Raw genomic sequence first — 55995 nt, 5'->3', positions numbered from 1 at the left:
TGCGAAATTCGTACCGCAGCCGGCTTTCCAACGGAGATGAGGGCATGGACAGAGTATAACGCGGGCGCCGGACCGGGCGAACCGGGCCGGAAAGCGGGGAAAACGCGTGCCGAAGCGGTGTTAGCCGCGCTTCTTTACGCTGTTTCGGAGCAATGTGATCGAAGGAATGCGCCGTGCGTGACACGGCGCATTCGCGCGGTCGTGGCGAGCATCGCGCCCGTTAATGGAACGAACCGATGCGCTTCAGGTTGCTGAAGTTCATCCAGATGAAGAACGCGCGGCCGACGATGTTCTGATCGGGGACGAAGCCCCAGTAGCGGCTGTCGGCGCTGTTGTCGCGGTTGTCGCCCATCATGAAGTAGTGCCCCGGGGGCACCTTGCACGTCACGCCCTGCGCGTTGTAGTTGCAGTTGTCGCGATACGGAAAGTCGTCCGCGCCGACGACGAACGGCGGCACCTGCGGGTTGTTCAGGATCGCGTTCTTGCGGCCGTCGAGGTCTTCGACGAACTGCTTCGCGTAGCCGATGCGCTCGTCGTCGAAGTAATCCGGCAGCGGCGTTTCGGGCACCGGCTTGCCGTTGATCGTGAGCTTCTTGTCCTCGTAAGCGACGGTGTCGCCCGGCAGGCCGATCACGCGCTTGATGTAGTCGACCGACTCGTCCTTCGGGTAGCGGAACACCACCACGTCGCCGCGCGAGAGCGGCTTGCCGTCTGTCACCTTGGTGTTGACGATCGGCAGGCGCAGGCCGTATTCGTATTTGTTGACGAGGATGAAGTCGCCCACGAGCAGGGTCGGCACCATCGAGCCGGACGGAATCTTGAACGGCTCCACGACGAACGAGCGCACGACGAACACCGCGAGAATCACCGGAAAGAAGCTTGCCGTGTACTCGAGCCACCACGGCTGGCGCAGCTTCTCGTCGCGCAGGCGCGCGCGTGTCTGTGGCGCGTTCTCGTCGGCGAAACGCTCGCCGACGCGCGTCTGCTGCCGGTCGAATTCCGCGACCGCGGCGTCCGCGGCGCGGCGCCGCCCGGGCATGAACACCAGCTTGTCGAGCACCCATGCCACACCCGTCACGAGGACGAGAATCAAAAGAATCAACGCAAAATTCATCAATCGGTTCCGGTTGTTATCGTTCTTTGCCTGGCGCTGGCGTCAATCACGCAGCGCCTAGTCGTCGACGCGCAGGATCGCGAGGAAAGCCTCTTGCGGAATCTCGACTGAACCGACCTGCTTCATCCGCTTCTTGCCTGCCTTCTGCTTTTCGAGGAGCTTCTTCTTGCGCGAGATGTCGCCGCCATAGCACTTGGCGAGCACGTTCTTGCGCAGCGCCTTGATGTTCTCGCGCGCGATGATGTTCGCGCCGATGGTCGCCTGGATCGCCACGTCGTACATCTGGCGCGGAATCAGCTCGCGCATCTTCGACGCCACTTCGCGCCCGCGATGCTGGCTTTGCGACCGGTGCACGATCACCGACAGCGCATCCACCTTGTCGCCGTTGATCAGCATGTCGACCTTGACGACGTCGGCGGCGCGGTACTCCTTGAACTCGTAGTCCATCGACGCATAGCCGCGCGACGTGGACTTCAGGCGGTCGAAGAAGTCGAGCACGATTTCCGCCATCGGAATTTCGTAGGTGAGCTGCACCTGGCGCCCGTGATACTGCATGTTGGTCTGCTGGCCGCGCTTGTTCGTGCAGAGCGTGATGACCGAGCCCACGTACTCCTGCGGCATGTACAGGTTCACGGTGACGATCGGCTCGCGCACTTCCTCGATCTTCGGCGGCTCCGGCATCTTCGCCGGGTTTTCGACCTGGATTACCGTGCCGTCGCGCTGCACGACCTCGTAGACGACCGTGGGCGCGGTCGTGATGAGATCCATGTCGAATTCGCGCTCGAGCCGCTCCTGCACGATTTCCATGTGCAAGAGGCCGAGAAAGCCGCAGCGAAAGCCGAAGCCGAGCGCCTGCGAGACTTCCGGCTCGTATTGCAGCGACGCGTCGTTCAGCTTGAGCTTTTCGAGCGATTCGCGCAGCGCGTCGTACTGGTTCGCCTCGACCGGATAGAGCCCCGCGAACACCTGCGGCTTCACTTCCTTGAAGCCCGGCAGCGGCTCGGATGCGGGGCGGGTCGCCACCGTGACCGTGTCGCCGACCTTCGCCGCCTGCAATTCCTTGATGCCCGCGATGATGAAGCCCACCTGCCCCGCCGACAGCGACGCGAGGTTCGTCGCCTTCGGCGCGAACACGCCGAGGTGCTCGACCGGGTACTGCGCGCCGGTCGCCATCATCTTGATCTTGTCCTTCGGGCGCAGCGTGCCGTTCTTGATGCGCACGAGCATCACGACGCCCACGTAGTTGTCGAACCACGAGTCGATGATGAGCGCCTGCAGCGGCGCTTCCGGGTCGCCCTTGGGCGGCGGCACCTTCGCGATCAGCGCTTCGAGCACGTCCTCGACGCCCTGGCCGGTTTTCGCGCTGCAATGCGTGGCGTCGGTGGCGTCGATGCCGATGACGTCCTCGATTTCCTCGATTGCCTTTTCCGGATTGGCGGCCGGCAGGTCGATCTTGTTGAGCACCGGCACGACCTCGACGCCGAGTTCGATCGCGGTGTAGCAGTTGGCGACGGTCTGCGCCTCGACGCCCTGGCTCGCATCGACGACGAGGAGCGCGCCTTCGCACGCCGAGAGCGAGCGGCTCACCTCGTACGAAAAGTCGACGTGGCCCGGGGTATCGATGAGATTGAGGTTGTAGACCTGGCCGTCGCGGGCCTTGTAGGTGAGCGCAGCTGTCTGCGCCTTGATCGTGATGCCACGCTCGCGCTCGAGGTCCATCGAATCGAGAACCTGCGCTTCCATTTCACGGTCGGACAAGCCGCCGCACAACTGGATGATGCGATCGGCCAGCGTCGATTTGCCGTGGTCGATGTGCGCAATGATCGAAAAGTTACGAATATGATTCATTCAGTGCCGATCAAGCGAAAAAGGCGCGCCCTGACTCATCGCGGAGCACGCCTTGAAAATAGGGGAAAACTTCAGCATTTTAGCCGAAACGGGGTTCGGCCGGCGTTTTTTGAGGGATGCGGCGCGTCCGGGCGCCCAGGCGAAGCGTCGCGGCACGCCCATTTCAGGATGACGTGGCACGCGCGTTCAGCGCCGCGCGCACGCGTGGGGCGTCGAGATGGTAGTGGCACAACTCGACCCCATCCAGCACCAGCACCGGCACGCGTTCGTCGTAGCGCGCAACGAGCGCCGGATCGGCGTCGCTGTCGATGTCGATCCATTCGATGCCCACGCCGAACTCGGCCGCGATCGGCTCGAGTCCGGCGCGCAGGTCGTCGCAGAGATGGCACCACGCGCGCCCGTAGAGCTTGAGCGGCGCAGAAGCCATCAGGCGCGCTTACTTCTGCACCGGCGCGCGCGGGCGCAACGGCACGAACTGCGTGTTGTCGCCGCGCCGCACCAGCACGGCGACCATCTTGCTCGGATCGGCGTTTTGCGCGACGGCTTCAAACTGCTTCGCGCTTGTAATGTCCGTGTCGCCGATGCGCAGAATGATGTCGCCCTTCTGGAACCCCGCGCGCGCCGCCGGCCCTTCCACCGCGTCGACGAGCACGCCGCCCGTCAGCTTGAGCGCCTTCTTCTGGTCGGCGGGGATGTCGCTCACGGCCATGCCGAGCGAATTGCTCGCGCGCTCCTTCGGCGCCGGCGTCTTGCGCTGCTCGGCCCGCGCCACCTTGTCCGGCTGCATTTCGGCAATGGTGATCGGCAGATCGCGCGTCTGACCCTTGCGCCACACGGTCACGGTCGCCTTCGAGCCCGGTTTGCTGTCGCCGACCATGCGCGGCAGGTCCGTCGCGGTTTCGACGTTGTGTCCGTTGAATTTCAGGATGATGTCGCCCGGCTGAACGCCCGCCTTGTCGGCTGGCCCGCCCGCTTCCACGCTGGAGACGAGCGCGCCCTGCGCCTTCGGCAGGCCGAGCGAATCGGCTACGTCCTTCGTCACCTCCCCGATCGCCACCGCGATCCGGCCCCGCACGACCTTGCCGACCGTCTTCAACTGGTCCGCGACGCGCATCGCCTCGTCGATCGGAATCGCGAACGAGATGCCCATGAACCCGCCGGTGCGGCTGTAGATCTGCGAATTGATGCCGATCACCTCGCCCGCCATGTTGATGAGCGGCCCGCCGGAATTGCCCGGGTTCACCGCGACGTCGGTCTGGATGAACGGCAGGTAGTCGCCCGTATCGCGCCCCTTCGCGCTCACGATGCCGGCCGTGACCGTATTGTCGAGGCCGAACGGCGAGCCGATCGCGAGCACCCATTCGCCGACGCGCACCTTGTTCGAGTCGCCAATCGTGATGGCCGGCAGGTTCGATGCGTTGATTTTCACGACCGCGACGTCCGTGCGCTCGTCGACGCCGACGAGACGCGCCTTGAACTCGCGCTTGTCGGTGAGGGTGACGTAAATGGTGTCGGCGTCGTCGACGACGTGCGCGTTCGTCATCACGTAGCCGTCCGTCGACAGGATGAAGCCTGAGCCGACGCCGCTGCTTTGCTCGGAGTTGTCCTGGCTGTCGTCGGGAGGCGCGCCGCGCCCGCCGCCGCCCTTGCCGCCGTCGCCACCACCACCACCACCGCCGCCGCCACCGCCGCGGGGCACGCCCGGCTGGTTGGGCATCGGAATGCCGAAGAAACGACGGAAGAACTCGGACATGTCGCCGTCGTCGAGGCCCGGCGGGAGTCCGCGCAGGTCGCTGCTCGTGCCGACGCGCGAAGTTGTCCGGATATTGACGACCGACGGTCCGACCTTGTCGACGAGCGTCGTGAAGTCAGGCAAGTTCACTGTCGGCGTCACCGCCGCTGCCGTGTTCGAGAGAAACGGCAGGCACACGGCGAGCGCCGCGGCCGCGAAGAACCTGCGCAGCGAGGAATTGCTCATATATGAGGGCCGAGGGATTACTTGGAAGGCTTGTATTCTATGGTAGAAGCAAATTGCTGCAAGGTGGCCTGCGGCACTTCCCCAAGCAAAGTAATCCAGAAATCCCCGCGCCGCTTCACGAGCACGTGCGTTGCGCCGTTGCTGCCCGCCCCTTCCTTGCGGCTGTTTTTTTCCACCGGCTCGACGAAAACCGAGATGGCGGCGAGTCCGTCCGAGAAAACAGCCTGATCGACGGGGATCGGCGGCTGACCCTCTTCACGCGACGCCATCGGACGCCGCAACTCGCGTATTTTCCTGAAGCCGGGGATATTCGGCGTGAGCTGCCAGCCCTGCGCCTCCATGTCCACCGGCTGGACCGGCGGACGCACGATCGTCCAGCCCGCCGTGTTGCGGATGCCGTTCGCGATTGGCGCCTTGTCCACGCCGCCGCCGATGCGCACCTGCGAGAACGAAAGCTGTTCGAGCACCTGGCCGTCCGGATCGAGCGTCTGGGCGCGCAGCAGGAGACCGGTTTTCGAATCGGCCCAGAGCTTGTAGGCGAATCGATAGGAATCTTTCGGATCGAGTTCCAGCACCTGGGCGTCGAGGCCCGCGACGCGGTCGCTGCCGAGCAGCTTGGGCTCGTACACCGACAGCACCTGCTCGCCGCTCGTGGCGAGCAGCGCCGGAAACGAATCCTTGTTTTGCCGCTTTTCGACGACGCAGAGATGCCGTTCGGGCACGAACGTGTACATGTCGTCGTCGTGGCGGAGCATCTTGCGCGGCTTGCCGTCGAGGCTTTCGAGCGACTCGTACTCCCCGTCGCCGCGCGTGGCCGCATGCGTGATGCGCGACGACTGGACCGTTGCGCCGCGCTGGTAGACGAACGTGCCCTCGTAATTCTGCTGCTGAGCCGCCTCGTGTATGCGGTTGAGCATCTCGGCGGCGGCCCGCCGCGTGGCGACCGGGTCGTCGCCCTGGGCAAAAACACCTGATGCGGCGGATATCAACGCGGCCGCACAGAACATCAATGCCGGCAGCCGCCCCCAGTACGTCGTTTTATTCAACCGCACACGTTGCATCAGATTATTGGCCTTGCGAAGTGGCGGCGGCGCGAATCAGGGGCATCGAGCCGGGCACGACGGGCTGCTGCGAGAACTGTTGATGTGCTTCGAGATATTGATCGAGACTCGCGTCGCGGATGATGTTGGCCTCGACCGCCACGGGACGCGCGGTCGCCGCCGGAATCGACGCCATCGCCACGCGCTGCACCGAGTCGGCCGGAGCGATGCTCGCGACCTGCGTGCCAGACCGGCTGTCGACGCCCTGCAACTGCGGCACGACGATCCACGTGAGCGTGGCAGCGGCCGCGGCAACCGCGAACGCCGGGACCACGCGCCGGCGCAGCATGCCGGAACGCGCCTTCGCGGCGAGCGCCGGCAGCGCAGCGGGCGCGAGCACGTGTGCTTCCGCTTCGAAACGCTGCGAGAAGGCCGCCATGAAGGCGCTGCTCGCGGCGGGACTGACCGCCAGATCGTCGGAGCGCAGCGCGTCGCCGATCAGGTGGTAATCGGACCACGCGGCGCGGTCCTGATTCTTCAATTCCGCCAGAAACTGACTGATGTTCCCAAGCTCGTCGAGCGATTCCCCGTCAACGAACGCCGACATACGCTCGCCATGCGAGCCCGCTTGCGATTGCATCGAGACCGACCCCATGATGCTCCCCATCTTTTGACCACACCCCGTAGTGACACCACCTAACCCAGATATTGCGCCCCTGTCCCGCGCAACCTCGCTGCCTACCAGCGCTTGCCTTCGGGAGTGTCCAACAACGGACGCAATTTTGCCGCAATGGCTTCGCGAGCACGGAAAATTCTTGATCTGACGGTGCCGATCGGGCAACCCATCATTTCAGCAATTTCCTCGTAGCTCAATCCTTCAATTTCACGAAGAGTTATGGCGGTGCGCAGCTCTTCCGGTAAAACCGCCATCGCAGCATTGACCGTCTGTGCGATCTGCTTGCTCATCAACATCGACTCAGGCGTGTTGATATCCCTTAGTTGGTCCGCGTCGGAGAAAGTTTCCGCTTCTTCGGCGTCAGCTTCGGTAGAAGTTGGAGCGCGGCGGCCCTGCGTCGCAAGGTAATTCTTCGCCGTGTTCACGGCGATACGGTACAGCCAGGTGTAAAACGCCGATTCGCCGCGAAACTGCGGCAACGCGCGGTAGGCCTTGATGAAGGCGTCCTGTGCGACATCCTCGACCTCGGCGGGGTCCCGCACGAGGCGCGAGATCAGTCGAATGATCTTGCGGTGGTATTTGGCGACCAGTAGCTCGAACGCTGCCTTATCGCCCTTCTGCACGCGTTCGACCAGCACTTGGTCGATTTCTTTTTCGCTCACCTGGGAAATCCGTTAACTTTTGGGGTGCTTCGCGGAGGGCTATTGTAGCGTTACCGGCGACGCACCACCGCAGGCGCTCATGAGCCGTTACAGTCGTTACAGGTACGCCCGCGCGCCCCGGCGGGCCCGCACCGCGAGTTCGCGGAAGGTGTCGCGCCCGACGGCGTCGGCGGCGACGAGGAAGGAGACCGAGCGCGCGCCGCTCGAAAGCAGGGTCAGGGCAAGGAGCCGGTCGCTCCACTGCGCGCACCCGGTGATCCGCCGATATTGCGCGACCCCCGCCCTGTCCCAGGTGGTCAGCCCGTCCGGTCCAAGCCGGAATGCGACCGGCTGGCGCCGTTCCCACGCCCGCGCAAACAGGCCGAGCGCGGCAAGACACGTGAACGCGGCGACACAGGCGTGAAACTGGCCCGCGCGGGCCGCCACGCACTGAAACACCGACACCACCGCGACGGCGATGAAGCCGACCATCGCGCCGCGCACCAGCCGCGAGGCGCGCAGCACGTGCCGCCGGGGTGAACCGCCAGGGGTTTCGTCGAAATCGACATGCGCGCCCGGCAACGCCTTTCCCCGTCGATGCCGAACGCGCCGGCGCTCAGTGACGCTTGAAGACGAGCGTGCCGTTCGTGCCGCCGAAGCCGAACGAGTTCTTCAGCGCCACGTCGATCTTCATCTCGCGTGCGGTGTTCGCGCAGTAGTCCAGGTCGCATTGCGGGTCCTGGTTGAAGATGTTGATGGTCGGCGGCGACACCTGATGGTAGATCGCGAGCACCGTGAACACCGATTCCAGGCCGCCCGCGCCACCGAGCAGGTGCCCCGTCATCGACTTGGTCGAGTTCACCACGACCTTCTTCGCGTGATCGCCCAGCGCGCGCTTGATGCCCGTGGTCTCCGCGATGTCGCCAAGCGGCGTGGACGTGCCGTGCGCGTTCACATACTGCACTTCGTCCGGATTGACCTTCGCGTTCTTCATCGCGTTGATCATGCTGCGGCGGCCGCCGTCGCCGTCTTCGGGCGGCGCGGTCATGTGGTACGCGTCGCCGCTCATGCCGTAGCCCGTCACTTCCGCGTAGATCTTCGCGCCGCGCGCCTTCGCGTGCTCGTACTCCTCGAGCACCATCACGCCCGCGCCTTCGCCGAGCACGAAGCCGTCGCGATCCGTGTCCCACGGACGGCTTGCCGTCGCGGGGTCGTCGTTGCGCTGCGAGAGCGCGCGCGCCGCCGCGAAGCCGCCGATGCCGAGCGGCGACACCGTCGATTCCGCGCCGCCCGCGATCATCACGTCGGCATCGCCGTATTCGATCAGGCGCGACGCTTCACCGATGCAGTGCAGCCCCGTCGTGCATGCCGTGACGAGCGCGAGATTCGGGCCCTTGAGGCCAAAACGGATCGACAGATGGCCGGAGATCATGTTGATGATCGACGCCGGCACGAAGAACGGCGAGATCCGGCGCGGGCCGCGATTGAGCAACTCCGTTTGCGTGACTTCGATCATCGGCAGCCCGCCGATGCCCGAGCCCACGACCACGCCCACGCGCTCCGAGTTTTCGTCGGTGATTTCAAGGCCGCTGTCCTGCATGGCCTGCACGCCCGCCGCGATTCCGTAATGGATGAAGGTATCCATATGGCGCGCTTCCTTGCCGGGCATGTAGTCCTCGACATTGAAGCCCTTCACCTCGCCCGCGAAGCGGGTCGAGAAGTTCGTTGCGTCGAACTTCGTGATATCGGCGATGCCGGACTTGCCCGCCACCAGATTGGCCCAACCGTCGGCAACGGTATTGCCGACAGGCGAAATCAGCCCAAGGCCTGTAACAACAACACGACGACGGCTCACGGTAACCCCTTATCCATAAATGACAAAAAGCAAAAGCCACAGAGGCCACAGGAAACTGCCCTGCTAGCCCTGTGGCTGTTAAATCGGTCTCGGTCGCGACAGAGCGTCAAGCTCGAGTGCCATGCGCTGCTGACGCCGGGCCTTACGCCTTGACGTTTGCGCGGGCGTAGTCGATGGCCTGCTGCACAGTCGTGATCTTCTCGGCTTCTTCATCCGGAATTTCCATGCCGAATTCGTCTTCCAGTGCCATCACCAGTTCGACGGTGTCGAGCGAGTCAGCGCCCAGATCGTTCACGAACGAAGCCTCGTTCTTGATTTCGGCTTCGGCGACGCCCAGTTGTTCGGCGACGATCTTCTTCACGCGCTGTTCGATATTGTCCATGCAGCCCTCCGAGGGAAAATAAGTTCAAAAATACGAGTGCGCGCATTTTATCAGGTTTGCACCCGCAAAAAGCGGCGCTTCAGTTTCCTGTCCTGCACCCGTGACGCCCGCACTGACGCACGTCACGCGCCTTACATCGACTTTGCCTCATACGGCGCAAGTCGGCGCCTTTCCAGCGCCTTTTTCAGCACATCCGCACGTGCGTGGCCCGAACCCAAGCATTTTGCGTTCCGCCCGCGGCGCGGATATTAAACGAAATGCCTATTACATGTACATGCCGCCGTTCACGTGCAGCGTCGTCCCGGTGATGTAGCCCGCGAACGGCGATGCAAGGAAAGCCACAGCATGCGCGATATCTTCCGGGCTGCCCAGTCGGCCGAGTGGTATCTGTGCGGTAAGCGCCGTACGCTGCTCTTCGGGCAGCACGCGCGTCATGTCGGTATCGATGAAGCCCGGCGCGATGCAGTTCACGGTGATCCCGCGGCTGCCGATCTCGCGGGCGAGCGCGCGCGTCATGCCCGCGACGCCGGCCTTGGCGGCCGCGTAGTTCGCCTGCCCCGGATTGCCCGACGAGCCGACCACCGACGTGATGTTGATGATCCGTCCGCCGCGCGCCTTCATCATCGGGCGCAGCACGGCGCGCGAGAGGCGGAAGACGGCGCGCAGGTTGGTGTCGATGACCGCGTCGAATTCGTCGTCCTTCATGCGCATCGCGAGCTGGTCCTTCGTGATGCCCGCGTTGTTCACCAGCACGCTCAGGCCGCCGAATTCCTTGACGGTGGCGTCGATGAAGGCGTCGGCCGCGGCCGCGTCGTTCACGTTCAGCACCGCGCCGCGACCCTTCACGCCCGCCTGCTCGAACGCTTCGGTGATGCTTGCCGCGCCGCTTTCGCTCGTCGCCGTGCCGATGACGGTCGCCCCCTGGCGCGCGAGTTCCAGCGCGATGGCCCGGCCGATGCCGCGCGACGCGCCCGTGACGATTGCTACCTGCTTGTCCAAGTTCATGTCGTTGTCCCTGTTCTTCTTCGGTTTAACCGGCGATCAGCTTGCGGGTTTCCTCGAGCGATGCCGGATCGAAGATCGAGGCGCCCGCGAGCGAGCCGTCGATGCGCTTCGTCAGGCCGGCGAGCACCTTGCCCGGGCCGCATTCCACGACGTGCGTCACGCCCTCGCGCGCCATCGCCTGCACGCACTCGACCCAGCGCACCGGGCCCGCGGCCTGGCGCACGAGCGCGTCCTTGATCGCGGCGGGCTCGGAGACGATCGCCACGTCGACGTTATTGATCAGGGGAATCTGCGGCACCTTCACGTCGACGCTCGCCAGATAGTCGCGCAGCTTGTCCGAGGCCGGCTTGAGCAGCGACGAGTGAAACGGCGCCGACACCGGCAGCGGCAGCGCGCGTTTCGCGCCCTTCGCCTTCGCGATCTCGCACGCCTTCTCGACGCCGGCCTTCGCCCCCGCGATCACGACCTGGGACGGCGCATTGAAATTGACCGCCTCCACGACACCCGCCGCCGACGCTTCCTCGCAGACCGCGCGCACGGCGTCGTCGTCGAGGCCGAGGATCGCCGCCATGCCGCCCTCGCCGACCGGCACCGCGCTTTGCATCGCCTGCGCGCGAAAGCGCACGAGCGGAACGGCGTCGGAGAACGCGAGCGCGCCGGCCGCCACCAGCGCCGTGTACTCGCCGAGGCTGTGCCCCGCGACGATCGCCGGCTTCAGACCGGTTTCCTGCTCCCACACGCGATAGATCGCGTAGGCCGCCGTCAGCATCACGGGCTGCGTGTTGGTCGTGAGGTTGAGTTCTTCCGCCGGGCCCTCGGCAGTCAGCCGGGCCAGATCCTGGCCGAGCGCGTCGGAGGCCTGCTGGACGGTCTCGCGCACCACGGCGTGATCGGCGAACGCGTTGAGCATGCCAATCGACTGCGAACCCTGTCCGGGAAAAACGAACGCGAATTTCATATCGTCCTCGATAGATTTGGTTGGCTGGCGTGAGCGGCGCGGCGCCTCCTGGGCGCCCGGCCTTCACGTCCGGCTCGAACGGCCGGCTCTCGCCCGGCGCGCGCCATTTCCGGCCGGCGCATGCTGGCCACGATGCGCGGCGGCGTCGGGGACGCGGCCGCGCGCCGGACGCTCAGTAGCGAATGACCGATGCGCCCCACGTGAAGCCGCCGCCGACGCCTTCGATCAGAACGTTCTGGCCGCGCTGGATGCGGCCGTCGCGCACGGCGACGTCGAACGCGAGCGGAATCGACGCCGCCGACGTGTTGCCGTGTTCGCCGACCGTCACGACCATGCGCTCCTGCGGCAGACGCAGCTTGCGGCAGGTGCTCTGCATGATGCGGATGTTGGCCTGATGGGGAATGAGCCAGTCGATGTCTTCGGGGGTGAGCTTCGCCTTGTCGAGCGCTTCGACGGCGACCTTTTCCAGCACGTTGACGGCGAGCTTGAAGACCGCCTGGCCGTCCATGTGCAGGAACGCGCTGCCGGCGATCGCGCCGCGGTTCACGTTGCCCGGCGTGCACAGGATGTCCGAATAGCTGCCGTCGGCGTGGAGCGCGCTCGCGAGCACGCCCGGTTCTTCGGACGCCTGCAGGATGACGGCGCCCGCGCCGTCGCCGAACAGCACGCAGGTGGTGCGGTCGTTGAAGTCGAGAATGCGCGAGAAGGTTTCCGCGCCGATCACGAGCGCCGTGCGGTTCGCGCCGCTGCGGATGAACGCGTCGGCGGTCGCGACGCCGTACGCGAAGCCCGAGCAGACGGCCTGGACATCGAAGGCGGCGCCGTTGTTCTTGATGCCGAGCTTGTTCTGCAGGAGGCAGGCGGTGCTCGGAAACACGAAGTCGGGCGTGGACGTGGCGACAATGATCAGATCGATCGACTGCGGATCGATGCCCGCCGCTTCGATCGCATTCTGCGACGCGATGAGCGCGAGATCGCTCGTGGTCTGATCGGGAGAAGCGAAATGCCGCGCATGAATGCCCGTGCGCGCCACGATCCATTCGTCGCTCGTCTCGACGCCCTGCTTCGCGAGACGGTCTGCCAGATCCTGATTCGTGACGCGGTCCGGCGGCAGGTAGCTGCCCGTGCCGAGCACGCGGGAGTAAAGGTTGGATTGAGCCATTATGCCTTCGAGGGTAGCGCTGCGCCGGGCTCGCCCGGCGAATTCGGCTGACTTGCGGCGGTACCGTCTTGCGCCGGTCCCGCCGCGCTTTTCTCCACGGCGCTGCTGTTCGCCTGACCGGCGTCGAGCGCGGCCTGTTGCATGGGCGCGGCGTTCTCCTCCATCGCGCGCACGAGGCGTTCCAGCACGCCATTTTTGACGGCATCATACCCGCGTTTGATGGCCCACTCAAACCCGAACGCTTCCGCGGAACCGTGGCTCTTGATGACGAGGCCGCGCAGTCCGAGCAGCGCGGCGCCGTTGTACTGGGCCGGGTCGACGCGCCGCTTGAAACGTTTGAGCACGGGCATCGCGACGAGCGCCATCAGCTTCGTGGCGAACGAGCGGCCGAACTCTTCCTTGATCATGTCGGTCAGCATTTTCGCGAGACCTTCGGAGGTCTTCAGCGCGACATTGCCCACGAAACCGTCGCAGACGACGACATCGGTCGTTCCTTTATAGATGTCGTTGCCTTCCACGTTGCCGTAGAAGTTGAGCGTGCTCGCGCGCAGCAGCTCGCCCGCGCGCTTGATGGTCTCGTTGCCCTTGATGACCTCTTCGCCGATGTTGAGCAGGCCGATGGTCGGACGCTCGCGGCCCTCGATCGCCGACACGAGCGCATGGCCCATCTCGGCGAACTGCAGCAGATGCTGCGGCTCGCAGTCGACGTTCGCGCCGAGGTCGAGCACCGTGGTGTAGCCGCGCTGGCTCGGCATGGCGAAGGCGATCGCCGGCCGTTCGATGCCGGCGAGCGTCTTGAGAACGTAGCGGGAAACGGCCATCAGCGCGCCGGTGTTACCGGCGGAAATGCAGGTCTGGGCCTCGCCTTCCTTGACGAGGTTCAGCGCGACGCGCATCGAGGAATCTTTTTTCTTGCGCAGCGCGACTTCGACCGGATCGTCCATCGCGACGACTTCGGTGGCGGGCACGACGGTGAGGCGCGGCTCGTCGGCGGCCTTGTACTTCTTCAGCTGAGCGCGAATCGCGGGTTCGATGCCGACGAGCATCAGATGCGCGTCCGGGTGGGAACGCACGAAACTGACGGCAGCGGGAACCGTCACGGCCGGGCCGTGGTCGCCTCCCATGCAGTCGATGGTGATCTTTACAGTCATGGAGTGCGACGAATTTCAGGCACAAAAAAGCGGCAGTGAAATGCCGCCTTCTTGTCGTACCGGGAAAATGTCAAGCGCGAGCGACCGCAAATCAAAACGGTGACGCGAGACGCAGCGAAGCGTCGTACGCTCAGTCGTTCTTCGTCTTGACGACTTTCTTGCCACGGTAGTAGCCGTTCGGGCTCACATGGTGACGCAGATGCACCTCACCCGTGCTCGGCTCAACGGCCAGCGGCGCGGCGTTGAGAGAGTCGTGCGAACGGTGCATGCCGCGCTTCGACGGCGACTTCTTGTTTTGCTGAACTGCCATGATAACTCCAGAAAAATTTTGCGGATTCTAACACAGCTCGACACGCTCGCGCCCCATGGCCGAAAGGCCAGTCGGGACGCGCGAGGCGCATCGCGCTACCTGTCTTAATGCTTCTTGTCGCCGGGACCGCCCTGCTTGAGCTTTTCGAGCGCGGCAAACGGGTTCGGCCTCGCGGGCTCGTCACCCGCCGATGCGCCTTCGCCACCGTTTTGCAGACCCTCGTCGGGCTCGCCCTCCGCGCCTTCGACGCCCGACACCAGGCTCTCGTGCACTTCGGGACACACGTCGTGCTTGGGCACGAGCGGCAAGGACAACAACAACTCCTCTTCGATCAAGTCGACGAGATCGAACTGACGCGAGCCCACGATCACCTCGACTTCATCGTCGTCGAGCGGATATTCGTCTGCTTCTTCTTCCGTCGCCACGATGCGATAGGTCGCATCGACATCCAGATGCTGCGAATACGGCGAAAGACACCGCTGACACTCGATCCAGACCGAACCATGCACCGCGAGCCGCAGATAAGGCTGCGGCGCCTCGATGCCGTTGTCCTGCAATTCGGGCTGGGTCGACCCTTCGGCTTGCCAGGTGAACACGGTATCGCGATCTGGCGCATCCGACGGGACTTCGTTTAACATGCGCGGCAGTTGCGAGACCCGCACGCCGCCAGCGGCTTGCCGCCCGCTCTGCGCGAATTCGAAGATGTCGAGCGCGCGCAGATCGGCGGGGCTCGCAGGTTTGCCAGGATTTTGGGTCATGTGCGCTCCTGCATGTGCCGCGTCATGTCGCGCGGTGTCGGTTAGGCCGGGGGTTACTCCGGGATGTGCCAGTATGCACCGCGCTCCTCGTTCCGGCTGGTGTGGTTTGCCCGGATCTTTCGTCACCCCGCCGGCCATCCAACCCTTTTTTACATCCGTTTTGCCGCGCCGCCTTCATTCAGGCCTACGCGAAAGACCTGCGAATTCATCTGCAAACCACACCGCGGCATAACGATGAAAAGCCCAAAATCATATCGGCTTTGTCTTTTCGAGTCAAACACTTAAGGGATGGCTCGCAGCGCGACCGTTCCCGTCCACTTTTCCACCGCTCATCAGTCGATTCCATTCATGTCCGACGCTCCAAACCCGCCGCCGCGCCTCGTTCTCGCGTCCAGTTCGCGCTATCGCCGTGAACTGCTCGAGCGCCTTCGCGTGCCCTTTGACGTGATCGTGCCCGATATCGACGAAACGCCGCTCGAGAACGAAGCCCCCGAGACCACGGCGATCCGGCTGTCGGTTGCGAAGGCGCGCGCGGCCGCGGGCCAAGCGAGGGGCGCGCTCGTGATCGGCTCCGACCAGGTGGCGACCTTCGACGGCCGGCAGATCGGCAAGCCCGGCACGCATGAGAAGGCCGTCGCGCAACTGCGGGCGATGCGCGGCCGCAGCGTCGCGTTTCACAGCGCGCTGTGCCTCTTCGACAGCCGCACGGGGCACGTCCAGTCGGCGGATATCGTGACGCACGTGCAGTTTCGCGACCTGTCCGACGCCGAAATCGAAGCGTATCTGCGCGCCGAAACACCGTACGACGTGGCCGGAAGCGCCAAGTCGGAGGGGCTGGGCATTGCGCTCCTCGACGCAATCGACTCGCGCGACCCGACCGCGCTCGTCGGCCTGCCGCTCATCGAACTGTCGCGGATGCTGCGCGCGGCGGGCTTTCCGTTGCTGGGGGCGGCATGAGCGGTGTCCTCTACCTGATTCCGAACACGCTCGGCGAGGGCGACGCCGACGCCCTCGCGCAGGTCCTGCCCGAACCGGTGCGCGCGCAGGCCGCGGCGCTCACCTACTACATCGGCGAAAACGCCAAGACGACCCGAGCGTTCCTGAAAAAGGTCGGCACCGAGCGCCCGATTCAGGAAATCGAGGTGCGCGAACTGAACGTCAACACGCCGCCCGGCGAGGTCGAGAAACTGCTCGCGCCGATTCTCGGCGGCACGGATGCCGGGCTCGTCTCGGAAGCGGGCTGCCCCGCCGTGGCCGATCCGGGCGCGCTCCTCGTGCGGCGCGCGCACGAGCGGGGCGTGAAGGTCGTGCCGTTCGTCGGCCCCAGTTCGATCCTGCTCGCGCTGATGGCATCGGGCATGAACGGACAGAGCTTCGCGTTCAACGGCTATCTGCCCGTCGACGCGGCCGAGCGCGCGAAGCGGCTGCGCGAACTCGAACAGCTCTCGCGCAAGGCCAGTCAGACGCAGATTTTCATCGAGACGCCGTACCGCAATCGCGCGCTTCTCGACACGCTCATCGCGACCTGCGCGCCGTCGACGCTCGTTTGCGTCGCCGTCGACCTGACGCTGCCGGCGGAGACGATCGTCACGCGCACCGTCGCCGACTGGAAAAAGAAGCCGGCGCCCGATCTGCACAAGCGCCCGGCGATATTCCTGCTCCTCGGGGCCTGAACGCCTCAAAAAGCAAAACGCCACGAAAGCGGGTTTCGTGGCGTTTTTCCAGCTACCTCGGGATTATCCACCAGGCGCGAAAATTCACCGCAACTGCATTTTTCCGCCGAACGTCAGCGCATGCACGGCGGCATCGCCCACTGCCGCGCCGAATCTGCGCACCACGCGCTCGCCGATGCTCTCCTTTTGCGTGTAATCCACGATCTCCGGCTGCTTGATCACTTCACGCGCCACGTAGTCGGCGTCGCCGAAACCGTCGGCGAGACCCAGCTGCACGCTCTTCTCGCCCGTCCAGAACATGCCGGAGAAAAGCTCGGGATCGTCCTTCAGACGCTTGCCGCGCCCTTCCTTGACCGCGCCGATGAACTGCGCATGGATCTGGTCGAGCATGTCCTGCGCGTGCGCGGTCATCTCCGGCGTTTCGGGCGAAAACGGATCGAACGCGCCCTTGTTCGCGCCCGACGTGTGCATGCGGCGCTGCACGCCCAGCTTTTCCATGAGCCCGGTGAAGCCGAAGCCGTCCATCAGCACGCCGATCGAGCCGACGATGCTCGCCTTGTCGACATAGATCTTGTCGGCCGCCGCCGCGACGTAGTAGCCGCCCGACGCGCACATGTCGTCGACGACCACGTAGAGCGGCTTCGAAGGATATTTGGCCTTCAGCCGGCGCATCTCGCGGTTGATGATGCCCGCCTGCACCGGCGAGCCGCCCGGGCTATTGATACGAAGAATCACGCCGGCCGTGCCGTCGTCCTCGAACGCGCTTTGCAGCGCCGAATTGACGTTGTCGGCGCTCGCGTCGCTGTTCGCGGCGATTTCGCCTTCGAGTTCGATCAGCGCCGTGTGGCGCGCGGCTTTCGAGACCTTCTCGCCGGAGAAATCGAACACGCCCCACACGAGCAGAAGCAGCACGCCCAGGAAGACGAAGCGGAAGAAGATTTTCCAGCGCCGCGCGGCGCGCTGTTCGTTGATGGCCGCGAGCGCGATGCGCTCGAGCGCCGCGCGCTCCCAGTTTTCGCCGGCCTGCGGCGGGGAGCGTCTGGAATCGGAGGGATCGGGCGGAAATGGATCGGACATGCGTAGTCTGCTTTCTGCTTGGGTCGAAACGGTGGATAGGGAGTGCTCAGGCGGGGCGCAGGTCTACGTCGGGGAGCCAGAAGACGGCGCGGCCCTCGGGCGTGTCGCGCTCCTCGACCTTCACCGGCCGCAAACGCGCGCCGCGGCATGGTCCGCCGACGCATTTGCCGGTGTCGGGTTCGTAGATCGCGCCATGGGTCGCGCACATCAAGTATAGGCCCGAGCTCTCGAAGAACTGGCCCTCCAGCCAGTCGAGCTCCATCGCCACGTGAGCGCAGCGGTTGAGGTAGCCGTACGGCTTGCCGTCATAGCGCACGAAAAACACGACCGACGCGCCGCCCCGCTCGAGCGCGTCGCGGCGAATCCCCAGGCCGCCGTCGACGAGCTCGTCCGCCGCGCAGACGCGCACCGCTTCGTTCGCCGCCTCGTTCGATTCTGCGCTCATGCGTTCTCCCGCAGCCAGTGCGCGAGCGACGCGACGCTGTCGGCACAGAACTTCGGTTCCAGCGCGGCGAGCGAGTTCGCCGGATGCGCGCCATAGCCCACGCCGATGCCCGCCGCGCCCGCGTTGATCGCCATTTGCAGATCGTGCGTCGTGTCGCCGATCATCACCGTGCGGCCGAGGTCCTGGCCGAGTTCGCGCGTGAGTTCGTGCAGCATCGCCGGATGCGGCTTCGAGAACGTCTCGTCGGCGCAGCGCGTGCCGTCGAAGAGGCTCGTGAGGCGCGACTGGTCGAGCGCGCGGTTCAGCCCGACGCGGCTCTTGCCCGTCGCGACGCCGAGCAGATAGCCTTCGTCGCGCAGTTCCTCCAGCAGATCGCGCACGCCCCCGAAGAGCTCCGTGTGTGCGTCCTTGACCAGATAGTGAAACCGGTACCGCTCGGCGAGACGCGGGTAATCGGCGGGATCGAGCGTCGGCGCCGCGATCTGCAGCGCGTCGCGCAGGCCGAGGCCGATCACGTAGCTCGCCGATTCGTCGGCGGGCACCGGCAGACCCAGGTCGCGGCAGGCCGCCTGGATGCTGCGCGTGATGTGCGCGGTGGAATCCATCAGGGTGCCGTCCCAGTCGAAGACGATCAGGTCGAATTGCTGCCGCGCCATTTATTGTGTGTCTCCGGAAAGCTGCTTGAGTTGGTCGATGAAGCGCCGGCATTCCGGCGGCAGCGGCGCGTCCAGCTGGAGCGCCTCGCCCGTCGCCGGGTGGGTGATCTTGAGTCGATACGCGTGCAGGAACATGCGTTTGAGCGAGGGTTTCGCGTTCGGGCGGGCCAGGTCCTTGTTGAGCGCGAAGTCGCCGTATTTGGCGTCCCCCGCGATCGGCAGGCCAAGGCTCGCCATGTGGACCCGGATCTGGTGCGTGCGCCCGGTTTTCAGTTCTGCCTCGACCCAGGCATAGTCCGGCCAGCTCTCGATCAGGTTGAACACCGTGTGCGACGGCAGCCCGTCCTCCTGGATGCGCACGCGGCGCTCGCCGTCGCCCGCCACGTACTTGTGCAGCGGCGCCTTCACGATGCGCCGGCTGCCCCAGTCGCTCGCCCATTCGCCGTGGCCGACGGCGAAATAGCGCTTGTCGACGCGATTTTCACGAATCTGCTCGTGCAGATGCACGAGCGCCGAGCGCTTCTTCGCGAGCATCAGCACGCCGGACGTCTCGCGGTCGAGCCGATGCACCAGTTCGAGAAACTTCGCGTGCGGCCGCGCGTTGCGCAACTGCTCGATGACGCCGAACGCGACGCCGCTTCCGCCATGCACCGCGACGCCGGACGGTTTGTCTATGACGATCAGGTGTTCGTCCTCGAACAGGATCGGGAATTCGGCGGCCGGCGCGTTCGACGACACGGGCGCCTCGTCGGCCTGCGCGGTGCGGATCGGCGGCACGCGCACGAGGTCGCCCAGCGCGAGCCGATACGCGGCGTCGATGCGGCCCTTGTTGACGCGCACTTCACCGCTTCGCAGGATGCGGTAAATATGACTCTTCGGCACGCCCTTGCAGACGCGCAGCAGGAAATTATCGATGCGCTGCCCCGCCGCGCTCTCGTCGACCTCGATCATCGAGACCTGCTCGCTTGCGACCTTTTTATGGGATGTTTTGCCTAACTCATTCATTCTGAATATAATTTGCGAGCAGTCTGAAAAAGCCAAAAATCTGGCCGTGATTCATCAGACTGTACAGGTGCAAGCGATAAACCATCATTTTACTTGCGCCCGGGTCGGTTGCTCACCCGGAAAATCGAGCAGCAAGTTGCACGCACGGCGATATCACACGGCAAGGACGGTGCCCACAGGCGCGTTCGGCCGGGTCGATCGCTGATCGGTAACGGATTTTTGGTAAAAAAGAATTTTATCGGTGAGATGCGATGGCATCCGGTTCAAAAAACCGGGCGTCTTCCGGATCCGGCTCGGGTATCAAGCGGTATCGGGCGGAAAGGGAAATCGAAGCTCGCCGATTGCGAACAAATGCGAACGGGCATCGCTGCGGCGCTGGAATGTGCGAAGCGTGATGAACGTTGCAATGAGGCGAGACACCCAAGGCAGGTTGCCGGCAGCTTCGACGCCCACGACCTGTCAACGCGGCCTGGCCGCAGCTTCGACGTCGTCGGTCACTGATTATTCGCGCCGGTTTGCGCGGACCGCCTCTCGAAGCCGCATCAGGAGGTAACGGCTCTCTCTCGCAGCGCTGCCGGCTCATCGCGTCGTCATGGACGCCGGGCCACAAGGCCGTGCCGCCTGAGCCGCGAGCCGCGTTGTTTCACGGCGTGTCGTGCCGTTTTCGCATGTGCCCAGGGCTTGGCCGCCGCGGCGCGTTTTCGCGTCATGCCGCGCAGTCGGCTTCAAGTCTCACTTCAGGCAATTCTCCCCGCCAGAACTCCCGCTCCCGCGTGCTTTGTGACAACACAATAAGCGTGGCGCGCCCACCCTCCCGCTTTCGCCCGACCGACGGTCGCGCGAACTCGCCAGACGAGGGACGGCAGAGCCGCTCTGGAGCCGTTCAATGAAACGCATGCTGTTTAATGCGACGCAGCAGGAAGAATTGCGCGTCGCCATCGTCGATGGGCAAAAACTCATCGACATCGACATCGAAACCGCCGGGCGCGAACAGCGCAAAGGCAATATCTACAAGGGAGTCGTCACCCGCATCGAGCCCTCGCTCGAAGCCTGCTTCGTCAACTACGGCGAGGACCGCCACGGGTTCCTGCCGTTCAAGGAAGTCGCCCGCCAGTATTTCCGCGACGGCGTCGACATGCGCTCCGCCCGCATCCAGGACGCGCTGCGCGAAGGCCAGGAACTCATCGTCCAGGTCGAAAAGGAAGAGCGCGGCAACAAGGGCGCGGCGCTCACCACCTTCATCTCGCTCGCCGGACGCTACCTCGTCCTGATGCCGAACAACCCGCGCGGCGGCGGCGTGTCGCGCCGGATCGAAGGCGACGAGCGGCAGGAACTGCGCGAAACGATGGCGCAGCTCGAACTGCCCGACGGCATGAGCATCATCGCGCGCACGGCGGGCATCGGCCGCTCCGCCGAAGAGCTGCAGTGGGACCTGAACTACCTGATGCAGCTGTGGCGCGCGATCGAAGCGGCGTCGCAGAGCGGCGTCGCCGGCACGCCGATGCTGATCTACCTCGAATCGAGCCTCGTCATCCGCGCGATTCGCGACTACTTCCAGCCGGATATCGGCGAAATCCTCATCGACACGACCGAAATCCATGACCAGGCGCGCGCCTTCATGGACATCGTGATGCCCGACAACCTCTCGAAGGTGAAGCGCTATCACGACGACGTGCCGCTTTTCTCGCGCTTCCAGATCGAGCACCAGATCGAAACCGCGTACTCGCGCACGGTGCCGCTGCCCTCGGGCGGCGCGATCGTGATCGACCACACGGAGGCGCTCGTCGCCATCGACGTGAACTCGGCCCGTTCGACCAAGGGCGCGGACATCGAGGAAACGGCGACCCGCACGAACCTCGAAGCCGCCGACGAAGTCGCGCGCCAGTTGCGCCTGCGCGACCTGGGCGGGCTGATCGTGATCGACTTCATCGACATGGAGTCGGCGAAAAGCCAGCGCGAAGTCGAGCAGCGCCTGAAGGATGCGCTCAAGCATGACCGTGCGCGCGTGCAGATGGGCAAGATCTCGCGCTTCGGGCTGATGGAGCTGTCGCGCCAGCGGCTGCGCCCGGCGCTCTCCGAAGGCAGCCACGTGACGTGCCCGCGCTGCAACGGTACGGGCCACATCCGCGACACCGAATCGTCCGCGCTGCAAGTGCTGCGGATCATTCAGGAAGAAGCGATGAAGGAGAACACCGCGGCGATCCACTGCCAGGTGCCGGTCGAGGTGACCGCCTTCCTGCTGAACGAAAAGCGCTCTGAAATCAACAAGATCGAGTCGCGCTTCAAGGTCAATGTCGTGCTGATTCCGAACAAGCACCTCGAGACGCCGCACTACAAGCTCGAGCGCCTGCGTCACGACGACGCACGCCTCGACGAACCGCGCGCCTCGTGGAAGATGGCCGTGGAAGCGGCGAGCGAGCTGGAATCGGAGACGGGCTACAGCAAGCGCACCGAGGAAGTGAAGCCGAAGCAGGAAGCGGCGGTCAAGGGCATCACGCCCGAGAAGCCGGCGCCGAGCGCGCCGGTGAAGCCGGTTCAGGCCGAAGTTCCCGCGGCGGCGCCTGTCGCCGTGACGCCGGCGAGCGGCGGCTTCATCGGCTGGCTGAAGAATCTGTTCGGCATGCAGCCGGTCGCCAAGCCGGCGCCGGCACCCGTCGTCGAGACGCCCGCGCCGGCACGGCCGCAGCGCGAGAGCCGCGACCGCACGGAGCGTGGCGAGCGCGCAGGCGGCGATCGCAACCGCAATCGCCGCGGCGGCGCCGCGGTGCGGGACGGCGCCCCGGCGGGCGCCAACGGCGCCAGCGGGACCAACGGTGCGGGCGGCCGTCAGGGCGGGCGCCGCGAAGAGCGTGAACCGCGCGAACCGCGTGAGGGCCGCGAGGCACGCGCGGGCCGCGAGGCTCGCGAGCCGCGTGAATCCCGCGAGCCGCGCGAGGCACGCGAAACCCGCGAACCGCGTGAAGCACGCGAGCCGCGTGAGAGCCGGGAACGCGGCGTCGAGCGCGTGGAACGTGGCGAGCGTCCGGAAGCGGGAGAGCGCCAGGAGCGTCGCGATCGGCCGGAACGCGTCGAGCGCGGTGAGCGCCCGGAACGAGGCGAGCGCCGCAAGCCCCAGCCGGAAGCCGCCGTCGAGGCGCTGACGCAAGGCGAAACGGTCGCGTCGGAGATTGCCGAAGCCGCTCAGGTCAAGGCAGAAGCGCAGCAGGAAGGCATCGATGCGCTGCAGGGCGATCAGGCGGCCGTCGCGCGTGAAGGCGAAGAACGCCGTCGCCGTCGCCGCGGCCGTCGCGGTGGCCGTCGCGAGCGCGACGAGGAAGGCGTCACCGTGAATCACGCCGCCGACCTCGCCGAAGCCGAAGGCGCAACGGACAGCATGTCCGCGCAAGCCGGCGTCTTTGCTGCCGAATCTGCCGCCGAGGCGTCGGAGGAAGCCAGCGAGCGCCGCGAAACGCGGCATGTCGAGCCGGCGCAGGACGTGGTCGCACCGGTTGCGGTGGCAGCCATCAGCGTGACGGAACTTCGCGAAGAAGCCGCGCAGACCGTGGAGGAAGCACGAGCCGAAGCAGCGCCGCAGGAAGCCGCACAGGCACGCGCTCAGGAAGCCGCTGCACCGACGCCGGATCTGTTCGCCAAGCCGCAGGCGCCTCAGCCGGTCGAAAATCCGTTCGGCCCGACGCCGAAGGTCGCTGAAACGAAGCCGGCCGATCCGTTCGCACAGGCGCCGGAAGTTGCCAAGGCACCCGAAGCGGTCGATGTACCGGTTGCGCCGGTTGCAGAAGCGCCGGTTGCGCCGGTTGCCGAAGCGCCGGTGGCTCCCGTTGCCGAAGCGCCGGTTGCGGAACCCGTCGAGGCTGTGAAGGCAGCGCAACCCGTCGAAGCAGCGAAGCCGGCCGAAGCCGTTTCCGCCGTTCCCGCCGAGCCGCTGAAGGCGGCGCCCGTCGCCGCGGTGCCGGAGTCGCAGGCGGTCGCGGCAGTGGTCGAGACCGTGGCCGCGCCGGAACCGGTCGTGACGCAGACGGCCGCTGCGGCCGAACCGGAGCCGGTGAAGACGTTCGAAACCGTGGCGACGGCGGCCCCGGCCCCCGTCCAGTCGACCGTTCTGAAGGAAGAGGCGCTCAAGCCGATGCTGGAAACGGCCGGCCTCGTCTGGGTCAACACCGACGCCGACAAGCTGCGCGCAGCAAGCACCGCCGCGGCGCAGGCGGAAACGCCGAAGCGTGTCCCGCGCGAACGCAAGCCGCTGCCGCCGCTCGACTCCGCGCCGATGCAGCAGGTCGAAACGGGCAAGAACGCTCACTGAGCGCCGCAGTCGCCGCTTCGCATCGAGCGGCATGGATCGCCGACGCCGGATTCCCGGTGCCGGCGATCCGATAAAAAGAGCGCCACCGACGAAAGTCGCGTGGCGTTTTTTTTCCTCGCCGAAGCGCGCGGCCCATGGCGTCGAAGGGTCTCGCTGTCTTGCGCCCCGTCATCCGTTAAAATGAATCAGTTGCCTTACAAAGCGTAGTGCGAACCCGCAGAGCCGCCATGTCCCGACGCATCATCCCTGTTGCCGATGTCAGCGCGATCCCGGATTTCTCCGGCGTCGCCGCGGTGCCGTCCGGGCTGCTTACCGACACGCTGGCGCGCCCCCTGCGCGACCTGCGCATTTCCGTGACGGATCGCTGCAACTTCCGTTGCGTTTACTGCATGCCGCGCGAAGTCTTCGACAAGGACTATCACTTCCTGCCGCACAGCGCGCTGCTGTCGTTCGAGGAAATCGAGCGGCTCGCGCGGATCTTCGTCGAACATGGCGTCGAGAAAATCCGGCTCACGGGCGGCGAGCCGCTGCTGCGCAAGAACATCGAATTCCTGATCGAGCGGCTCGCGCTGTTGCGCACGCCCGAGGGCCGTCCGCTCGACATCACGCTCACGACCAACGGCTCCATCCTCGCGCGCAAGGCCCGCTCGCTGAAAGACGCGGGTTTGTCGCGCGTGACGGTGAGCCTCGATGCGCTCGACGACACGCTCTTTCGCCGCATGAACGACGCCGATTTCGCGGTCGCCGACGTGCTCGAAGGCATCGATGCCGCGCAGGCCGCCGGGCTCGCACCGCTGAAGGTCAACATGGTCGTCAAGCGCGGCACGAACGACGCCGAAATTCTCCCGATGGCCCGCCATTTCAAGGGCACGGGCACCGTGCTGCGGTTCATCGAGTACATGGACGTCGGCGCGTCGAACGGCTGGAACATGAGCGAGGTGCTGCCGTCGGCCGAGGTGGTCGCGCGCATTTCCGGGGAATTTCCGCTCGTGCCGCTCGAGGCGCACAGCGCGGCCGAAACCGCCCAGCGCTGGGGCTATCGCGACGGCGGCGGCGAGATCGGCGTGATTTCGAGCGTCACGCGCGCGTTCTGCGGCACCTGCACGCGCGCGCGGCTTTCAACGGAAGGCAAGCTGTACCTGTGTCTTTTCGCGACTTCGGGGCACGACCTGCGCGGCCTGATCCGCAACGGCGCAAGTGACGAAACGCTCGCCACCGCCATCGCGCGCATCTGGGAAAAACGCGGCGACCGCTACTCGCAACTGCGCGGCAGCGGCGCGCTCGCTCCGTCCGATCCCGACGCGCGCCGCGTCGAAATGTCCTACATCGGCGGCTGACGTGGTGCTCGTACTCGCCACCGCACCGGCCATCGCGCGTCAAGACATTACCGGTGTCGTGCTCGCGGGCGGACGCGGCTCCCGCATGGGCGGCATCGACAAGGGCATGCAGCCGCTCAACGGCGAACCGCTCGCGCTGCACGCGCTCAGGCGGCTCGCGCCACAGGTCGGCGCGACGCTCATCAGCGCGAACCGCACCATCGAAATCTATGCGCAGATCGGCAAGCCGTTCGGCGCCAAGGTGATTTCCGATACGTTCCCCGATTTTCCCGGCCCGCTCGCCGGCATCGCGTCGGCGTTGCGAGCGGCGCAAACCGAGTTCGTGCTGACCGTTCCGTGCGATGCGCCGTACGTCGACGAGCATCTTGCGCAAAAACTCGCGCACGCCCTTCAGGCGGCGCATGCGGACATCGCGACTGTCGCGGTTGTCGACGCCGCCGGCGAGCGCGAGCTGCATCCCGTGTTCGCGCTCTTGCGCGCCTCGCTCGCTGATGACCTGGAAGCCAGTCTGCGCGCAGGCGAGCGCAAGGTGCGCGCGTGGTACGCGCGCCACAAGGCGGTGGAAGTGCCGTTCGCCGATGAGCACGCGTTTTACAATGTCAACGATTTGCAGCAGCTAGCCGAACTGGAGCGCCCCGTCAGCCGTTAGCCGCTGCTACCGAGCGACATGGAGCCACATCGCGCGCCTTCTCCTTTTCACCCGTCCGCACTCGGCGCATCCGGCGTCGCGAGACATCTGATTCATCCGTCCGAGCTCAGTCGCGACCCGTCCTGATTCATGACCACGCCCAAGCAATTTTCCAGTTGCGTCGCCCACTACGATCCGAACGCGCTGCCCGTGAGCGCGGCGCAGGAGATCGTGCGCCAGTGGGCCGTGCCGCGCGGCCGGAACGATTCGGACGACGCTTGCCTCGAACGCGTGAGCCTCTTCGATGCGCTCGACCGCGTGCTGGCCGAAGACGTCGTCTCGCCGATCGACGTGCCGCTTCACGACAATTCCGCGATGGACGGCTACGCGTTCGCGAGCGCATCGATCGGTACGCGCGACGGCGCGAGCGAGCTGACCTTGAGCGTCGCGGGCACGGCGCTCGCGGGGCAGCCGTTCCCGGGCACGCCGCTCGCCACGCAATGCGTGCGCATCATGACGGGCGCGCTGATTCCGCCCGGCTGCGACACCGTCGTGCCGCAGGAACTCGTCACGCGCGAGGGCGACGCCATCCGCTTCGACGCGCGCACGCTCGAGCCCGGCGCGAACCGCCGGCTGGCGGGCGAAGACCTGGCGTGCGGCGAGCCGGCGTTGCGCGCGGGGCGGATCGTGCGCGCATCCGACCTGGGCCTGCTCGCATCGCTCGGCATCGCGCAGGTCGCGGTGCGCCGGCGTCTGCGCGTCGCGTTCTTTTCGACGGGCGACGAACTGCGCTCCGTCGGCGAAACGCTGACGCCCGGCAGCGTGTACGACAGCAACCGCTACACGCTCTATGCGATGCTGCGTCGCCTCAACGTCGAGCCGGTCGATCTGGGTATCGTGCGCGACGACCGCGCCTCGCTCGAAAAGGCGCTGCGCGCGGCGACCGAGCAGGCCGACGTGGTGATCAGCTCGGGCGGCGTGTCGGTGGGCGATGCGGATTTCACGCGCGAGCTGATGAATTCGCTTGGCGACGTCGCGTTCTGGAAGATCGCGATGCGTCCTGGCCGGCCGCTCGCCTTCGGCCGGCTCTGGTCGGGTCCGCGCCCGGGCGACGGCGAATCGGCGCTCTTCTTTGGCCTTCCCGGCAATCCTGTCGCGGTCATGGCAACCTTCTACTTCATCGTGCGCGAAGCGCTGCTCGCGATGTCGGGCGCCGCGCGGCACGCGCTGCCGGTCATCGGGGCCGTGAGCACGCAGCCCATCAGGAAGCGCGCGGGCCGCACCGAATTTCAGCGCGGCATCGCGAGCCTCGACGCGAACGGCCGCTGGAGCGTCGTCACGACCGGCCCGCAGGGCTCAGGCGTGCTGAGTTCCATGAGCGAGGCGAACTGCTTCATCGTGCTCACCCACGAGACCGGCGATATCGACGCGGGCGACACCGTAGACATCGTGCCCTTCGACGGGCTGATCTGAACCACGCGGCACGAGCCGCACAGCGCGACGCGCAGCCGGACGCGAAGGCGCGCAACGAAACGATCCGATACATCGACACACGGGGACTTACCTTCAATGAAAAAGCAGATTTCCTCCATTGCACCCGGGCAGACGGCGAAAGCGCTGATTCTCGTGTACCTGACCTTCAGCGTGCCGATCGTGCTGCTCGGCGTGCTGGTCGCGTTTTTCCGCTTCGGCTCGGTGGAACTGAGCACGGTGACGAGCGCGCTCCTGCTCAACGCGATTCTCGGGTTCATCCTGCTGTGGATCGCGTGCCACGCGTACAACTGGGTCGCGTCGCGCTTCGGCGGCATCGAGATCGTACTTTCCGACGCGCCGGAGGAAGCGTGATGAGCACGCTGATCCGCGCCGCCGCCCCCGCCGACGTCAGCGCGATCTACGCGCTGATGATGGAGCTCGCCGAGTTCGAGAAGCTCACGCATCTGTTCATCGCGACTGAGGAAGGCGTGCGCGACGCGCTGTTCGGCCATCGCCCCGCCGCCGAGGCGCTCGTCGCAGAGGAAAGCGGGCAGATCGTCGGCTATGCGCTCTTCTTTCACAACTTCTCGACGTTTCTCGGCAAGCGCGGCCTTTATCTGGAAGACCTGTACGTGCGCCCGAGCCTGCGCGGCACCGGCCTCGGCACCAGGATGCTGCGCACGCTCGCGGCGCTCGCCGTCGAGCGCAAATGCGGCCGCTTCGAGTGGTCGGTGCTCGACTGGAACCAGCCGGCCATCGATTTCTACGAAAAAATGGGCGCGACCGTGCTGCCCGACTGGCGCATCGTGCGCATCACGGGCGACTCGCTCGAGACGCTCGCCCGGCCGCAATAGCCGTCAGGGTCGGTTTTTGGGTCGGCGTGCGGCTGCGATCGGGTTACGGCTCGTCGGGATCGTCCGCCGGCCCGGCCGCCCCGCCGAGCAGACCCGCCGCCTGCTCGCCGGGCAACGCTTCCACGTCGCGCAGCTTCTTGCTCATCTGACGCGTGCGCGTTTCGGCCGCTTCGATCGAGCGCGTCACGGTTTCGAGCTGCTTCTTCGTGTTGGCGAGCACGTCGCCGAATTTCCGGAACTCCGTTTTCACCGCGCCGAGCACCTGCCACACCTCGCTCGACCGCTGTTCGATCGCAAGCGTCCTGAAGCCCATCTGCAGGCTGTTGAGCAAGGCGGTGAGCGTGGTCGGGCCCGCCACGCTCACGCGATACTCGCGCTGCAGCAGATCGGTCAGGCCCGGCCGGCGCAGGATCTCCGCGTAGAGACCTTCGGTCGGCAGGAAGAGCAGCGCGAAATCAGTGGTGTGCGGCGGCGCGACGTACTTCTCCGCGATCGCCTTCGCCTCCGCGCGCACGCGCCCTTCCAGCGCCCGCGACGCCTCTTCCACCGCGACCGCGTCCGCGCGCTCCTGCGCGTCGATCAGGCGTTCGTAATCCTCGCGCGGAAACTTCGCGTCGATCGGCAGCCACACCGGCGTCGCGATGCTGCCGACGGTTCCCGGCGCATCGTGGCGCCCCGGCAGCCTGATCGCGAACTCGACGCGCTCGTTGCTTTTCGGGATCGTCGCGACATTCTTCGCGTACTGGTCGGGTGTGAGCAGCTGTTCGAGCAGTGACTCCAGCTGCACCTCGCCCCAGGTGCCGCGCGTCTTGACGTTGGTCAGCACCTTCTTCAGGTCGCCGACACCCGCCGCGAGCGTCTGCATCTCGCCCAGGCCGCGATGCACCTGTTCGAGCCGATCCGACACCAGCTTGAACGATTCGCCAAGGCGCTGTTCGAGCGTCGCGTGCAGCTTTTCGTCGACGGTCCGGCGCATCTCCTCGAGCTTCGCCGCGTTGTTCGCCTCGATGTCCTTGAGCCGCGCTTCGAGCGTCGCGCGCACTTCGACGAGGCGCCGGTCGTTCGATTCGGCCAGTTGCGCGAGCTGCTGCGTGAGCGTGTCGCCGAAGCGCTTGAGGGCGTTGCCTTGCTCGTCGCGCGCGTGCTGGCTTTGCAGCGCGTTGCTTTCGGTGAGCTTGGCGAGCTGCTGCGAGAACGATTCCAGTTGCGCGTTCTGCACCGTCGCCATGCTCGCGAGCTGCGCCGCGAGCGTCTGCTGGAACTGCGCGAAGCCGCTGCTCGCTTCGGCGCGCGAGGCCCGCGCCGTCTCCGTGATATCGCTGCGCAGTCCGCGTTCGAGCCGCTCCTGCGCACGCGCATGCGCCTCGCCCATGTCGTTGATGCGGTCGGTCAGCGCGGCGAACTCCTCTTCGATCGCGCCGCCCGCGTCGCGCCGCAAGAGTACGAAGAGCGCGACGAGTGCAACCACGAGCGCGATCGCGAGCAGCGCGACCGCGGCGGGCAACAGCATCGTCATTTACGCAGGACGTCGGGATTGACCGGATTCGGCGGGTTGCCCGCGCGCGGACCTTCGCCGAGGCCCGCGATCAGGTTGTCGGCGGCGAGATTCGCCATCGCGCGGCGCGTGGCCTCGCTGGCGCTTGCGATGTGCGGCGTGAGCACGACGTTCGTGAGCGTCAGGAAGTCGCGGTTGAAATTCGGCTCGCCTTCGAACACGTCGAGGCCCGCGGCCGCGATCTGCCCGCGGCGCAAGGCGTCGATGAGCGCCGCATCGTCGACGATCCCGCCGCGCGCGATATTGGTCAGCGTGGCGCTCGGCTTCATCAGCGCGAGTTCGGCCGCGCCGATAGTGTGGTGGCTGTCGCGGCTGTACGGCAGCACGAGCACGACGTGATCGGCGCGCCTGAGCAGATCCTCCTTCGACGCGTATTCGGCGTTCAGCTCCGCCTCGATCCCGGGCGCCACGCGCGAGCGGTTGTGATAGACCACCCGCATGTTGAAGCCGCGCGCGCGGCGCGCGAGCGCCTGGCCGATGCGCCCCATGCCGATCACGCCGAGCGTCGAGCCGTGGATATCCGAGCCGGTGAACGCGTTGTACGACCACTCCTTCCACTTCCCGGCGCGCAGGAAATGCTCCGACTCCGTGATCCGGCGCGCGGTCGCCATCATCAGCGCCCAGCCGAAGTCCGCCGTGGTTTCGTTCAGCACGTCGGGCGTGTTGGTGGCGAGCACGTTGTGCGCGTTGAACGCCTGCATGTCGAAGTTGTTGTAGCCGACCGCCATGTTGGCCACCACCTTCAGCTTCGGCGCCCCTTCGATCGCCTTCGCGCCGACCGGGTCGCCCGCGATGAAGGCGCCGTCCTTGTCGGCGAGACGCCGCGCGATCTCGTCGGCGGGAAGGGCTTCACCGTCGTGTGCGTCGACTTCGAAATACTGTTTCAGCCGCTCGATCACGTCCGGGAAGACCGGGCGCGAGACAAAAACCTTCTTCATCGAATGCTCCTAGAAAAATAGCCAGCCGGTGATCACGAAGATCGGCAGGAGAACGACGCTCGACCAGGCGAGATACCCGAAAAAGCTCGGCATGCGGATGCCGCGCGATTCGGCGATCGCCTTCACCATGAAGTTCGGCGCATTGCCGATATAGGTGTTCGCGCCCATGAACACGGCGCCCGCGGAGATCGCGGCGAGCGTCGATGCGCCCGTCGTCATCAGCGCCTGCGCGTCGCCGCCCGCGAGGTTGAAAAACACGAGATAGGTCGGCGCGTTGTCGAGAAACGACGACAGCAGCCCCGTCGCCCAGAAATAGGCGATGTCGACCGGCTTGCCGCTCGTGTCGGTGACGAGATGCACGACGCCCGCGAACGCGCCCGCCTGGCCCGCGCGCAGGATCGTGATGACCGGGACGATGGTGATGAAGATCGCGGCGAAAAGCTTCGCGACTTCCTCCATCGGCGCCCAGTTGAACGCGTTGCCCGCGCGCGCGCTTTTCGGCGTGAGGGCGAGCGAGGCGAGCGTGACGAGCGCGAGCAGCACGTCGCGCACGGCGTTCTGCAGCGCGACATGCGTGCCGAACACGTCGAACTCCACGCCCGGCTTCCAGATGCCGCTCATCAGCACGAGCACGATCACCGCCCCGAGCAGGACGAAGTTGATCTTGCCGTCGATGCCGAGCGGAGGCGAATCGGGCGTCGGGTCGAGAAAGCGGCTGCGCGACTCGTCCTTCGTGCGGAAATAGTAGCTGTCGAGCGCGTAGAACAGGACGAGCAGCACGCCGCAGATGAAAAGCATCGGCAGTGCGAGATGGACCGTCGTCCAGAAGAAGCTGACGCCGTTCAGGAAGCCGAGGAAAAGCGGCGGATCGCCGAGCGGCGACAGCGACCCGCCCGCGTTCGCCACGAGGAAGATGAAGAACACGACCACATGCACGACGTGCTTGCGGTTGTCGTTGGCGCGCAGAAGCGGCCGGATCAGCAGCATCGCGGCGCCCGTCGTGCCCATGATGCTCGCGAGCACGGTGCCGAGCGCGAGCAGCCCGGTGTTGAGCGCCGGCGAGCCGTGCAGATTGCCGCGCACGCAGATGCCGCCCGCCACCACGTAGAGCGCCGTAAGCAGGATGATGAACGGGATGTACTCTTCGAGCATCGCGTGCACGAACGCGCCGAAGGCCGTGCCCGCGCCGAAGCGGATGGCGAACGGCACGAGAAACACGATGGCCCACGCCGCCGAGACCTTGCCGAAATGGTGGTGCCAGAACGCCGGTGCGACGAGCGGAAACACGGCGATCGACAGCAGAATGCCGACGAACGGAACGCTCCACCAGGCCGAGAGCGTGGCGCCGTCGAGCGTCGCCGCCGACGCGGCGAACGGCAGCGCGGCAAGCATGCCGCCGATAGCAAGACGGCGCATCACGTCACGCCCCGCGCACGATGATCACATGCACCCGGTACGGCCCATGTGCGCCGAGCACGATGGTCTGTTCGATGTCGCCGGTACGCGACGGCCCCGACACGAAGTTGACCGCGCGCGGCAGTTCGCCCCGCTCGGCGCGCATCAGCGCGAAAGCGTCCTCGTGCGCCGCGACGATGCGCGACGCCGGCACGATCGCGATGTGCGTCTGCGGCAGCAGCGCGCCGGAGGCAGGCGTGTCCGGTCCCGACAGCAAGACGAGGGAACCGGTTTCGGCTGTCGCGCAAAAACATCCGGTGATGCCGACGAGATCGGCGTCGAAGGGCTTGCGAAACGCCACGCCGATGCCCGCCTCTGCCCACGGAAGGCCGGCAAGCGCCGGCCAGGCGACGGCATCGGTGCCGAGATCGAGCGACTGGAGATAGCGCGCGGTTTCGCCGGGGGCGTCGGTCAGAGACTCGACTTCGGCGAGCGTCGTGGAAAGGCGCTCGGCTTCGAGGCTGAAGCGCGCGACCAGTTCGGCCATGCCCGACGGCAGTTCGGGCCGCGGGCCCGCGGGATGGCGCGCGAGATAGTCGTCGACTGCCGCGCGTTCGGCGCCGCCCGGCGCCGCGGGCCGGCCCTGCGCGCTGCGAATCCGCGCCAGAATGTTCCGGCGGGCAGCCGATGTATCCATGTTCATGTCCTCGTTGGCCTTCGTCGATATCGACACGATTATAGCGAGCGGTCCCTGCACGCGGCCCTCGGCCGGTCGGCCAGCGAAGCGCTCCCGGAGAACGGCGCCCTGAACGCCGCTTTTGCCGGTCAGAGCTCGTCTGCCGGCTGCTCTATGCCGAACACCTGCCGCAGATACGCGAGATACGCCCTGTCGTCGCACATGTTCTTGCCGGGCGAGTCGGAGAGCTTGGCGACCGGCTGGCCGTTGCACCGGACCATCTTGATGACGATTTGCAGCGGCTGGTAGCCGAGGTCGTTGGTGAGGTTCGTGCCGACGCCGAACGCGAGTTGGCAGCGTCCGCGAAAGCGTTCATACAGTTGCAGGACCTTCGGGATATCCAGCGCATCCGAGAACACGAGCACCTTGGTGCGCGGGTCGCACCGGTTCTGCTCGTAGTGCTTGATGAGGCGCTCGCCCCAGTCGAACGGATCGCCGGAATCGTGACGCGCGCCGTCGAAGAGCTTGCAGAAATACATGTCGAAGTCGCGCAGGAACGCCTTCATGCCGTAGACGTCGGACAGCGCGATACCGAGGTCGCCGCGATACTCCTTCGCCCACATTTCGAAGCCGAAGGTCTGCGAATCGCGCAGGCGCGGCCCGAGCGCCTGGCACGCCTGCAGGTACTCGTGCGCCATCGTGCCGAGCGGACGCAGGCCGTGCTTCATCGCGTAGAGCACGTTGCTCGTGCCGGCGAACTGCTCGCCCAGGCCTTCCTTCAGCGTGAGCGCGACCTCCTCGTGCCACTGCTTCGAAAAGCGCCGGCGCGTGCCGTAGTCGGCGATCTTGCAGTCGGAGAACTCGGGCGGCACGGCGAGCAGCTGGATCTTCTCGCGCAGCCGCTCGCGGCCGATCTCGTAATCCGGGTTCTGCTGCGTGTTGCGGAAATACACCTCGTTGACGATCGCGAGCACGGGGATCTCGAAAAGGATCGTATGCAGCCACGGCCCGACGATCTCGATATCGATCTCGCCGTTGTTCTTCGGCGACGGCGCGATCGTGATGGACTTTTCGCTCAGGTGAAAGAGCGCGAGGAAATCGATGAAGTCGCTCTTGATGAAGCGCATGCGCCGCAGATAGTCGAGCTCCTCTTCCGTGAAGCGCAGATTGCAGAGCTGGCGGACCTCGTCACGGATCTCGTCGATGTACGGCACGAGATCGACCTGCGGCGTGCGGCACCTGAAGCGGTATTCGACATGCGCGGCGGGAAAGTGATGCAGGACCACCTGCATCATCGTGAACTTGTAGAGATCGGTATCGAGCAGCGAATTGATGATCATGGTTCCAACCGGGACATCGATGAAAAGAGCCGGGGCATCCGACGGGACCCGCGCCATATGGCCCCTTCTGCCTCATGTTACCCGAATGCAGGCACCGTCACGGGGCACTCCGCGGCAACCCGCAACCAAATAAACAAATCACGAAACGATCTAAAGCCCCGTGCGCGGGGCTCGCGCTGAAATTTACCGGTACGCTACAATATCGGTCTTTGGCGCGCGAAATGTGTCCGGCCCACGTAGCCGCACCGGCAAGCCGAGCGCGAGCCCGAGCGCCCCCACGAATTCCGCATGCAGGAGCCTGAATGACTCACGTTGTGACCGAAAGCTGCATCAAGTGCCGCTATACCGATTGCGTCGACGTGTGCCCGGTGGATTGCTTCCGTGAAGGTCCCAACTTTCTCGCGATCGATCCGGACGAGTGCATCGACTGCGCCGTGTGCGTGGCCGAGTGCCCGGTAAATGCGATCTACGCCGAAGAAGACGTTCCGGGCGACCAGCAGCACTTCACCGAACTGAACGCCGAACTGGCGCGCAACTGGCCGAGTATCACGAAGACGAAGGCGCCCTTGCCCGAGGCGGACGAATTCAAGGACGTGAAGGACAAGCTCAATCTGCTCGAGCGTTGATCGGCCATTGAGCGTGTTTGCATCCCGTGTTTGCATCCCTTACGCGCGTTGAAAAAAGTTGTTTTGAGATGAACGCCGGGTGTTGACAGAGTAAGTAACGCCCCATATAATTTCATTTCTCTGCTGCAGATGTTCCCCGATAGCTCAGTCGGTAGAGCGCCGGACTGTTAATCCGTAGGTCCCTGGTTCGAGCCCAGGTCGGGGAGCCAAAAGTTTCGAAGCAAAAAGCCCAATCGCGAGATTGGGCTTTTTGCTTTTCAGCGTCAGCATTTTATTCAGCACAGCGATTCCCGTTACTGAAACCCTGTCCCTTGGTTCAAGCAGACTTCGCGCATCCGTTCGTATAATTTTCCGAACATCAGACGTCGCTACCAACGGGCGAATAATGCGTTGGGTCGTCTTGATGCTATTCGTGGGCTGCGCTGTTCACACGCATTGGCGTGGCGACGTTCGTCACGGGTTTTTCAGACAGCTTTCCGATCATTCGACATTTATGTCGCCGCTGAACGGCTTTGTCTATCTGTTGTCTCGTGTGCCGTCCACGCCCTTTCTTCACCCGTCCTTATTTCCCGAACTCGCGCCCATCAAGGAGCAATGGGAAATTATCAGACGGGAATCCGTTGAACTTCGCGAAGCCAGTAAAATCCGGGCAGCCGGCCGATATAATGATATCGGATTCAATTCGTTTTTCCGCAATGGCTGGCGGCGCTTCCATTTGAAGTGGTACGACAATCCGCATCCGTCTGCGGCAACGCTATGTCCCGACACGCTCGCCATTCTGGAAAAAATCCCCACGGTAAAAGCCGCCATGTTCGCAATGCCGCCGCCGGGCGGAACACTCGGTTTGCATCGCGATCCGTATTCGGCCTCTTTGCGCTATCACCTCGGACTCGTCACGCCAAATCACGACGACTTCGCGATTATCGTGGATGGCGAACATTATTCATGACGCGACGGCGAAGAAGTGATATTCGACGAAACCTATCTTCATTGGGCCGCGAACAAGACGGATCAGGATCGCATTATTCTCTTTTGCGATATCGAAAGACCGATGAAATACCGGTCGTCTCAGGCAATCAACCGGATAATCGGCAGATTTCTGATGCGCGCGGCGGCGTCGCCGAATGAAATCGGCGACCGCACCGGCGGACTGAATCGCGCATTCAGGTATCTCTATTCAATACGGCTCGTCGGCAAACGGCTGAAGGCGTGGAACCGGACCGCTTATTACATCGTGAAGTGGGTGCTATTCGGGTCGATTGCCGTCGCGCTTTTCTGGCGTTACTGATCGCCCCGCGGCATCCAGACCACGGTCAGCGAACGCACGCCCTGCGCACCGCGAATCAGCACACCTTCGATATCAGCGGTGGCGGACGGCCCGGTCACGAGCACTGCATAGCGGGCCGCCTGGAAATCGGGCCTCCGATAGACCTCCTGCAGGCCGTCGACGAGTTGCGCCGGATCGAGCAGCACCACCAGATGCTGCACCAGATAGCCGATCGAATTGACGACATATTCGGCTTCGCTAAACCAGACCGAGCCCGTTTCAGCGACGCCGAATCGCGCGCGCACCACGCCGACGTCGACGTCGTGCATCGACACGGGCGGCGTGTCCGGCGCGATCGGCCGGTTGCCGTCGATGCCCGCCACCGCCGACGCCACCACGGCATCCGGCCCGAAGCGCCCGCAGATCAGCGCGCGCACGTCGTCGAGGGAATTCGCGTCGACGCAGGTGCCGCCCATCAGTGCCAGCGCGGCGGTGAAGCGCTCACGCCTGTCGCCCTCGGGCACCGGAAACAGCGGGACTTCGGGGCGTGGCCGCGGCGCGGGCTGCGCCGCGCGGATCTTCGCCAGAAAGGCGTCGCGAGTCGTCATTTGGGTCGCTTCCGGTTTTTCCTGTACCACTCGTGGAAGGTTTCTGCGGGCGCGTCGGGCAGATCGCGCTGACGGCCCCAGATGTTGAGCGGGTTGTAGAGCACGAAGTTAGGCAAGCGCTTGAGCGCGCCGCCGAGCGACGCCACGGTCGCGCGATAGAGCGTCGGGCTCGCGAGCAGCCGCCCCGCCATTTTCAGCACTTCCTTCTTGACGAAGGGCACTTCGTGGCGCTCCGCAATCACCTCGCGCCACTTGTAGATCTGCTCGTGGATGTTCACGCGCACGGGGCAGACGCTCGTGCAGCTGCCGTTCATCGTCGAGGCGAACGGCAGGCTGCTGTAGCGCTTGAGATCGAAGGTCGGGTTGATGATCGCGCCGATCGGCCCGGAATAGGTGCCGCCATACGACAGCCCGCCGCTTCTCCGGTACACGGGGCACGTATTCATGCACGCGCCGCAGCGGATGCACTTGAGCGAGTACCAGAAGTCGTCCATCGCGAGCCGCTCGGAGCGGCCGTGATCGACGAGGATGTAATGCATCTCCGTGCCCGGCCGCGGCGCGCGAAAATGCGACGTGTACTGCGTGATCGGCGAGCCGAGCGCGCTCCGGGAGAGCATCCGCACGAACACGCCGAGGTCGGCAATCCCCGGAATCAGCTTCTCGATGCCGATCGACGCGATGTGCAGCGGCGGCACGTTCGCCGAGAGGTCGGCGTTGCCCTCGTTCGTGCAGACGACGACCGTCCCCGTCTCCGCCACCGCGAAGTTGCAGCCGGTCATGCCCGCCGTGTTCTCGCGCACGAAGTACGGCCGCGTGTGCATGCGCTGGCTTTCGGCGAGATAGTGGATGTCGCTGTTGGCGGGATCGGTGCCGATCGTGCGGCCGAAGAGCTCGGCCACGTCCGCGCGCAGCTTGTGCACGGCGGGCACGACCATGTGGCTCGGGTCCTGGTGGTCGAGCTGCTGGATGCGCTCGCCGAGATCGGTTTCCATGACCGTGATGCCGCGCGGCTCCAGATACTCGCGCATCTTGCATTCGTCGGTAAGCATCGACTTGCTCTTCACGAGCGTCGTCATGCCGCGCCCGCTCATCAGCTCGTGGACGATCGCGTTGTGCTCCTCGGCGTTCTCCGCGAAATGCACGACCACGCCGTTCTTCTCGGCCTGCGTCACGAACTGCTCGACATAGTCGGCGAGATGCGAAAGCGTGTGCTCCTTGATCCCCGACGCGAGATCGCGCAGCGTCTCCCACTCCGCGATGCCGTGCGCCTGCGCATCCCGCTTGGTCCGCAGGTCCCACAGGCGCCTGTCGTGAAACGCGACGTGGTCCGTCTTCTGCAGGAACGCGCCTGCCGCCTTCGCGTGATCGATCCGGACGGTCTTGGTCATCCGCGTGCTCCGTTGAGGACCTGCGCGATGTGGATGAAGCGCGCGTCGAGCTTCATGCGCTCGGCGCAGCCCTGCTGGTGCATGAGGCACGACATGTCCCCGGAGACGATGTACTGCGCACCCGCGCCGACGTGATCGCGCACCTTGTCCTGCCCCATCCTCACCGACACCGCTTCCTCGGTCACGGAAAAGGTGCCGCCGAAGCCGCAGCATTCGTCGGGGCGCTCGGGCGTGACGAATTCGATGCCCTTCACGCGCTCGAGCAACGCGCGCGGCTTGGAAAACGGCGTCCCGGCGATCTCGGAGGCCGACGCCTCGCGCAGATGCCGCAGCGCGCTGCAACTGTTGTGCAGCCCCACGCGATGCGGAAACTCGGCCCACGGGAAGTCGCGGACCTTCAGCACGTCGTGCAGGAATTCGGTCAGGTCGAACGCGTTCGCCCGCACCTTGCGCACGTCGGCGCTCTGGTCGATTGCGCTCAGATGATCGCGCACATGGTTGATGCAACTCGCCGACGGGCCCACCACGCAGTCGTAGTCGGCGAAGTTGCGCACGAACACGCGCTCGGCGCCGGCCGCTTCCTTCTGCGCGCCGCTGTTGGCCATCGGCTGGCCGCAGCACGTCTGCTCCTCGGGATAATCGACCTCGACGCCCAGCCGTTCGAGCAGTTCGAGCGTGGCGATGCCGACTTCGGGATAGAAGGCATCGATGAAACACGGAACGAATAGGGCAACTTTCATGGAGTGGGAACTCGCTTTCTACGCCGCGCCGGGGATTTGGTCAGCTTGGTCTGACCAAGACTTTAAGGTTTGTCTCTTTTCGTGTCAAACTAGGGCAATCCGCCGGATTCCCTTCTATATCGCCACGAAATGACTGACCGATGACCTTTCAGCCCGTCCATTCGTACTCGCGCGTGCGTCTGTCCGACGTCGTCTCCGGACAGATCAGGTCGCTCATTTCCAGCGGCACGCTTCTGCCCGGCCAGCGGTTGCCCGCGGAACGCGAGCTGGCCGAGCAGTTGAACGTGTCGCGCCCGTCGCTTCGCGAGGCGCTGATCCGGCTCGAGTCCGACGGCTTCATCCGGGCGGTCGCGCGCGGCGGGTTCGTCGTGTCGGATGTGACCGCGCCGCTCGTCTCCGTTCCGCTCGCCACGCTGCTGGAACACCATCCGGGCGCGAGCGCCGATGTGCTCGAACTGCGCCACGGGCTCGAGACGCTTTCGACCGCCTACGCCGCCGAGCGCGCCACCGATGCCGATCTCGAACGCATCGCCGCCGCCTTCGACGCGCTGCAGGCGGCCGCCGCCGAACCCAAGCGCACGCGCATCGCGGAAAAGGACGCGGCGTTTCATCTGGCGATCGCCGACGCCACGCACAACGTCGCCCTCGCGCACGTGATGCACGGGCTGCACGAACTGGTGCGCGAGTCGATGCTCACGTCGCACCGTCTGGTCGATTACGACGACGAAGTCGAAGCGAACCTGCTCGCGCAGCATCAGGCGATCTTCGACGCGATCACCGCGCGCGATCCGGCGCGCGCACGAGAGGCCTCCGGCGCGCATCTCGACTACGTGCAGACGCTTTACCGCGGCGCGCCGCTGAAAAAAGCCGATCGCGTCTGACGAATGAAAGGGTCTGACGCATCGCGCGGCGTGCTGCAAGCATTCAGCAAGCTCGACATAGGACGCCGCCTACACCCGATTCGGACGGCCTCGTCTATCTGCAAGACTCCTCTGCCTCGATACTGGAATCGTCGGAAACCAGAATATGAATGGAGGAAACAAAAATGCCTTATCTGCTCGGCTGGCTCCTTGGCGTACCGGTGGTCGTCCTGGTTATCCTGTATCTGATTTTTCATTGAAACAGCCGCGAGAAGCGGCAAAAAGCGCGGTATCGTCAAAGGCGTCGTTACAATACGGCGCCTTTTTCTTTTTCCGAAGGATTCCGATGAAACGCGCTCTTTTCGCCGCCTCCGTGCTCGGTGTGCTCTGGGCGCCGCTCGCGCGCGCCGAGGAGATCGCGAGCGTCAACACCAATTTCCGCTTCACGGGCTCGGACCGCGTGAGCGTCGAAGCCTACGACGATCCGCTCGTGACGGGCGTCACGTGCTACGTGTCGCGGGCGCGCACGGGCGGCGTGAAGGGCACGCTCGGCATCGCCGAGGATCCGACGGAAGCGTCGATCGCGTGCCGCCAGGTCGGGCCGATCAAGATCGCCGAGCCGCTCAAGCAGAAGCAGGACGTGTTCACCGACCGCATGTCGCTCATTTTCAAGACGCTGCACGTGGTGCGGGTCGTCGATGCCAAGCGCAACACGCTCGTCTATCTGACCTACAGCGACCGGATCGCCACCGGCAGCGCGAAGAACAGCGTGACGGCCGTGCCGATGCCCGAAGGCACGACGATCCCGCTGAAATGACGGCACGCCCGGTCACGTCGCGTTTGCAGGCAGCCGCTGAAAAGCGCGCGGCGTGTAAGATCATTGGCTGACCCTGGAAGAACCGCCGCCATGACCGCCCACCGATTCAGCGATTCCGCGCGCTACTGGCGCTCGCCGCTCGCGCCCGGCGCGGACATGCTCACCGCCGAATATCACGATCACTCGTTCACGCCGCACTGGCACGACGCCTACACGGTGCCCGTGATCGAGGCGGGCGCGGAATGCTACGACTACCAGGGCTCGCACTACGTGGCCGAGGCCGGCTCGGTGCCCGTCATCAACCCCGGCGAGCTGCATACGGGCGCGCGGGCGGTCGACGCGGGCTGGCGCTATCGCGTGTTCTATCTGCCGGTGGAGTTCGTGCAGCAGCTTGCCGGCGAGATTTCCGCACGCAGCGAGCCGCTGCCGTGGTTCCCGACCGACATCATCCGCGACGGCGACCTCGCCCGCCGGCTCGCGCTCGCGCACCGGGCGCTCGAAGCCGGCGCCGACCCGCTCGCCGCCGAAACCGCGCTGCTCGACGCGCTGTCCACGCTGCTCGCGCGGCACGCGGGCGCGCGCCCCGCCGTCGCGAAGCTCACGAGCGATGCGGTGCGCGTCGAGGCAATGAAAGCGCGTCTCACCGACGATCTCACCGCGCCCGTCACGCTGGCGCAACTCGCCGCGAGCGTCGGGTTGTCGGCGTTTCACGCCGCGCGGCTCTTCACGCGCGGCACCGGGCTCGCGCCGCACGCGTGGCGCAACCAGATGCGGCTCGCGCGCGCGCTCGGCGCGTTGCGCGCGGGGGTATCGGTGACGGAGGTCGCGGCCGCGAGCGGCTTCACCGACCAGAGCCATTTCACGCGGCATTTCAGGCGCGCGTACGGCGTGCCGCCGGGACGCTGGCGCTAGGCGCGTTCCAGATTTCCGGCCGGACGCGAGATACCGCAAGAACGTACAAGCGCCCGCGGCCCGTGCGCCCTATCCTCGCTAGCCTAGGAGGAAATCTTGAAAGCATCGTCTGGCAACACTCTCAGCGAATTCGCCGCCGGCGCCCGCGACACGATCCCGATGATGGTCGGCGCGGCGCCCTTCGGCGTCATTTTCGGCACGCTCGTGACCGCGAGCCCGCTCAACCTGTGGCATGGCCAGCTGATGTCGCTCGCCGTCTTCGCGGGCTCGGCCCAGTTCATCGCGGTCGGGCTGATCGCCGGCCACGCGAGCTTCGCCGTCATCTGGGCGACGACGTTCATCGTCAACCTGCGCCACATCCTCTATTCCGCGACGCTCGGGCCCTACGTCGCGCATCTGCCCGCGCGCTGGCGCTGGACGCTCGGCGCGCTGATGACCGACGAGGTGTTCGCCGTCGTCTACGCGCACTACCAGAAGCGCCCCGCCGGTCAGACCGGGCCGTACTATTTCCTGGGCTCCGGCGTCGCGATGTACCTGAACTGGCAGCTCTGGACGCTTGCCGGCCTGCTCTTCGGCGCCGCGTTTCCCGGCTTGCAGTCGCTCGGGCTCGACTTCGCGATGGTCGCCACGTTCATCGCGATCGTCGTGCCGCAACTGGTCGCCATGCGGTTCGTGGCCGCGTCGCTGGCGGCGGGCGTGCTCTCGTTCGCCTGGCAGGGCTGGCCATACAAGCTCGGGCTGCTGGCGGCGGTGCTCGCGGGCGTCGCGGTCGGCATGATTCTGACGATGATCGAAACCCGCCCCCGCACCCAGGAGCGCCCGCAATGAACGCACTGACCCAGACGCTTTCCGCGAACTACGTGTTCCTGATCCTCGGCATGGCGCTCGTGACCTATGCGATTCGCGCCGCCGTGTTCGTGCTGGGCGAGAGGCTGGCGTTCCCGCCGCTCGTGCGAACCGCGCTCTCCTTCGTGCCGGTGACGGTCCTCACGGCGATCATCGTGCCGATGACCGTCTCGCCCCACGGCGGCGGCGCCGAGCTGACGTGGCGCAATTCGCAGCTCGTGGCGGCGGTGGTCGCGGTGGCGGTCTGCATCGCGACGCGCCGGCCGCTCCTGACGATCGCGGTGTCGCTGGCGGTATTTTTCTTCTGGCAACTGGTCGTCGTCGCCTAGCGGCGGATGAAAACCCTCTCGAAAACCCTCAAGTTCCCGGCGAACGCGCCGTTATAAGAGACGAATGGCCTCCGCCCGCGGGGCGGCGCCGACTGTACTCCCGCCATCAGCTTCGCTCTGAGCGCGGAACCGGGAACCATCATGCGTCAAATCACCCTTTCGCTTCGCGACGAGACGATTGCTTCGCTGCATCGTGACTTCGAGGCGTTCGTTCGTCTTTCGCTCAAGATCGATCCGCAATTCGTCACGCCGTCTTTCGAGGACTTCCTCCGCGCGAAACTCCTGGACAACCCCACGCCGCTCACCGAGCAGGCCGTCCAGCGCATGCTGCAGCACGGCCAGTACGCCTGGGCAAAGCGCGCGCTCGACAAGGAATTTCCGGATGTCGTCGAAATCCTGATCCGTCAGGCGGCCGAACACGGCTTCAGTTTCGCGATCCGCTCCGACTGGACGGCCGAGGACCTGGTCAAGGCGTCGCGTGCGTGGGCGACGGCGATCGTCACCGAGGCGAAGGGCGACATGTCCCAGATCGACGTGCTCGCCTCGCAGATCAAGTCCGCGGCCATGGATATCACCGAGGTCGAGGAGAGGATGCAGACGCCCGCCTGGCGGCTGGCCGACTCGCTGCGTCAGCGCGTCTACGAGACGAAGATCGCCGTGGAACACAGCGTGGGGTCGAATGCGCGCGAAAAGCTGGGCGAATTGCGGTGCCTGCTGCGGCTCGGCATTTTCCACGGCTCGATTCAGAAGCAGGAGGCGCAGCAGGTGCTGGAATACCTGCGCTCGGTGAGGCCCGAGCTTTTTGTCGAAGAGCCCTACGACGGCTTCACGCGATTCGCCGGATGGCTGCGCAGCATCTTCGTGCCGCCGCCGAAGGCGCCGAAGACGTCGCGCGCGCCGCGGTGAGGGGTTTGGCCGCGCCGCAAGCAGACGGCGACGCGATTGCCGCCGGGGTTCAGGACAAGTCGGGCTCCGGCACGCCATTACGTCGTCGAGCCTGACTGGGCGCGGGCAACCGCGCCTGCACGCTCCTGCACGCGTCTGCAACCGGAGGGGAGCAAGCCCTACTCCCACATCCCCTTGAGCCGCGCCGCGATATCGATCTTCGCCCGCGCGGCCGCCGCCAGCCCCGCCGCGGTGGGGGCCGCGGCCACCGGCACCGGCGGCCAGGCGCACGCCTCGAACGCGTCCATCAGCTGAGCCGGAATGAACCGCGTGCGCGACGCCCACACGTGCCTGTCGCCCAGATGCGTCTGGTTGTGCACGTAGAACCGCTGCGGCGTAACGATGTGCAGGTCCTCCTTCGCCCGCGTCATCGCGACATACAGCAGCCGCCGCTCCTCGTCGATCTCCTCGTCGCTGCCCGTGCCGAGGTCGGACGGAATGCACCCGTCGACGCCATTGAGCACGAACACGTTGCGCCACTCCTGGCCCTTCGCCGAATGAATCGTGGAAAGAATCAGATAGTCCTCGTCGATCAGCGGCACGCCGGACTCGTCGCTCGTCGCGTCGGGCGGATCGAGCGTGAGCTCGGTGAGAAAGCGCTCGCGCGTCGGATACGTGGACGCGATGCTCTCCATCTGCAGCACGTCGCCGTGGCGGATGGCGGCATCTTCGTGATTGCGCTCCAGATGCGGCTCGTACCAGCGCCGGATCATCTCGAATTCGGCGGGCCAGCCGGTCTCGCGCCCGCAGACCTTCGCCATCAGCGCGACGAACCGGGGCCAGTCCTCGCTCGCCCGCGCGGGCGCGGCGAAGGCCGCGAGCGCCTGCGGCGCATCGCCCGTCGAGCCGCCCTGCTCCGCCACCCTGTCCAGCACGCGCCCCGCGATGGCGGGCCCGATGCCCGGCAGCAGCTGCACGACCCGAAACCCGGCCACGCGGTCACGCGGATTCTCCGCCCAGCGCAGCACGGCGAGCACGTCCTTCACGTGCACCGAATCCAGAAACTTCAGCCCGCCGAACTTCACGAACGGGATATTGCGGCGCGTGAGCTCGATCTCGAGCGCCGCGCTGTGATGCGCGGCGCGAAACAGCACGGCCTGCGACTTGAGCGTCATGCCGGCCTCGCGCGCTTCCAACACCTTCTCGACGACATAGCGCGCCTGATCGGCCTCGTCGGCCACTGAAACGATGCGCGGCTTCTGCGCCGACGCCTTGTCCGTCCACAGGTTCTTCGTGTAGCGCTCGGACGCGAGCCCGATCACCGCATTCGATGCCTCGAGAATCGGCTGCGTCGAGCGGTAGTTGCGCTCGAGCGTCACGCATTTCGCGGGCGGATCGAAGTGATTCGGGAAATCGAGGATGTTGCGCACGGTCGCGCCGCGAAACGAATAGATGGACTGCGCATCGTCGCCGACGACGGTCAGGCCGCGCCCGTCCGGTTTCATCGAGAGAAGGATGGACGCCTGGAGCTTGTTGGTGTCCTGATACTCGTCGACGAGCACGTGATCGAAGCGGCTCGACAGATCGGCCGCGACGGACGGCTCGGCGGCAAGGTGCGACCAGTAGAGCAGCAGGTCGTCGTAGTCGAGCACGCTTTGCAACTGCTTGGCGTTCACGTACGCGGCGAAGAGCCGGCGCAGGTCGGGCTCCCATTCGCGGCACCACGGATACGCCTGATCGAGCACGGTGGCGAGTGTCGCGCCCGTGTTCACCACGCGCGAATAGATCGCGAAACACGTCGATTTGGCGGGAAAGCGCTTCTCCTTCGCCGACAGCCCGAGTTCATGCCGCACGAGATTCATGAGATCGGCGGAATCTTCACGGTCGTTGATGGTGAACGACGGCGACAGCCCGACGAGATCCGCGTAATCACGCAGAAGGCGCGCGCCGACGCTGTGAAACGTGCCGGACCACGTGAGCCCCTGCGCGATCGCGCTTCTGCTGCCGAGCGCGTTGATGGCGATGCGCGACACGCGCCGTGTCATCTCGACCGCGGCGCGGCGGGAAAACGTCAGGAGCAGGATGCGGTGCGGATCGGCGCCCTTCACCAGCAGATGCGCGACCCGGTGCGCGAGCGTATTGGTCTTGCCGGAACCCGCACCCGCGATCACGAGCAGGGGCCCGGCGGCAGCGCCCGCTTCCTGCGTGCCGAATTCGACGGCTTCGCGCTGCGCGTCGTTGAGTTTCGCGAGGTACGCGGCAACCTGGGTCGCGACGGAATCGGCGGTGGGAGTCGGGTCGGTGAGCGTGAGCACGGGGATGGGCCGGGGCGAGGAGCGTCGTTCGTGGGTCGAAGTGACGCACACTGTATATCCATACAACCCGCGCACGCAAGTGCATGTCACGTCACGCTTTTGGCCCTAAAACATCTCTCCGGGAACGAAAAAGCCCGGTCTTCGACAGACCGGGCTCCGGAGAAGCAACAGCGCCTGCCTACTGCGCCTTTTTCGCGTTTTTCAGATTCGCATCGGCGGCGGCTTCGTTCGCTTCCGATTGCGCTTCCGTCTTCTTCTTGTCGGCCTTCGCCTGCGCGACGGCCGCGTCCTTGTCGGCTTCGGCCTGCTTCTTGGCCGCCTTCTTGTCGGCGTGCGTCATCGGCGTGTCGGCGCTGGTCTGGGCAAACGACGCCGTCGCCGCCGTGGCGAACACGCCGGCCATGAGTGCGGCGCACAGCTTTTTCGTCTTCGTGCTCATCGGAACCTCCCTCTGATTCGATACGGCACGGCCGCCGGGCTGCGGCCGTCATGTCTCGCTACGCTTCAGTGCCTGAGGCTCAGTGCTGCAGGCCCGTGTCCTTCGGCGTGCGCGGTTCGGCCGCGTTCAGCTCGGCCGTGGCGGCGGCCTTGTCTGCCTTGCGGTTGATCTTCGCGTTGCGCACCTGTTCCTTGTATTGCGTCTTCGCGTCCTTGTTGGCTGCGCGCAGCTCCTCCTTCGACGCCTTCTTCGACGCGCGATACTCCGCGTTTGCCTGCGCATTCGCGTTGCGCTTCTGGACGAGCGGATCATTCGACGCCGGCGCGACGAGTTCCTGCGGCGCCGGCCGTTCCGGCTGCACGCCCGGCACGCCCGGGGCGGCCTGCATCTGCGTCGACATCTGGGCGGAGACGTCCGCGCCTGGGGCCGTCGGCTGCGCGGGCTGCGTCTGCGCGAAAGCGGTTGTCGTGATGGCGGCAAAGGCCGTGCCAAGCAGCAGATTTCGAACGTGAGTCATGAGCTGTTCCTCTCTTGTATGTTCCGCCGGGTTAGGCGCGCTGAACGCCTCGCGCCTGCCCGGCTTTTTCGATTGATCAAACGACCGGAACTGCAACGGTCATTCATACTGACCCGGCCCGCGGCGATCGGGTTCGTCGAAAACAGTCATTGTTACCGACCGTTTCACTTGGCTACATTTGCCTTTCCCGGCCGCATTTCCCGCCGCGGGGCCTGCCGAGCTTTCAGCACGCTGCGTGCCCGCGCTGGTTTATCATTGGCGTCCTTTCACGCTCCGGGCGCCGCCCACCATGCCGCCACTCGAATTCACACTCACGGGCGAGTTCATCGAACTGCACAACCTGCTCAAGCTGATGGGTCTCGCCGACAGCGGCGGTTCCGCGAAAGCGCGCGTCGCGATGGGCGACGTGAAGGTCGACGGCAAGGTCGAACTGCGCAAGACGTGCAAGATCCGCGCGGGCCAGTCGGTGTCGCTCGACGGCTCGACGATCCGGGTCCGCAAAGCCGTTTGAGCACGGCGTGCGCGCGCCTGTCGCCCGTCTGCAATTCCGGCCATTCGAGCGCTCCCATCGACATGTCGACGCTCAAGCAATAAGCTAGTCAGTCTTTCGTTCCGTTTTCACGAGCGCGAACGGGCGGGCGGTGCATGACCGGCGACGGCTCCTCGCCCCGCCCGCTGCCGTTTGCGCGCCCGGCGGCGCACCGTGCGCGGCCGTCTTTCCATTGATCCGACATGCAACCCGGCTTCACCCGCGCGGCTAGCCCGCCGCCCACGCTCTCCCGCCATGCCGTCGATACCGCGCGGCTCGCCGCGCCGCTCGCGATCGCGCAGCTGTCGCAGATGGCGATGGGCGTCACCGACACGATCCTGCTCGGCTCGCTCGGCCCCGACGCGCTCGCGGCCGGCGGCCTCGGGGCGAACCTGTTCTTCGTCGTCGTCACGCTGCTGCAGGGCGTGCTGACGTCGGTGAGCGTCTCGGTGTCGCATGCGCGCGGCGCGAACGCGGAGCACCGCGTGCCGCATATCTACTGGACGGGGCTCCTGCTCTCGGTGCTGCTCTCGGTCCCCGCGTTCGTGCTGCTGAGCTACGCCGAACCGATCCTGCTCGCGTTCAACGAGCCCGCGACGCTCGCGAAGAACGTCGGCGAATATTGCGCGGTGCTGCGCTGGGGCACGCCCGGCAGCCTGATCGGCATCGGCATGATGCGCGCGTTCCTGCCCGCGATCGGCGCGGCGCGGCGGCTCCTGTGGGTATCGATCGGCGGGGTGTTCATCAACGGCTTCCTGAACTACGGGCTCATTCACGGCGCCTACGGCCTGCCGAAGTACGGCTTTCTGGGCTCGGCGGCGGCCACCACGATCACGGTCTGGCTCACCGCGTTCGCGCTCGTCGCGTTTCTGCACCTGCGCCCGCGTTACCGGCATTTCGTCGTCGCGGCGCGGCCCCGTCTGCCGCTGATGGGCGAGCTCTTCGGCATCGGCTGGCCGGTGGCGATCACCTACGGCGTCGAGTCGACGCTCTTTCTCGCGACCGGCATGATGGTCGGCCTGCTCGGCGAAGCGCCGCTCGCCGCGCACCAGATCGCGCTCAACGTGGCCTCCGTCGCGTTCATGGTGCCGCTCGCGATCGGCCAGGCGGCCAACGTGCGCGTCGGCTACTGGATCGGCGCGGGCGTGCCGGTCGCCGCGCGACACGCAGGGTTCGTCGCGATCGCGCTGGGCGTCGCGTTCATGATGCTCTCCGGGCTCGTGCTGATCGTGGCGCCGCATGCGATCGTCGGCCTCTATCTGCACCTGGACGATCCCGCCAACGCGCAGACCATCGCGCTCGCGACCTCGCTGCTGGGCGTGGCGGCCGTGTTCCAGATCGTCGACGGCATGCAGACGGTCGGCTCCGGGTGCCTGCGCGGCCTGAAGGACACGCGCGTGCCGATGCTCGCCGCCGCGTTCGGCTACTGGGGCATCGGCTTTCCGACGGGCTACGTGCTCGCGTTCCACTTCGAGGCGGGCACCAAGGGGCTGTGGTGGGGGCTCGCCGCGGGCCTCGCGAGCGTCGCAGCGCTGATGACATTGCGGTTCCACCGGATGAGCGCGCGCATCGTAGAACGCGGGATCGAGGCGGACGAGGCTGCACCCGCGGGCGCGCGCAACACGCCGCACCATCACGCGTGACGGCATGAGCGTCCTACCCGCGCGCCAATAAGCAAAGCAGACATCGTTGGTTGGAGCGGCGCGCGGCGGTTGCTACGATCATGGCGTCTCCTTGAGACTCCAGTGACAGGGGTTGAGCCCGCTTCCGAAGCGGGCTTTTTTTCGTCCGTACGCCTGGCGCTGCCGTCCGGCAGCCCATCAGCAATCCGCCTGCATCCCGCCGTCCACCGTCCGTTTTCCGCTTTTCCCCTCGAATTCCAATAGAATATTTCCGTGATGGCGCTTTGCGCGCACGATCCTTGCTACATCGCGGGACTTGCGCGGCGCCTTGCGCACCTTCGAGCTTCACGCACGCCATGCTTCGAGCCAGGCCAACCAGAGGACCCGACGTGTCGGAACGCAGGCAACCTTCAGCAGCAGCACCGGCAACACACGCGGCAGAGCGTGATTTCGCACGGTTCACCCGACGTCTCGATCGCTACCGCAAGCTGGGGGCGACGGTTGCCGCCGCGCTCATGCTCGCCGCCTGCGCGAGCCGCCCGCCCGCGAGTTCGTTCGAGCGCCCCGTCTCCCACGCGCTGCCCGCGACGGCGGAAACGCCGCTCTACACGGCCCTCGCCCCGCTCGAGGCCGCGCACCCGGACCAGTCGGCGGTGCGCCTCCTGCCGAGCGGCACCGATGCCCTTCAGGCCCGCATCGCGCTCGCCCGCGCGGCGACCAAAACGCTCGACATGCAGTACTACATCGCCGAGGAGGACAACACCGGCAAGCTGCTGCTCGGCGCCGCGCTCTATGCGGCGGATCGCGGCGTGCGGGTGCGCATGCTGGTCGACGACCTGAATTTCAAGGACATCGACCGCATCATGGCGGCGCTCAATTCCCACGACAAGATCGAGATCCGCGTCTTCAACCCGTTCGGCAGCGCGCAAGAGAGCTTCGCGAAGCGCACGCAGAACCTCTTCACGAAGATCGGCCAGTTCACGCGCCGGATGCACAACAAGTCGATGATTGCGGACAATCAGATCGCGATCGTCGGCGGGCGCAATCTCGGCGACGAATACTTCAGCGCGAGCGCGACGCTGCAGTTCCGCGACCTCGACGTGTTCGCCGCCGGTCCGGTCACGCACCGGATTTCGGACAGCTTCGACGACTACTGGAACAGCTCGCTCGCGTATCCGCTGCGCGCGCTGAACAAGCAGAAGTTCGATCCCGCCGACCTCGACACGACCCGCGACGATCTGCGCGCGCACTGGCGCAAGAACGCCGATCCGCTCAACGCGAAACCGCTGAACAAGACGCCGCTCGCGCAGCAGATCGCGCAAGGCGAAATGGGGCTCGTGTGGGCGCGCACGGAATTCGAGGCGGATTCGCCGTCGAAGATCGAGCATCCGAGCGACGACTACAAGAGCCCGCCGATGGAGCGGCTGGGCGAACTCATCAAGGACGCCCACAGCGAATTCCAGATCCTGTCGCCCTATTTCGTGCCGCACGATGTCGGCGTGAAGGCGCTCGCCGCGCTCACCGGCCGCGGCGTGCGCGTCGCGGTGCTGACCAATTCGCTTGCCGCAACCGACGCCGTCGCCGTGCAGGCGGGCTACGCGCCGTATCGCGTGCCGCTCCTGAAAAACGGGGTCGAACTGTACGAATTCAAGCCGATCCAGGCCGAAGGAGAGGGACGGCCGCGCGCCGGGCTGTTCGGCTCGGAGTCGCGTGCGAGCCTCCATGCGAAGGCGTACGTCATCGATCGGAGTATTCTCGTGATCGGCTCGATGAATCTCGATCCGCGCTCGGCGCTTCTGAACACCGAGCTCGCGCTCGTAATCTACAGCAAGCCGGTTGCCGGGGAAGCCGCCAGCCTCTTCGATCATGGCATCCGGCCGCAGGCGAGCTACCGGGTCGAACTGGCGTCGCAGGAAGTGCTCGCGCAACTGCGCTCGACCGGTTCGCCGCTGTCGCCGCTCGTCTGGACGACGGAGGAGAACGGCGGCATTGTCACGTACAACTTCGATCCGCAAGCGGGCCTCTACCGGAACGCGCTGACGGGTCTTTTCACGTTGCTGCCCGTCGACGAGCAGCTTTGAAGGAGCGTTGAAGCCATGACAGACGATGTGAAGGGCGATGTGCGGATGGAAAAGGACACGTTCGGCGAGATCGCCGTGCCGAACGCGAAGCTGTGGGGTGCACAGACGCAGCGCTCCCTGCAGAATTTCAAGATTTCCAGCGAGAAGCAGTCGCCGGAACTGATCACGGCGCTCGCCGTCGTGAAGCGCGCGGCCGCCGAGGTGAACCTGGAGCTGAAGGTGCTCGACGCCACGAAGGCGCGCGCGATCATCCAGGCCGCCGACGAGATCATCGACGGCAAGCATCCGGACGAATTCCCGCTCGCCGTCTGGCAGACGGGCTCCGGCACGCAGACCAACATGAACCTGAACGAGGTGATCGCCAACCGCGCGAGCGAGCTGATGGGCGGCAAGCGCGGCGAGGAGCGCCTCGTGCACCCGAACGACGACGTGAACCGCGGGCAGTCGTCGAACGACGTGTTCCCGACCGCGATGCACATCGCCGCGGCATACGGAATCGTCAAGCACCTCGTGCCGTCGCTGCGGACCCTGCGCGATACCCTGGACAAGAAGTCGAAGGCGTTCGACGGCATCGTGAAGATCGGCCGCACGCACCTGCAGGACGCGACGCCGCTCACGCTCGGACAGGAATTTTCGGGCTATGTCGCGCAGCTCGACCAGGGCGTGCGCCACGCCGAGGCGGCGCTGCCGCACCTGTACCAGTTGGCGCTCGGCGGTACGGCGGTCGGCACGGGGCTCAATGCGCATCCGGAATTCGCGGTGAAAGTGGCGGCCGCGATCGGCAAGCTCACCGGCCTGCCCTTCGAAACCGCGCCGAACAAGTTCGAAGTGATGGCCGCCGCCGATGCGCTCGTCGCCGCGCACGGCGCGCTGAAAACCGTCGCGGCCAGCATGATGAAGATCGCCAACGACATCCGCTGGCTGGCAAGCGGCCCGCGCTGCGGCCTCGGTGAACTGTCGATTCCGGAAAACGAGCCGGGCAGCTCGATCATGCCGGGCAAGGTCAATCCGACCCAGTCGGAAGCCGTCACGATGCTCTGCTGCCAGGTCTTCGGCAACGACGTCGCGGTGAATTTCGGCGGCGCGAGCGGCAACTTCGAGCTGAACGTGTTCCGTCCGATGATCGCGCACAACGTCTTGCAGTCGATCCGGCTGCTGGCCGACGGCGCGCAGAGCTTCAACGACAACTGCGCGGTCGGCATCGAGCCGAACGAGAAGCGTATCGATAGCCTGCTGAACGAATCGCTGATGCTGGTGACGGCGCTCAATCCGCATATCGGCTACGACAAGGCCGCAAAGATCGCGAAGAAGGCGCACAAGGAAGGCACGACGCTGAAGGCTTCGGCGCTTGCGCTCGGCTTCGTGACCGAGCAGCAGTTCGACGAATGGGTGAAGCCCGCGGAGATGGTGGGCAAGCGCTAGAAGCAAAAAGCGCAGCGGCGTGCGCGCCGCTGCGCTCCGGTCGACTCAGGAACGCTTCGCCGGCCAGAAGTCGTTCGTATCGCACAGCGCGATCAGCGCGTCGCCCGAATTGGCGATGATCTTCCTGAGCGCATCGGGGATCTGCTCGCGCGGCGTCGGCTCGGAACCGATGTTCAGGTTGAGCCCCGAATTGGCGAGCGATCGCTCCACGTGCGCGACGAGTTCGTCGATCTCGCCCGTGATCGCGCGCTTCGCATCGCGCTTGCTCCTGAGCGGCGCGATCAGCAACTGGTCGAGCAGTCCCACCGGCACGCCGCCGGCAAACCGCGGCGACGCGAGCGCGTCCCACTTGTCGCCGCGTTCCGCGCGATCCAGCAGCACGCTGTTCAGGCGATCGGACGCGGCGCGCGGCTGGACGTCGCCGTAACGGATGTGCGTCTCGCCGACCGCAAGCGAAAGACGCACGATCTGCATGATCCCGTCGATTCCGTGCACTGCCAGTTCCGGCGCATCCAAGAGCCGGTCGAGCGTCATTTCCGAGCGGCGCAGCATGTCGAAGAACGGCTTGTGCGCGGCTTCGTTGCGCGTCACCGTCGCATGTTCGAGCTTGATCGCCGGCTGGTATTCGGCCTTCGGATTGGCCCACAGATGCACGTGCTTCGCGTGCTCGCGCAGGCGCACGTCGTTCAACGCCACCTTGCCGCGCACGAAAATGTCCGACCGGAACGAGCGGTTGCAGAAATAATCGCGGACCTCTTCGGCGAAAAGCGGATCGGTGATCGAGTTCATCACTTCGTTCTGCTCGTTCGTGAGCCACGCCACCGGCGACATGAACACATAGCGCGCGCTGCCGGCGAACACGAGCTTGGCGTCGGAGAGTTCCTTCGCGATGTCCGTGAAGTGGAACGGCGTCCACTGCTCGTGCATGTACTCGTGCACGAGATAGCGCGGATCGGCGCTCGCGAACGAATTGACGCGGGCGGCCGCATCCGGGTTGCGCAGGAAATGCTGCGCACCGTGCTCGACGAGTTGCTGCGCGAACGCGGCGGCACCCGCCCAGTTCTCGCCGCGATTTTTCGCGTGCGTGGTGAGCAGGCGCTGCAGCGGCTGCACCTGGGCGCACGCGGCCATCGCGTTGTAGCTGATCTGCACCACGCCGCCGGGTTTCAGATAGCGCGCGAGAAAGCGCACGATCTGCGCACGCGTTTCATCGGACACCCACGAGACGATGCCGTGCATCGTCACGAAATCGAACATCGGCAGGTCGGCTTCGCCGTCGGCCAGCTGGCCGAAGCTGTTTTCGAGCAGCGTGAGGTTGGAAAGCTTCGCGTCGTCGCGAATGGACGACGCCGCGACCACGTGCACCGGATTGAAGTCGCATGCGTAGAACTCGCCTTCCGGGTGCGTCGCCGCGAGGATCAGCGAAGTCAGCCCCTGGCCGAAGCCGAGCTCGCAGTACGTGAACTTGCCGTCGGCGGGCGGCGCGATGCGCTGCATCACGAGCGCGGCCTTCAGCCACGTCGGGCTCTGTTCCTGGTAAAAGCCGGTGGTGTATGCAACCGAATTGTTGTAGCCCGCAGCCCAGCTCATGCTCTCTCCTTCATCGATATTCAAGTGGCGTCTGCCGCGCCGTCCGGCCAGTGGCCGAACCCGCGCGAACGACGGCCACTATGCCCGTCGAGCGTTCGTCGATGAATGAGAGGCGTCTTATTTTTGCGACGGCATTGAGCGAAACAATGCGTTTTTTGTTTGGAAACTGAACGTTCCTGCGCGTTTCAGACCTTGCCGGCCGCAACTTCTTCCGGCTTCAGTTCGACGATGGCGTCGAGCGCGTCCTTTACGTCCATCGCGTATTTGGCGAGGCGCTTCTGCTCGTCGGTGACGGGCACGAACGCCGGCACCGGCACCGGCTGCCCCTTTTCGTCGACGGCGACGAACACGACTAGGCAATCGGTCGTCTGCTGGAGATCGCCGCCCTTCGGATCGCCCGCGTGAACCGAGATGTGCAGGTGCATGCTGGTGCGGCCCGTCGCGACCACACGCGCGCGCAGCTCGACCAGATTGCCGACCAGGATCGGCCGCCTGAAGCGGATGTTGCCGACGCTCACCGTCACGCAATAGCGGCCCGACCACATCGCCGCGCACGCGTAGCCGGTTTCGTCGATCCACTTCATGAGCGCGCCGCCGTGCACCTTGCCGCCGAAGTTCACCGAGGTCGGTTCGGCGAGAAAGCGGAACGTCGTTTCGGAGCGTTCCTGGGTAGCGGGGGGCGTATTGGAAGAGGCGATCGGCGTGTTCATGGATGGCTCGCGGACCGGGCGCGGCCCGGCGGTTGGAAAGCGGATGAAAGCTGCGGAAAGCAGAATTATAGAAGCGGCAAAAAGACCCGCGTCACGCGACGCGCGCCGCCGCAACGCTTAGCGCGGGTGCCGTTACTTGCGCACCGTGATGCCCTCGTCGATCGTGCCGTACATCGTGATTCCGCTCGTGCCGCCGGAAGACGACGACGATGACGAACCCGCCATGCCCGTGCATCCCGCTGCGAGCACGAGGAGACCGAGGGCGGCCGCCAGAATGATCTTGACCATGCGTTTCTTCCTTGCAACAAACCGGATGTCGAATCGCCCATTCTAGCGCGGCGGCGCGGGCATGCCCGGCGCGTACATCGACTATTCGGCCGATGGTGAAACATCGGATGCGCGGAACGTCTAAAGTGGATCGTATCGACACGACCCGATTCCGAGGAAACACCATGACGGCACCTCACGACGCGTCAGACGCCCGCGCACGCCATTTTCCGGGGCTGTCGCGCATCGGCGCCCTGCTCGCGGACCCCGGCCGCGCCGCGATGCTCTGGTCGCTGATGGACGGCACTGCCCGCCCGGCCGGTGAACTGACGATGATCGCCGGATTGTCGCCGTCGGCGGCGAGTGGCCATCTGGCGCGGCTGACCGAGGGCGGCCTGCTCGCGCTGGAGGTGAGCGGCCGCCACCGCTATTACCGCATCGCGACGCCCGACGTCGCCGCGGCGATCGAGGCGCTCGCGAACCTGGCGCATGCGAGCGCCCCGCTGCGCTCGCCGGAGCGCGCGCCGAGCGCGGTGCCGCTCGACATGCGCTATGCCCGCACCTGCTACGACCATCTGGCGGGAGAACTGGCCGTGCGGATCTTCGATCGCATGCTGGGGCGCAACTGGCTTTCGGCCGGGCCGCGGCAGGAAGAGGGTCCGGCCGCGCTCGACGCCACGCCCGAAGGCGCGGAGGCGTTCGCCCTGCTGGGCATCGACCTGAAGGCGCAGCGCGCGCGGCGGCGGCGCTTCGCGTGCACCTGCATCGACTGGAGCGAGCGGCGCGCGCATCTGGGCGGCGCGCTCGGCGCCGCGTTTCTCGATGCCTGCGCGTCGCACGGATGGATCGAAAACACGGCGAAGCGCCGCGTCCTGCGGGTCACGCCCGCCGGTCACAGTCACTTCGAGCGCTTCCTGTCGGACCGGTAGCCGACGGTGGGCCGATTCACGCTCGCGCCCCCTAAAAAAAAAGCGCGCGGCCCGGGCCGCGCGCTT

The 55995-nt window shown here is 65.7% G+C and carries 55 protein-coding genes, 1 tRNA gene and 1 pseudogene (1 of these 57 only partly in view); 22 read left to right on the top strand and 35 right to left on the bottom strand.

Features of this window, described 5'->3' with window-relative positions:
• The 17 genes from rnc to BG61_RS09385 form a co-directional block, all read right to left on the bottom strand.
• Window positions 1-46: the 5' portion of a ribonuclease III gene (gene rnc, locus BG61_RS09465; RefSeq protein WP_051672393.1), read on the bottom strand. 1118 nt of this gene lie to the left of the window's left edge; 46 of the gene's 1164 nt are visible here — the first part of the coding sequence; it begins with the start codon at window positions 44-46; the stop codon falls past the left edge of the window.
• Between the two features lie 174 nt (window positions 47-220).
• A complete protein-coding gene (gene lepB / locus BG61_RS09460) occupies window positions 221-1114 on the bottom strand; it encodes a signal peptidase I (protein ID WP_035925395.1) in 894 nt (297 codons plus the stop codon).
• Window positions 1115-1171: 57 nt separating this feature from the next.
• Entirely contained in the window at window positions 1172-2962 is a 1791-nt protein-coding gene (gene lepA / locus BG61_RS09455; RefSeq protein ID WP_035925397.1) for a translation elongation factor 4, read from the bottom strand.
• A gap of 163 nt (window positions 2963-3125) precedes the next feature.
• The gene (locus tag BG61_RS09450; protein WP_035925399.1) at window positions 3126-3389 is read right to left on the bottom strand and encodes a glutaredoxin family protein; all 264 of its coding nucleotides are present in this window, start codon (window positions 3387-3389) and stop codon (window positions 3126-3128) included.
• A gap of 9 nt (window positions 3390-3398) precedes the next feature.
• Complete coding sequence (locus BG61_RS09445; protein ID WP_035925403.1) at window positions 3399-4940, bottom strand: DegQ family serine endoprotease; 1542 nt, start codon at window positions 4938-4940, stop codon at window positions 3399-3401.
• Window positions 4941-4957: 17 nt separating this feature from the next.
• Entirely contained in the window at window positions 4958-6001 is a 1044-nt protein-coding gene (locus tag BG61_RS09440) for a MucB/RseB C-terminal domain-containing protein (protein ID WP_035925405.1), read from the bottom strand.
• A 4-nt stretch (window positions 6002-6005) separates the two neighbouring features.
• The gene (locus BG61_RS09435; protein WP_035925599.1) at window positions 6006-6635 is read right to left on the bottom strand and encodes a sigma-E factor negative regulatory protein; all 630 of its coding nucleotides are present in this window, start codon (window positions 6633-6635) and stop codon (window positions 6006-6008) included.
• 83 nt (window positions 6636-6718) lie between these two features.
• Window positions 6719-7318 (bottom strand): RNA polymerase sigma factor RpoE, encoded by a 600-nt coding sequence (gene rpoE / locus BG61_RS09430; RefSeq protein WP_035925408.1) that lies wholly within the window; start codon window positions 7316-7318, stop codon window positions 6719-6721.
• Between the two features lie 96 nt (window positions 7319-7414).
• Window positions 7415-7879, bottom strand: coding sequence for a hypothetical protein (locus BG61_RS09425; protein ID WP_232255967.1), 465 nt, complete (start codon window positions 7877-7879; stop codon window positions 7415-7417).
• A 34-nt stretch (window positions 7880-7913) separates the two neighbouring features.
• Window positions 7914-9152: a beta-ketoacyl-ACP synthase II gene (gene fabF, locus BG61_RS09420; RefSeq protein ID WP_035925409.1), complete on the bottom strand. Its 1239-nt coding sequence runs from the start codon at window positions 9150-9152 to the stop codon at window positions 7914-7916.
• Window positions 9153-9294: 142 nt separating this feature from the next.
• Complete coding sequence (gene acpP / locus BG61_RS09415) at window positions 9295-9534, bottom strand: acyl carrier protein (protein WP_004197638.1); 240 nt, start codon at window positions 9532-9534, stop codon at window positions 9295-9297.
• 264 nt (window positions 9535-9798) lie between these two features.
• Complete coding sequence (fabG, locus tag BG61_RS09410) at window positions 9799-10539, bottom strand: 3-oxoacyl-ACP reductase FabG (protein ID WP_035925414.1); 741 nt, start codon at window positions 10537-10539, stop codon at window positions 9799-9801.
• Between the two features lie 25 nt (window positions 10540-10564).
• Window positions 10565-11497 (bottom strand): ACP S-malonyltransferase, encoded by a 933-nt coding sequence (gene fabD / locus BG61_RS09405; RefSeq protein ID WP_035925417.1) that lies wholly within the window; start codon window positions 11495-11497, stop codon window positions 10565-10567.
• A 172-nt stretch (window positions 11498-11669) separates the two neighbouring features.
• The gene (locus BG61_RS09400) at window positions 11670-12659 is read right to left on the bottom strand and encodes a beta-ketoacyl-ACP synthase III (protein ID WP_035925418.1); all 990 of its coding nucleotides are present in this window, start codon (window positions 12657-12659) and stop codon (window positions 11670-11672) included.
• On the bottom strand, window positions 12659-13810 hold the full coding sequence (plsX, locus tag BG61_RS09395) for a phosphate acyltransferase PlsX (RefSeq protein ID WP_035925420.1): 1152 nt from the start codon (window positions 13808-13810) through the stop codon (window positions 12659-12661). The genes BG61_RS09400 and plsX overlap by 1 nt, the downstream gene beginning before the upstream one ends.
• A 130-nt stretch (window positions 13811-13940) precedes the next feature.
• Complete coding sequence (gene rpmF, locus BG61_RS09390) at window positions 13941-14120, bottom strand: 50S ribosomal protein L32 (RefSeq protein ID WP_035925422.1); 180 nt, start codon at window positions 14118-14120, stop codon at window positions 13941-13943.
• A 104-nt stretch (window positions 14121-14224) separates the two neighbouring features.
• On the bottom strand, window positions 14225-14878 hold the full coding sequence (locus BG61_RS09385) for a DUF177 domain-containing protein (protein ID WP_035925424.1): 654 nt from the start codon (window positions 14876-14878) through the stop codon (window positions 14225-14227).
• Between the two features lie 348 nt (window positions 14879-15226).
• Between BG61_RS09385 and BG61_RS09380 the strand changes: the two genes are divergently transcribed.
• Together BG61_RS09380 and BG61_RS09375 are read left to right on the top strand one after the other, a co-directional pair.
• A complete protein-coding gene (locus BG61_RS09380; protein ID WP_035925604.1) occupies window positions 15227-15835 on the top strand; it encodes a Maf-like protein in 609 nt (202 codons plus the stop codon).
• Window positions 15832-16551: an SAM-dependent methyltransferase gene (locus BG61_RS09375; RefSeq protein ID WP_035925427.1), complete on the top strand. Its 720-nt coding sequence runs from the start codon at window positions 15832-15834 to the stop codon at window positions 16549-16551. Before BG61_RS09380 ends, BG61_RS09375 begins: the two co-directional genes overlap by 4 nt.
• Before the next feature lie 84 nt (window positions 16552-16635).
• Here the strand turns inward: BG61_RS09375 and BG61_RS09370 are convergent, their stop codons facing one another.
• The 4 genes from BG61_RS09370 to BG61_RS09355 are packed head-to-tail and all read right to left on the bottom strand — an operon-like array spanning window position 16636 to window position 19734.
• A complete protein-coding gene (locus BG61_RS09370) occupies window positions 16636-17628 on the bottom strand; it encodes a S49 family peptidase (RefSeq protein WP_035925429.1) in 993 nt (330 codons plus the stop codon).
• 46 nt (window positions 17629-17674) lie between these two features.
• A complete protein-coding gene (locus tag BG61_RS09365) occupies window positions 17675-18073 on the bottom strand; it encodes a Rieske (2Fe-2S) protein (RefSeq protein ID WP_035925431.1) in 399 nt (132 codons plus the stop codon).
• A complete protein-coding gene (locus tag BG61_RS09360; protein WP_035925434.1) occupies window positions 18070-18729 on the bottom strand; it encodes an HAD-IA family hydrolase in 660 nt (219 codons plus the stop codon). Before BG61_RS09360 ends, BG61_RS09365 begins: the two co-directional genes overlap by 4 nt.
• On the bottom strand, window positions 18730-19734 hold the full coding sequence (locus tag BG61_RS09355) for an RluA family pseudouridine synthase (protein ID WP_035925437.1): 1005 nt from the start codon (window positions 19732-19734) through the stop codon (window positions 18730-18732).
• 886 nt (window positions 19735-20620) lie between these two features.
• On the opposite strand from BG61_RS09355, the gene BG61_RS09350 reads away from it, so the two are divergent.
• The 6 genes from BG61_RS09350 to BG61_RS09325 all read left to right on the top strand — a co-directional run bounded on the left by BG61_RS09350 (window position 20621) and on the right by BG61_RS09325 (window position 28326).
• Entirely contained in the window at window positions 20621-24034 is a 3414-nt protein-coding gene (locus BG61_RS09350; protein WP_035925440.1) for an Rne/Rng family ribonuclease, read from the top strand.
• A 227-nt stretch (window positions 24035-24261) separates the two neighbouring features.
• The gene (gene moaA / locus BG61_RS09345) at window positions 24262-25371 is read left to right on the top strand and encodes a GTP 3',8-cyclase MoaA (protein WP_035925441.1); all 1110 of its coding nucleotides are present in this window, start codon (window positions 24262-24264) and stop codon (window positions 25369-25371) included.
• 85 nt (window positions 25372-25456) lie between these two features.
• On the top strand, window positions 25457-26020 hold the full coding sequence (gene mobA, locus BG61_RS09340; protein WP_051672399.1) for a molybdenum cofactor guanylyltransferase MobA: 564 nt from the start codon (window positions 25457-25459) through the stop codon (window positions 26018-26020).
• Between the two features lie 129 nt (window positions 26021-26149).
• Window positions 26150-27472: a molybdopterin molybdotransferase MoeA gene (moeA, locus tag BG61_RS09335; RefSeq protein ID WP_035925443.1), complete on the top strand. Its 1323-nt coding sequence runs from the start codon at window positions 26150-26152 to the stop codon at window positions 27470-27472.
• 96 nt (window positions 27473-27568) lie between these two features.
• Window positions 27569-27844, top strand: coding sequence for a hypothetical protein (locus tag BG61_RS09330; protein WP_035925445.1), 276 nt, complete (start codon window positions 27569-27571; stop codon window positions 27842-27844).
• Window positions 27844-28326, top strand: coding sequence for a GNAT family N-acetyltransferase (locus BG61_RS09325; protein ID WP_035925447.1), 483 nt, complete (start codon window positions 27844-27846; stop codon window positions 28324-28326). Before BG61_RS09330 ends, BG61_RS09325 begins: the two co-directional genes overlap by 1 nt.
• A gap of 43 nt (window positions 28327-28369) precedes the next feature.
• Here BG61_RS09325 and BG61_RS09320 read toward each other — a convergent pair whose 3' ends face one another.
• From BG61_RS09320 to pncB, 5 genes are all read right to left on the bottom strand, one after another.
• A complete protein-coding gene (locus BG61_RS09320) occupies window positions 28370-29842 on the bottom strand; it encodes a DNA recombination protein RmuC (protein WP_035925449.1) in 1473 nt (490 codons plus the stop codon).
• Window positions 29839-30819, bottom strand: a complete 981-nt coding sequence (locus tag BG61_RS09315) for a 2-hydroxyacid dehydrogenase (protein ID WP_035925451.1) — start codon at window positions 30817-30819, stop codon at window positions 29839-29841. Before BG61_RS09315 ends, BG61_RS09320 begins: the two co-directional genes overlap by 4 nt.
• A 9-nt stretch (window positions 30820-30828) precedes the next feature.
• Entirely contained in the window at window positions 30829-32235 is a 1407-nt protein-coding gene (locus BG61_RS09310; RefSeq protein WP_035925610.1) for a sodium:proton antiporter, read from the bottom strand.
• Window positions 32236-32239: 4 nt separating this feature from the next.
• Entirely contained in the window at window positions 32240-32911 is a 672-nt protein-coding gene (locus BG61_RS09305) for a LutC/YkgG family protein (protein WP_035925613.1), read from the bottom strand.
• Between the two features lie 128 nt (window positions 32912-33039).
• Window positions 33040-34230, bottom strand: coding sequence for a nicotinate phosphoribosyltransferase (gene pncB, locus BG61_RS09300; RefSeq protein WP_035925453.1), 1191 nt, complete (start codon window positions 34228-34230; stop codon window positions 33040-33042).
• Window positions 34231-34532: 302 nt separating this feature from the next.
• On the opposite strand from pncB, the gene fdxA reads away from it, so the two are divergent.
• The 3 genes and pseudogenes from fdxA (at window position 34533) to BG61_RS09285 (ending at window position 36144) form a co-directional block, all read left to right on the top strand.
• On the top strand, window positions 34533-34856 hold the full coding sequence (gene fdxA, locus BG61_RS09295; protein WP_035925456.1) for a ferredoxin FdxA: 324 nt from the start codon (window positions 34533-34535) through the stop codon (window positions 34854-34856).
• 133 nt (window positions 34857-34989) lie between these two features.
• Window positions 34990-35065, top strand: a tRNA-Asn gene (locus BG61_RS09290).
• Between the two features lie 176 nt (window positions 35066-35241).
• Window positions 35242-36144, top strand: a pseudogene (locus BG61_RS09285) (aspartyl/asparaginyl beta-hydroxylase domain-containing protein).
• On the opposite strand, the gene BG61_RS09280 reads toward BG61_RS09285, so the two are convergent.
• The 3 genes from BG61_RS09280 to BG61_RS09270 are packed head-to-tail and all read right to left on the bottom strand — an operon-like array spanning window position 36138 to window position 38859.
• Window positions 36138-36731: a LutC/YkgG family protein gene (locus BG61_RS09280; RefSeq protein ID WP_035925457.1), complete on the bottom strand. Its 594-nt coding sequence runs from the start codon at window positions 36729-36731 to the stop codon at window positions 36138-36140. The pseudogene BG61_RS09285 and the gene BG61_RS09280 overlap by 7 nt on opposite strands.
• Window positions 36728-38119, bottom strand: a complete 1392-nt coding sequence (locus BG61_RS09275; RefSeq protein ID WP_035925460.1) for a lactate utilization protein B — start codon at window positions 38117-38119, stop codon at window positions 36728-36730. The genes BG61_RS09280 and BG61_RS09275 overlap by 4 nt, the downstream gene beginning before the upstream one ends.
• Entirely contained in the window at window positions 38116-38859 is a 744-nt protein-coding gene (locus BG61_RS09270) for a (Fe-S)-binding protein (protein ID WP_035925463.1), read from the bottom strand. The genes BG61_RS09275 and BG61_RS09270 overlap by 4 nt, the downstream gene beginning before the upstream one ends.
• A gap of 140 nt (window positions 38860-38999) precedes the next feature.
• Between BG61_RS09270 and BG61_RS09265 the strand changes: the two genes are divergently transcribed.
• The 6 genes from BG61_RS09265 (at window position 39000) to BG61_RS09240 (ending at window position 43529) form a co-directional block, all read left to right on the top strand.
• The gene (locus BG61_RS09265; RefSeq protein WP_035925465.1) at window positions 39000-39740 is read left to right on the top strand and encodes a FadR/GntR family transcriptional regulator; all 741 of its coding nucleotides are present in this window, start codon (window positions 39000-39002) and stop codon (window positions 39738-39740) included.
• Between the two features lie 325 nt (window positions 39741-40065).
• Window positions 40066-40536, top strand: a complete 471-nt coding sequence (locus BG61_RS09260; protein WP_035925468.1) for a CreA family protein — start codon at window positions 40066-40068, stop codon at window positions 40534-40536.
• Between the two features lie 90 nt (window positions 40537-40626).
• The gene (locus BG61_RS09255; RefSeq protein ID WP_035925470.1) at window positions 40627-41448 is read left to right on the top strand and encodes an AraC family transcriptional regulator; all 822 of its coding nucleotides are present in this window, start codon (window positions 40627-40629) and stop codon (window positions 41446-41448) included.
• A 159-nt stretch (window positions 41449-41607) separates the two neighbouring features.
• Entirely contained in the window at window positions 41608-42276 is a 669-nt protein-coding gene (locus BG61_RS09250; RefSeq protein WP_081868022.1) for an AzlC family ABC transporter permease, read from the top strand.
• The gene (locus tag BG61_RS09245; RefSeq protein ID WP_035925475.1) at window positions 42273-42623 is read left to right on the top strand and encodes an AzlD domain-containing protein; all 351 of its coding nucleotides are present in this window, start codon (window positions 42273-42275) and stop codon (window positions 42621-42623) included. Before BG61_RS09250 ends, BG61_RS09245 begins: the two co-directional genes overlap by 4 nt.
• Before the next feature lie 141 nt (window positions 42624-42764).
• Window positions 42765-43529, top strand: coding sequence for a DUF4088 family protein (locus BG61_RS09240; RefSeq protein WP_035925477.1), 765 nt, complete (start codon window positions 42765-42767; stop codon window positions 43527-43529).
• Between the two features lie 158 nt (window positions 43530-43687).
• On the opposite strand, the gene BG61_RS09235 is transcribed toward BG61_RS09240, so the two are convergent.
• From BG61_RS09235 to BG61_RS09225, 3 genes are all read right to left on the bottom strand, one after another.
• A complete protein-coding gene (locus BG61_RS09235) occupies window positions 43688-45823 on the bottom strand; it encodes an ATP-dependent helicase (RefSeq protein ID WP_081868020.1) in 2136 nt (711 codons plus the stop codon).
• Window positions 45824-46001: 178 nt separating this feature from the next.
• Window positions 46002-46262 (bottom strand): hypothetical protein, encoded by a 261-nt coding sequence (locus BG61_RS09230; RefSeq protein WP_035925483.1) that lies wholly within the window; start codon window positions 46260-46262, stop codon window positions 46002-46004.
• Window positions 46263-46341: 79 nt separating this feature from the next.
• On the bottom strand, window positions 46342-46779 hold the full coding sequence (locus tag BG61_RS09225; RefSeq protein ID WP_035925486.1) for a hypothetical protein: 438 nt from the start codon (window positions 46777-46779) through the stop codon (window positions 46342-46344).
• Window positions 46780-47068: 289 nt separating this feature from the next.
• Between BG61_RS09225 and BG61_RS09220 the strand changes: the two genes are divergently transcribed.
• From BG61_RS09220 to fumC, 4 genes are all read left to right on the top strand, one after another.
• Window positions 47069-47290, top strand: coding sequence for an RNA-binding S4 domain-containing protein (locus BG61_RS09220; RefSeq protein WP_035925488.1), 222 nt, complete (start codon window positions 47069-47071; stop codon window positions 47288-47290).
• A gap of 221 nt (window positions 47291-47511) precedes the next feature.
• On the top strand, window positions 47512-48951 hold the full coding sequence (locus BG61_RS09215) for an MATE family efflux transporter (RefSeq protein ID WP_035925489.1): 1440 nt from the start codon (window positions 47512-47514) through the stop codon (window positions 48949-48951).
• A gap of 335 nt (window positions 48952-49286) precedes the next feature.
• Entirely contained in the window at window positions 49287-51011 is a 1725-nt protein-coding gene (locus BG61_RS09210; protein ID WP_081868019.1) for a phospholipase D family protein, read from the top strand.
• 27 nt (window positions 51012-51038) lie between these two features.
• A complete protein-coding gene (gene fumC, locus BG61_RS09205) occupies window positions 51039-52433 on the top strand; it encodes a class II fumarate hydratase (protein WP_129572035.1) in 1395 nt (464 codons plus the stop codon).
• Window positions 52434-52478: 45 nt separating this feature from the next.
• Here the strand turns inward: fumC and BG61_RS39185 are convergent, their stop codons facing one another.
• From BG61_RS39185 to BG61_RS43250, 3 genes are all read right to left on the bottom strand, one after another.
• Window positions 52479-54023 carry a class I SAM-dependent methyltransferase gene (locus BG61_RS39185; RefSeq protein WP_051672392.1) on the bottom strand — a complete coding sequence of 515 codons (1545 nt, stop codon included), beginning with the start codon at window positions 54021-54023 and terminating at the stop codon, window positions 52479-52481.
• A gap of 185 nt (window positions 54024-54208) precedes the next feature.
• On the bottom strand, window positions 54209-54733 hold the full coding sequence (locus BG61_RS09195) for an acyl-CoA thioesterase (RefSeq protein ID WP_035925496.1): 525 nt from the start codon (window positions 54731-54733) through the stop codon (window positions 54209-54211).
• 132 nt (window positions 54734-54865) lie between these two features.
• On the bottom strand, window positions 54866-55021 hold the full coding sequence (locus BG61_RS43250; RefSeq protein ID WP_169743298.1) for a hypothetical protein: 156 nt from the start codon (window positions 55019-55021) through the stop codon (window positions 54866-54868).
• Between the two features lie 164 nt (window positions 55022-55185).
• On the opposite strand from BG61_RS43250, the gene BG61_RS09190 reads away from it, so the two are divergent.
• A complete protein-coding gene (locus BG61_RS09190; RefSeq protein WP_035925497.1) occupies window positions 55186-55929 on the top strand; it encodes an ArsR/SmtB family transcription factor in 744 nt (247 codons plus the stop codon).
• The last annotated feature ends 66 nt before the right edge of the window (window positions 55930-55995 follow it).

It is taken from the genome of Caballeronia glathei (genome assembly GCF_000698595.1).
GTDB classification, from domain to species: Bacteria; Pseudomonadota; Gammaproteobacteria; order Burkholderiales; family Burkholderiaceae; genus Caballeronia; species Caballeronia glathei.
The sequence above is the reverse complement of the archived record's forward strand: the minus strand, read 5'-3'. Positions and strand labels throughout refer to the sequence as shown.

Bases quoted from the DNA above. Each gene is read 5' to 3' on its own strand.
- BG61_RS09435 (WP_035925599.1), bottom strand. From the start codon at position 6,635: ATGGGGTCGGTCTCGATGCAATCGCAAGCGGGCTCGCATGGCGAGCGT.
- BG61_RS09210 (WP_081868019.1), top strand. From the start codon at position 49,287: ATGCTTCGAGCCAGGCCAACCAGAGGACCCGACGTGTCGGAACGCAGG.
- BG61_RS09240 (WP_035925477.1), top strand. From the start codon at position 42,765: ATGCGTCAAATCACCCTTTCGCTTCGCGACGAGACGATTGCTTCGCTG.
- BG61_RS09440 (WP_035925405.1), bottom strand. From the start codon at position 6,001: ATGCAACGTGTGCGGTTGAATAAAACGACGTACTGGGGGCGGCTGCCG.
- BG61_RS09445 (WP_035925403.1), bottom strand. From the start codon at position 4,940: ATGAGCAATTCCTCGCTGCGCAGGTTCTTCGCGGCCGCGGCGCTCGCC.
- lepB (WP_035925395.1), bottom strand. From the start codon at position 1,114: ATGAATTTTGCGTTGATTCTTTTGATTCTCGTCCTCGTGACGGGTGTG.
- BG61_RS09195 (WP_035925496.1), bottom strand. From the start codon at position 54,733: ATGAACACGCCGATCGCCTCTTCCAATACGCCCCCCGCTACCCAGGAA.
- rpmF (WP_035925422.1), bottom strand. From the start codon at position 14,120: ATGGCAGTTCAGCAAAACAAGAAGTCGCCGTCGAAGCGCGGCATGCAC.
- fabG (WP_035925414.1), bottom strand. From the start codon at position 10,539: ATGAACTTGGACAAGCAGGTAGCAATCGTCACGGGCGCGTCGCGCGGC.
- pncB (WP_035925453.1), bottom strand. From the start codon at position 34,230: ATGATCATCAATTCGCTGCTCGATACCGATCTCTACAAGTTCACGATG.
- BG61_RS09370 (WP_035925429.1), bottom strand. From the start codon at position 17,628: ATGTCCGATCCATTTCCGCCCGATCCCTCCGATTCCAGACGCTCCCCG.
- BG61_RS09225 (WP_035925486.1), bottom strand. From the start codon at position 46,779: ATGACTCACGTTCGAAATCTGCTGCTTGGCACGGCCTTTGCCGCCATC.
- BG61_RS09385 (WP_035925424.1), bottom strand. From the start codon at position 14,878: ATGACCCAAAATCCTGGCAAACCTGCGAGCCCCGCCGATCTGCGCGCG.
- BG61_RS09220 (WP_035925488.1), top strand. From the start codon at position 47,069: ATGCCGCCACTCGAATTCACACTCACGGGCGAGTTCATCGAACTGCAC.
- BG61_RS09190 (WP_035925497.1), top strand. From the start codon at position 55,186: ATGACGGCACCTCACGACGCGTCAGACGCCCGCGCACGCCATTTTCCG.
- BG61_RS09255 (WP_035925470.1), top strand. From the start codon at position 40,627: ATGACCGCCCACCGATTCAGCGATTCCGCGCGCTACTGGCGCTCGCCG.
- BG61_RS09245 (WP_035925475.1), top strand. From the start codon at position 42,273: ATGAACGCACTGACCCAGACGCTTTCCGCGAACTACGTGTTCCTGATC.
- lepA (WP_035925397.1), bottom strand. From the start codon at position 2,962: ATGAATCATATTCGTAACTTTTCGATCATTGCGCACATCGACCACGGC.
- BG61_RS43250 (WP_169743298.1), bottom strand. From the start codon at position 55,021: ATGGTCAAGATCATTCTGGCGGCCGCCCTCGGTCTCCTCGTGCTCGCA.
- BG61_RS09250 (WP_081868022.1), top strand. From the start codon at position 41,608: ATGATGGTCGGCGCGGCGCCCTTCGGCGTCATTTTCGGCACGCTCGTG.
- moeA (WP_035925443.1), top strand. From the start codon at position 26,150: ATGACCACGCCCAAGCAATTTTCCAGTTGCGTCGCCCACTACGATCCG.
- acpP (WP_004197638.1), bottom strand. From the start codon at position 9,534: ATGGACAATATCGAACAGCGCGTGAAGAAGATCGTCGCCGAACAACTG.
- BG61_RS39185 (WP_051672392.1), bottom strand. From the start codon at position 54,023: ATGAGCTGGGCTGCGGGCTACAACAATTCGGTTGCATACACCACCGGC.
- BG61_RS09270 (WP_035925463.1), bottom strand. From the start codon at position 38,859: ATGAAAGTTGCCCTATTCGTTCCGTGTTTCATCGATGCCTTCTATCCC.
- fabD (WP_035925417.1), bottom strand. From the start codon at position 11,497: ATGAAATTCGCGTTCGTTTTTCCCGGACAGGGTTCGCAGTCGATTGGC.
- BG61_RS09380 (WP_035925604.1), top strand. From the start codon at position 15,227: ATGTCCGACGCTCCAAACCCGCCGCCGCGCCTCGTTCTCGCGTCCAGT.
- BG61_RS09330 (WP_035925445.1), top strand. From the start codon at position 27,569: ATGAAAAAGCAGATTTCCTCCATTGCACCCGGGCAGACGGCGAAAGCG.
- BG61_RS09310 (WP_035925610.1), bottom strand. From the start codon at position 32,235: ATGCGCCGTCTTGCTATCGGCGGCATGCTTGCCGCGCTGCCGTTCGCC.
- BG61_RS09375 (WP_035925427.1), top strand. From the start codon at position 15,832: ATGAGCGGTGTCCTCTACCTGATTCCGAACACGCTCGGCGAGGGCGAC.
- fdxA (WP_035925456.1), top strand. From the start codon at position 34,533: ATGACTCACGTTGTGACCGAAAGCTGCATCAAGTGCCGCTATACCGAT.
- BG61_RS09265 (WP_035925465.1), top strand. From the start codon at position 39,000: ATGACCTTTCAGCCCGTCCATTCGTACTCGCGCGTGCGTCTGTCCGAC.
- BG61_RS09350 (WP_035925440.1), top strand. From the start codon at position 20,621: ATGAAACGCATGCTGTTTAATGCGACGCAGCAGGAAGAATTGCGCGTC.
- BG61_RS09260 (WP_035925468.1), top strand. From the start codon at position 40,066: ATGAAACGCGCTCTTTTCGCCGCCTCCGTGCTCGGTGTGCTCTGGGCG.
- BG61_RS09360 (WP_035925434.1), bottom strand. From the start codon at position 18,729: ATGGCGCGGCAGCAATTCGACCTGATCGTCTTCGACTGGGACGGCACC.
- BG61_RS09315 (WP_035925451.1), bottom strand. From the start codon at position 30,819: ATGAAGAAGGTTTTTGTCTCGCGCCCGGTCTTCCCGGACGTGATCGAG.
- plsX (WP_035925420.1), bottom strand. From the start codon at position 13,810: ATGACTGTAAAGATCACCATCGACTGCATGGGAGGCGACCACGGCCCG.
- BG61_RS09325 (WP_035925447.1), top strand. From the start codon at position 27,844: ATGAGCACGCTGATCCGCGCCGCCGCCCCCGCCGACGTCAGCGCGATC.
- moaA (WP_035925441.1), top strand. From the start codon at position 24,262: ATGTCCCGACGCATCATCCCTGTTGCCGATGTCAGCGCGATCCCGGAT.
- BG61_RS09365 (WP_035925431.1), bottom strand. From the start codon at position 18,073: ATGAGCGCAGAATCGAACGAGGCGGCGAACGAAGCGGTGCGCGTCTGC.
- BG61_RS09215 (WP_035925489.1), top strand. From the start codon at position 47,512: ATGCAACCCGGCTTCACCCGCGCGGCTAGCCCGCCGCCCACGCTCTCC.
- BG61_RS09320 (WP_035925449.1), bottom strand. From the start codon at position 29,842: ATGACGATGCTGTTGCCCGCCGCGGTCGCGCTGCTCGCGATCGCGCTC.
- BG61_RS09400 (WP_035925418.1), bottom strand. From the start codon at position 12,659: ATGGCTCAATCCAACCTTTACTCCCGCGTGCTCGGCACGGGCAGCTAC.
- BG61_RS09450 (WP_035925399.1), bottom strand. From the start codon at position 3,389: ATGGCTTCTGCGCCGCTCAAGCTCTACGGGCGCGCGTGGTGCCATCTC.
- mobA (WP_051672399.1), top strand. From the start codon at position 25,457: ATGGGCGGCATCGACAAGGGCATGCAGCCGCTCAACGGCGAACCGCTC.
- BG61_RS09305 (WP_035925613.1), bottom strand. From the start codon at position 32,911: ATGGATACATCGGCTGCCCGCCGGAACATTCTGGCGCGGATTCGCAGC.
- BG61_RS09230 (WP_035925483.1), bottom strand. From the start codon at position 46,262: ATGAGCACGAAGACGAAAAAGCTGTGCGCCGCACTCATGGCCGGCGTG.
- BG61_RS09280 (WP_035925457.1), bottom strand. From the start codon at position 36,731: ATGACGACTCGCGACGCCTTTCTGGCGAAGATCCGCGCGGCGCAGCCC.
- BG61_RS09355 (WP_035925437.1), bottom strand. From the start codon at position 19,734: ATGAATGAGTTAGGCAAAACATCCCATAAAAAGGTCGCAAGCGAGCAG.
- BG61_RS09275 (WP_035925460.1), bottom strand. From the start codon at position 38,119: ATGACCAAGACCGTCCGGATCGATCACGCGAAGGCGGCAGGCGCGTTC.